At 45.1% G+C, this 57,671-nt stretch carries 58 protein-coding genes; 49 read left to right on the forward strand and 9 right to left on the reverse strand.

Going from position 1 to position 57,671, the window contains the following annotated elements:
• On the reverse strand, positions 1–572 hold a 572-nt coding region (locus ACMN7X_RS01315), incomplete at its 3' end, for a response regulator transcription factor (protein ID WP_418745700.1).
• Between the two features lie 228 nt (positions 573–800).
• Complete coding sequence (ychF, locus tag ACMN7X_RS01320; RefSeq protein WP_418745701.1) at positions 801–1,898, reverse strand: redox-regulated ATPase YchF; 1,098 nt, start codon at positions 1,896–1,898, stop codon at positions 801–803.
• 263 nt (positions 1,899–2,161) lie between these two features.
• Here ychF and mraZ point away from each other — a divergent pair, with 263 nt between their 5' ends.
• The 17 genes from mraZ (at position 2,162) to ectB (ending at position 20,021) form a co-directional block, all read left to right on the forward strand.
• Entirely contained in the window at positions 2,162–2,599 is a 438-nt protein-coding gene (gene mraZ / locus ACMN7X_RS01325) for a division/cell wall cluster transcriptional repressor MraZ (RefSeq protein ID WP_418745702.1), read from the forward strand.
• Positions 2,600–2,627: 28 nt separating this feature from the next.
• Positions 2,628–3,569 carry a 16S rRNA (cytosine(1402)-N(4))-methyltransferase RsmH gene (gene rsmH / locus ACMN7X_RS01330; RefSeq protein WP_418745703.1) on the forward strand — a complete coding sequence of 314 codons (942 nt, stop codon included), beginning with the start codon at positions 2,628–2,630 and terminating at the stop codon, positions 3,567–3,569.
• Between the two features lie 69 nt (positions 3,570–3,638).
• Positions 3,639–4,160: a hypothetical protein gene (locus ACMN7X_RS01335; RefSeq protein ID WP_418745704.1), complete on the forward strand. Its 522-nt coding sequence runs from the start codon at positions 3,639–3,641 to the stop codon at positions 4,158–4,160.
• Between the two features lie 59 nt (positions 4,161–4,219).
• Positions 4,220–6,361: a peptidoglycan D,D-transpeptidase FtsI family protein gene (locus ACMN7X_RS01340; RefSeq protein WP_418745705.1), complete on the forward strand. Its 2,142-nt coding sequence runs from the start codon at positions 4,220–4,222 to the stop codon at positions 6,359–6,361.
• Between the two features lie 45 nt (positions 6,362–6,406).
• Entirely contained in the window at positions 6,407–8,167 is a 1,761-nt protein-coding gene (locus tag ACMN7X_RS01345) for a peptidoglycan D,D-transpeptidase FtsI family protein (protein WP_418745706.1), read from the forward strand.
• Positions 8,168–8,247: 80 nt separating this feature from the next.
• Positions 8,248–9,219 (forward strand): phospho-N-acetylmuramoyl-pentapeptide-transferase, encoded by a 972-nt coding sequence (mraY, locus tag ACMN7X_RS01350; RefSeq protein WP_418745707.1) that lies wholly within the window; start codon positions 8,248–8,250, stop codon positions 9,217–9,219.
• Between the two features lie 35 nt (positions 9,220–9,254).
• Positions 9,255–10,616, forward strand: coding sequence for a UDP-N-acetylmuramoyl-L-alanine--D-glutamate ligase (gene murD / locus ACMN7X_RS01355; RefSeq protein ID WP_418745708.1), 1,362 nt, complete (start codon positions 9,255–9,257; stop codon positions 10,614–10,616).
• 25 nt (positions 10,617–10,641) lie between these two features.
• Positions 10,642–11,775 carry a putative lipid II flippase FtsW gene (gene ftsW, locus ACMN7X_RS01360; RefSeq protein ID WP_418745709.1) on the forward strand — a complete coding sequence of 378 codons (1,134 nt, stop codon included), beginning with the start codon at positions 10,642–10,644 and terminating at the stop codon, positions 11,773–11,775.
• A gap of 62 nt (positions 11,776–11,837) precedes the next feature.
• Entirely contained in the window at positions 11,838–13,106 is a 1,269-nt protein-coding gene (gene murA, locus ACMN7X_RS01365) for a UDP-N-acetylglucosamine 1-carboxyvinyltransferase (protein ID WP_418745710.1), read from the forward strand.
• Positions 13,107–13,133: 27 nt separating this feature from the next.
• Positions 13,134–14,009: a cell division protein FtsQ/DivIB gene (locus tag ACMN7X_RS01370; RefSeq protein ID WP_418745711.1), complete on the forward strand. Its 876-nt coding sequence runs from the start codon at positions 13,134–13,136 to the stop codon at positions 14,007–14,009.
• A gap of 96 nt (positions 14,010–14,105) precedes the next feature.
• The gene (gene ftsZ, locus ACMN7X_RS01375) at positions 14,106–15,233 is read left to right on the forward strand and encodes a cell division protein FtsZ (protein WP_178042730.1); all 1,128 of its coding nucleotides are present in this window, start codon (positions 14,106–14,108) and stop codon (positions 15,231–15,233) included.
• 310 nt (positions 15,234–15,543) lie between these two features.
• The gene (locus ACMN7X_RS01380; protein WP_418745712.1) at positions 15,544–16,104 is read left to right on the forward strand and encodes a hypothetical protein; all 561 of its coding nucleotides are present in this window, start codon (positions 15,544–15,546) and stop codon (positions 16,102–16,104) included.
• Entirely contained in the window at positions 16,085–16,273 is a 189-nt protein-coding gene (locus ACMN7X_RS01385) for a hypothetical protein (RefSeq protein ID WP_418745713.1), read from the forward strand. Before ACMN7X_RS01380 ends, ACMN7X_RS01385 begins: the two co-directional genes overlap by 20 nt.
• Before the next feature lie 205 nt (positions 16,274–16,478).
• On the forward strand, positions 16,479–16,994 hold the full coding sequence (locus ACMN7X_RS01390; RefSeq protein ID WP_418745714.1) for a sigma-E processing peptidase SpoIIGA: 516 nt from the start codon (positions 16,479–16,481) through the stop codon (positions 16,992–16,994).
• Positions 16,995–17,015: 21 nt separating this feature from the next.
• A complete protein-coding gene (sigE, locus tag ACMN7X_RS01395; RefSeq protein WP_418745715.1) occupies positions 17,016–17,756 on the forward strand; it encodes an RNA polymerase sporulation sigma factor SigE in 741 nt (246 codons plus the stop codon).
• Positions 17,757–17,884: 128 nt separating this feature from the next.
• A complete protein-coding gene (gene sigG, locus ACMN7X_RS01400) occupies positions 17,885–18,664 on the forward strand; it encodes an RNA polymerase sporulation sigma factor SigG (protein ID WP_418745716.1) in 780 nt (259 codons plus the stop codon).
• Between the two features lie 115 nt (positions 18,665–18,779).
• On the forward strand, positions 18,780–20,021 hold the full coding sequence (gene ectB, locus ACMN7X_RS01405; protein WP_418745717.1) for a diaminobutyrate--2-oxoglutarate transaminase: 1,242 nt from the start codon (positions 18,780–18,782) through the stop codon (positions 20,019–20,021).
• Between the two features lie 33 nt (positions 20,022–20,054).
• Here the strand turns inward: ectB and ACMN7X_RS01410 are convergent, their stop codons facing one another.
• Positions 20,055–20,354 carry a hypothetical protein gene (locus tag ACMN7X_RS01410; protein WP_418745718.1) on the reverse strand — a complete coding sequence of 100 codons (300 nt, stop codon included), beginning with the start codon at positions 20,352–20,354 and terminating at the stop codon, positions 20,055–20,057.
• The gene (gene hisA, locus ACMN7X_RS01415) at positions 20,351–21,142 is read right to left on the reverse strand and encodes a phosphoribosylformimino-5-aminoimidazole carboxamide ribotide isomerase (RefSeq protein ID WP_418745719.1); all 792 of its coding nucleotides are present in this window, start codon (positions 21,140–21,142) and stop codon (positions 20,351–20,353) included. Before hisA ends, ACMN7X_RS01410 begins: the two co-directional genes overlap by 4 nt.
• 89 nt (positions 21,143–21,231) lie before the next feature.
• Between hisA and ybaK the strand changes: the two genes are divergently transcribed.
• The 3 genes from ybaK (at position 21,232) to nrdR (ending at position 22,787) form a co-directional block, all read left to right on the forward strand.
• Positions 21,232–21,726: a Cys-tRNA(Pro) deacylase gene (ybaK, locus tag ACMN7X_RS01420; protein ID WP_418745720.1), complete on the forward strand. Its 495-nt coding sequence runs from the start codon at positions 21,232–21,234 to the stop codon at positions 21,724–21,726.
• A gap of 46 nt (positions 21,727–21,772) precedes the next feature.
• On the forward strand, positions 21,773–22,033 hold the full coding sequence (locus ACMN7X_RS01425) for a YlmC/YmxH family sporulation protein (RefSeq protein ID WP_418745721.1): 261 nt from the start codon (positions 21,773–21,775) through the stop codon (positions 22,031–22,033).
• A 304-nt stretch (positions 22,034–22,337) separates the two neighbouring features.
• The gene (gene nrdR, locus ACMN7X_RS01430; protein WP_418745722.1) at positions 22,338–22,787 is read left to right on the forward strand and encodes a transcriptional regulator NrdR; all 450 of its coding nucleotides are present in this window, start codon (positions 22,338–22,340) and stop codon (positions 22,785–22,787) included.
• 48 nt (positions 22,788–22,835) lie between these two features.
• Here the strand turns inward: nrdR and dtd are convergent, their stop codons facing one another.
• On the reverse strand, positions 22,836–23,282 hold the full coding sequence (dtd, locus tag ACMN7X_RS01435) for a D-aminoacyl-tRNA deacylase (RefSeq protein ID WP_418745723.1): 447 nt from the start codon (positions 23,280–23,282) through the stop codon (positions 22,836–22,838).
• A 200-nt stretch (positions 23,283–23,482) separates the two neighbouring features.
• Here dtd and ACMN7X_RS01440 point away from each other — a divergent pair, with 200 nt between their 5' ends.
• The 21 genes from ACMN7X_RS01440 to ACMN7X_RS01540 all read left to right on the forward strand — a co-directional run bounded on the left by ACMN7X_RS01440 (position 23,483) and on the right by ACMN7X_RS01540 (position 44,511).
• On the forward strand, positions 23,483–25,024 hold the full coding sequence (locus ACMN7X_RS01440; protein ID WP_418745724.1) for a YifB family Mg chelatase-like AAA ATPase: 1,542 nt from the start codon (positions 23,483–23,485) through the stop codon (positions 25,022–25,024).
• Positions 25,015–26,148: a DNA-processing protein DprA gene (dprA, locus tag ACMN7X_RS01445; protein WP_418745725.1), complete on the forward strand. Its 1,134-nt coding sequence runs from the start codon at positions 25,015–25,017 to the stop codon at positions 26,146–26,148. Before ACMN7X_RS01440 ends, dprA begins: the two co-directional genes overlap by 10 nt.
• Positions 26,149–26,198: 50 nt before the next feature.
• Positions 26,199–28,262: a type I DNA topoisomerase gene (gene topA, locus ACMN7X_RS01450; RefSeq protein ID WP_418745726.1), complete on the forward strand. Its 2,064-nt coding sequence runs from the start codon at positions 26,199–26,201 to the stop codon at positions 28,260–28,262.
• 76 nt (positions 28,263–28,338) lie between these two features.
• Positions 28,339–28,650, forward strand: coding sequence for a hypothetical protein (locus tag ACMN7X_RS01455; RefSeq protein ID WP_418745727.1), 312 nt, complete (start codon positions 28,339–28,341; stop codon positions 28,648–28,650).
• 14 nt (positions 28,651–28,664) lie between these two features.
• Positions 28,665–28,904: a DUF3343 domain-containing protein gene (locus tag ACMN7X_RS01460; protein ID WP_418745728.1), complete on the forward strand. Its 240-nt coding sequence runs from the start codon at positions 28,665–28,667 to the stop codon at positions 28,902–28,904.
• A 25-nt stretch (positions 28,905–28,929) separates the two neighbouring features.
• On the forward strand, positions 28,930–29,958 hold the full coding sequence (selD, locus tag ACMN7X_RS01465; RefSeq protein ID WP_418745729.1) for a selenide, water dikinase SelD: 1,029 nt from the start codon (positions 28,930–28,932) through the stop codon (positions 29,956–29,958).
• 15 nt (positions 29,959–29,973) lie between these two features.
• Positions 29,974–30,630: a sulfurtransferase-like selenium metabolism protein YedF gene (gene yedF / locus ACMN7X_RS01470; RefSeq protein ID WP_418745730.1), complete on the forward strand. Its 657-nt coding sequence runs from the start codon at positions 29,974–29,976 to the stop codon at positions 30,628–30,630.
• Between the two features lie 21 nt (positions 30,631–30,651).
• The gene (locus tag ACMN7X_RS01475) at positions 30,652–31,779 is read left to right on the forward strand and encodes an aminotransferase class V-fold PLP-dependent enzyme (RefSeq protein WP_418745731.1); all 1,128 of its coding nucleotides are present in this window, start codon (positions 30,652–30,654) and stop codon (positions 31,777–31,779) included.
• A 100-nt stretch (positions 31,780–31,879) separates the two neighbouring features.
• On the forward strand, positions 31,880–32,647 hold the full coding sequence (locus ACMN7X_RS01480; RefSeq protein WP_418745732.1) for a ZIP family metal transporter: 768 nt from the start codon (positions 31,880–31,882) through the stop codon (positions 32,645–32,647).
• Positions 32,648–32,793: 146 nt separating this feature from the next.
• The gene (gene purC, locus ACMN7X_RS01485; protein ID WP_418745733.1) at positions 32,794–33,498 is read left to right on the forward strand and encodes a phosphoribosylaminoimidazolesuccinocarboxamide synthase; all 705 of its coding nucleotides are present in this window, start codon (positions 32,794–32,796) and stop codon (positions 33,496–33,498) included.
• Between the two features lies 1 nt (position 33,499).
• Positions 33,500–34,930, forward strand: a complete 1,431-nt coding sequence (gene purF, locus ACMN7X_RS01490; RefSeq protein ID WP_418745757.1) for an amidophosphoribosyltransferase — start codon at positions 33,500–33,502, stop codon at positions 34,928–34,930.
• 46 nt (positions 34,931–34,976) lie between these two features.
• The gene (gene purB, locus ACMN7X_RS01495; RefSeq protein WP_418745734.1) at positions 34,977–36,407 is read left to right on the forward strand and encodes an adenylosuccinate lyase; all 1,431 of its coding nucleotides are present in this window, start codon (positions 34,977–34,979) and stop codon (positions 36,405–36,407) included.
• A 16-nt stretch (positions 36,408–36,423) separates the two neighbouring features.
• The gene (locus ACMN7X_RS01500; protein WP_418745735.1) at positions 36,424–36,921 is read left to right on the forward strand and encodes a DUF5721 family protein; all 498 of its coding nucleotides are present in this window, start codon (positions 36,424–36,426) and stop codon (positions 36,919–36,921) included.
• A gap of 130 nt (positions 36,922–37,051) precedes the next feature.
• Complete coding sequence (gene htpG, locus ACMN7X_RS01505) at positions 37,052–39,046, forward strand: molecular chaperone HtpG (RefSeq protein ID WP_418745758.1); 1,995 nt, start codon at positions 37,052–37,054, stop codon at positions 39,044–39,046.
• 93 nt (positions 39,047–39,139) lie between these two features.
• The gene (locus ACMN7X_RS01510; RefSeq protein ID WP_418745736.1) at positions 39,140–39,994 is read left to right on the forward strand and encodes a putative manganese transporter; all 855 of its coding nucleotides are present in this window, start codon (positions 39,140–39,142) and stop codon (positions 39,992–39,994) included.
• A 64-nt stretch (positions 39,995–40,058) separates the two neighbouring features.
• Positions 40,059–40,526 (forward strand): signal peptidase II, encoded by a 468-nt coding sequence (locus ACMN7X_RS01515; RefSeq protein ID WP_418745737.1) that lies wholly within the window; start codon positions 40,059–40,061, stop codon positions 40,524–40,526.
• 185 nt (positions 40,527–40,711) lie between these two features.
• Complete coding sequence (locus ACMN7X_RS01520) at positions 40,712–41,089, forward strand: GntR family transcriptional regulator (protein WP_418745738.1); 378 nt, start codon at positions 40,712–40,714, stop codon at positions 41,087–41,089.
• A 2-nt stretch (positions 41,090–41,091) separates the two neighbouring features.
• Positions 41,092–41,949, forward strand: a complete 858-nt coding sequence (locus ACMN7X_RS01525) for an ABC transporter ATP-binding protein (protein WP_418745739.1) — start codon at positions 41,092–41,094, stop codon at positions 41,947–41,949.
• Complete coding sequence (locus ACMN7X_RS01530) at positions 41,946–42,575, forward strand: ABC-2 transporter permease (RefSeq protein WP_418745740.1); 630 nt, start codon at positions 41,946–41,948, stop codon at positions 42,573–42,575. Before ACMN7X_RS01525 ends, ACMN7X_RS01530 begins: the two co-directional genes overlap by 4 nt.
• 34 nt (positions 42,576–42,609) lie before the next feature.
• Entirely contained in the window at positions 42,610–43,293 is a 684-nt protein-coding gene (locus ACMN7X_RS01535) for an ankyrin repeat domain-containing protein (protein WP_418745741.1), read from the forward strand.
• 96 nt (positions 43,294–43,389) lie between these two features.
• Positions 43,390–44,511 carry a PDDEXK nuclease domain-containing protein gene (locus tag ACMN7X_RS01540; RefSeq protein WP_418745742.1) on the forward strand — a complete coding sequence of 374 codons (1,122 nt, stop codon included), beginning with the start codon at positions 43,390–43,392 and terminating at the stop codon, positions 44,509–44,511.
• 84 nt (positions 44,512–44,595) lie between these two features.
• Here the strand turns inward: ACMN7X_RS01540 and ACMN7X_RS01545 are convergent, their stop codons facing one another.
• From ACMN7X_RS01545 to pepF, 3 genes are all read right to left on the reverse strand, one after another.
• Entirely contained in the window at positions 44,596–45,837 is a 1,242-nt protein-coding gene (locus tag ACMN7X_RS01545; RefSeq protein ID WP_418745743.1) for an ammonium transporter, read from the reverse strand.
• Between the two features lie 54 nt (positions 45,838–45,891).
• Positions 45,892–46,230 (reverse strand): P-II family nitrogen regulator, encoded by a 339-nt coding sequence (locus ACMN7X_RS01550; RefSeq protein WP_418745744.1) that lies wholly within the window; start codon positions 46,228–46,230, stop codon positions 45,892–45,894.
• A 228-nt stretch (positions 46,231–46,458) separates the two neighbouring features.
• Complete coding sequence (gene pepF / locus ACMN7X_RS01555; protein WP_418745745.1) at positions 46,459–48,264, reverse strand: oligoendopeptidase F; 1,806 nt, start codon at positions 48,262–48,264, stop codon at positions 46,459–46,461.
• A gap of 174 nt (positions 48,265–48,438) precedes the next feature.
• On the opposite strand from pepF, the gene ACMN7X_RS01560 reads away from it, so the two are divergent.
• From ACMN7X_RS01560 to ptsP, 6 genes are all read left to right on the forward strand, one after another.
• Complete coding sequence (locus tag ACMN7X_RS01560; RefSeq protein ID WP_418745746.1) at positions 48,439–50,016, forward strand: ABC transporter substrate-binding protein; 1,578 nt, start codon at positions 48,439–48,441, stop codon at positions 50,014–50,016.
• 59 nt (positions 50,017–50,075) lie between these two features.
• Positions 50,076–51,020, forward strand: a complete 945-nt coding sequence (locus tag ACMN7X_RS01565; protein WP_418745747.1) for an ABC transporter permease — start codon at positions 50,076–50,078, stop codon at positions 51,018–51,020.
• Positions 51,021–51,029: 9 nt separating this feature from the next.
• Positions 51,030–51,836 carry an ABC transporter permease gene (locus ACMN7X_RS01570; RefSeq protein WP_418745748.1) on the forward strand — a complete coding sequence of 269 codons (807 nt, stop codon included), beginning with the start codon at positions 51,030–51,032 and terminating at the stop codon, positions 51,834–51,836.
• Between the two features lie 9 nt (positions 51,837–51,845).
• The gene (locus ACMN7X_RS01575; RefSeq protein ID WP_418745749.1) at positions 51,846–53,573 is read left to right on the forward strand and encodes a dipeptide ABC transporter ATP-binding protein; all 1,728 of its coding nucleotides are present in this window, start codon (positions 51,846–51,848) and stop codon (positions 53,571–53,573) included.
• Positions 53,574–53,816: 243 nt separating this feature from the next.
• Positions 53,817–54,566 (forward strand): tRNA pseudouridine(38-40) synthase TruA, encoded by a 750-nt coding sequence (truA, locus tag ACMN7X_RS01580; RefSeq protein ID WP_418745750.1) that lies wholly within the window; start codon positions 53,817–53,819, stop codon positions 54,564–54,566.
• Positions 54,567–54,591: 25 nt separating this feature from the next.
• The gene (gene ptsP, locus ACMN7X_RS01585; protein ID WP_418745751.1) at positions 54,592–56,208 is read left to right on the forward strand and encodes a phosphoenolpyruvate--protein phosphotransferase; all 1,617 of its coding nucleotides are present in this window, start codon (positions 54,592–54,594) and stop codon (positions 56,206–56,208) included.
• 111 nt (positions 56,209–56,319) lie between these two features.
• Here ptsP and ACMN7X_RS01590 read toward each other — a convergent pair whose 3' ends face one another.
• Positions 56,320–56,550 carry a hypothetical protein gene (locus ACMN7X_RS01590; protein WP_418745752.1) on the reverse strand — a complete coding sequence of 77 codons (231 nt, stop codon included), beginning with the start codon at positions 56,548–56,550 and terminating at the stop codon, positions 56,320–56,322.
• Positions 56,551–56,707: 157 nt separating this feature from the next.
• On the opposite strand from ACMN7X_RS01590, the gene ACMN7X_RS01595 reads away from it, so the two are divergent.
• Both ACMN7X_RS01595 and ACMN7X_RS01600 read left to right on the forward strand, forming a co-directional pair.
• Positions 56,708–57,178 (forward strand): pyridoxamine 5'-phosphate oxidase family protein, encoded by a 471-nt coding sequence (locus ACMN7X_RS01595; protein ID WP_418745753.1) that lies wholly within the window; start codon positions 56,708–56,710, stop codon positions 57,176–57,178.
• 94 nt (positions 57,179–57,272) lie between these two features.
• A complete protein-coding gene (locus ACMN7X_RS01600; protein WP_418745754.1) occupies positions 57,273–57,668 on the forward strand; it encodes a MerR family transcriptional regulator in 396 nt (131 codons plus the stop codon).
• The last annotated feature ends 3 nt before the right edge of the window (positions 57,669–57,671 follow it).

Here is a 57,671-nt window from a genome sequence, read left to right on the forward strand (position 1 = left end):
TCGTCCACAAACTTCTCGTCTATATCCCATAGCTTTTCTAAAAGCAGTCCACGGGTCAGCACTTGCCGGGGATTTTTACGGAACAGGTTTAACATCTTAAATTCCATCGGAGATAAAGTCAGGGGCTTGCCATTTAAGGCTGCGGCCTGTTCGGAAAAGTCTAAAAACAGCCGCCCGTCATCGTAAATGTCTTTGGCCGGTTTGTGGTGTTCCAGCATGGCGAACATGGCTTTGATTTTCCGCTGCAAGGCTCCAATCACAAAGGGCTTTGTGATGTAATCTACCGCGCCCGCCTCATAGCCCCGTATCTGGTCGCTCTCCTGATCGTTTGCGGTCAGGAAAATCACAATAGTGTCCGGCTGTTCCGGCTTAATGAGCCTGCATAGGTCATACCCGTTGCCGTCCGGCAGGTTAATGTCCAGCAGCACTAAATCAAATTCTCGCTGGCGCAGAGCTTCGGCGGCAGTTCTGGCATTTAAAGCAGAGGTCACGCTGTAACCGTCTGCGGTCAGGTTATAGGCTAACATCTTATTCAAAAAACGGTCATCTTCAATAATTAAAATCTGCTTCATGTCCTCACTTTCTTTCCTTTTTGTAAATAGTATAACAGGCAAATGTCCGCGAAATGTTACAGAGGATGATTTTTATTTTCTTTTTATGGCTATCTGCGGTGACGGCTGTTCATTTTGGTGGAACGCTGAAAACATCAATCAGCATATTGCTGTAAATGAAAAAACTCTATGTGAATGATTTCTCAAATACATAGAGCTTTTTCATTTTGTGATTATTTATAAATTTTTTTAAACATTAAACCGGAAGAGAACGACATCGCCGTCTTTAACCACGTATTCTTTGCCTTCCATTCGCACAAGCCCTTTTTCTTTGGCGGCGTTATAAGTACCGCAGGCCATCAGATCATCATAGCTGACAACTTCGGCTTTGATAAATCCGCGCTCAAAATCCGAGTGGATTTTTCCGGCGGCCTGAGGGGCCTTGGTTCCTTTTTTGATGGTCCACGCGCGGGATTCGGTTGGACCGGCGGTCAGATAACTGATCAGGCCGAGCAGACGGTAGCTGGCTTTGATCAATTTTTCGAGGCCGGATTCGGCCAGCCCCAAATCTTCAAGAAACATTTTCTTTTCATCATCATCCAATTCGGCAATCTCCTGTTCAATCTGGGCGCAGATAACAAAAACCTCGGAACCTTCGGAAGCGGCATACTCCCGGACAGAGGCAACAAAATCATTGCCGGCGGCGTCATCGGCCAGATCATCTTCGGAAACATTGGCGGCGTAGATCACCGGCTTATATGTGAGAAGATTGAAGCTTTGTATGAGAGCCAGTTCTTCTTCATCGTCAATCTCAAGGGAGCGGGCCATTTTGCCGTCTTCCAGATGAGCGATAATACGTTTTACAAGTTCGGCTTCTTTTGCCATAGCTTTGTCGTTGCGGGCCACTTTGCTGACTTTGGCATAGCGGCGTTCCATGATCTCAATGTCGGAGAAGATCAGTTCCAGATTGATAGTTTCGATATCTCGTAGTGGATTAATACTTCCGTCCACATGAACAATATTATCATTTTCAAAACAGCGTACCACATGTACAATAGCATCGACTTCTCGGATATTAGAGAGAAACTGATTGCCGAGACCTTCGCCCTTGGAGGCACCTTTGACTAATCCGGCAATATCAACGAATTCAATGACAGCCGGAACAATTTTCGCAGAATCATAGAGCTCCGCAAGAACATCCAGCCGGTGGTCAGGCACGGAAACAATACCCACATTTGGGTCAATCGTGCAGAATGGATAGTTGGCAGATTCAGCGCCAGCCTTTGTTAATGAATTGAAGAGGGTGCTCTTACCCACATTCGGGAGACCGACAATTCCTAATTTCATGTTCATACGTCCTTTCTTATATCAAAGCGACCGTCTTTGGCCGCTTTCTTTTCATATTCTTACCCATTTTAACATATTTTGTAATAAAAAACTATACATTCGTTAATGTATTAAAAAAGAATGAATTTTTTTTGAAAAAACATAAATTGGTATTGCTATCTCAAACCAAATAATATAGAATAAAACTACAAGTGGTGGAAAGTGAAACAAAGTGGTGGAAATTGGTTTTTTTAGGAGCCAAAAGTGAGAGACAGGTGGTCGGTATGTTTATTGGTGAATATAATCATACGTTAGATGCTAAAGGCAGGCTGATCGTTCCTTCGAAGCTTAGAGAATCTCTTGGTGAAAGATTCTTTTTGACGAAGGGGCTGGATGGCTGTCTCTCCGTGTACCCTAAAGAAGAATGGGATAGTTTTACAAGTAAGATTCATGAACTCCCGATGACTAATAAGGATGCCCGTAAGTTCAGCCGGTTTTTCCTGGCCGGAGCTTCGGAATGTGAGATTGACAAGCAGGGCCGTATTTTAATTCCGGCCAACTTAAGAGAATTTGCAAAGCTTGAGAAAGAAGCTGTGTTAGTTGGTGTTTCAAATCGTATTGAGATTTGGAGCAAAGATAAATGGGAAGAGATTAACGATGTGGATGTGGACGATATGGATGATATCGCCCAGCATATGGAGGATATAGGAATCTCTCTGTAGGCGGCAGCAAAAGAAAGAGGTAGTTGAAGTGGAATTTAAGCACCAATCTGTTTTGCTGGAAGAAACAATCAATAATTTAAATATTCAGCCGGATGGGATCTATGTGGATGGGACACTTGGAGGCGGAGGACATGCCTTTCATGTGTGCAGCCGGCTCAGCGAAAAAGGACGTTTTATCGGAATTGACCAGGATGCGGCGGCCATCGAGGCGGCGGGAGAACGGTTGAGACCCTTTGGTGATAAAGTTACAATTGTGCGGAGCAATTATAGTGATATGAAGCAGGTGCTGCAGTCTCTCGGAGTTTCCGGGGTAAACGGCATCGTTTTGGACTTGGGTGTTTCCTCGTATCAGCTGGACACGGCAGAACGGGGATTCAGCTATCGGGAAAATGCGCCTCTGGATATGCGGATGGACCAGCGTCAGGAAAAAACGGCCAGGGATATCATTAACGGCTACAGCGAGATGGAATTATATCGGATCATTCGTGATTACGGTGAAGATAAATTTGCAAAAAATATTGCAAAACATATTGTCCGTGCCAGACAGGAAAAACCGGTGGAGACAACGGATGAGCTGACAGAGATTATTAGGGCAGCGATTCCCATGAAGTTCCGGGCTGTCGGCGGACATCCGGCCAAACGGACCTTTCAGGCGATCCGCATTGAATTAAATCAGGAACTGGAAGTGCTCCGGGGGCATCTGAAAGAAATGGTGGAATTATTGGATGACGGCGGGAGAATCTGCATCATTACTTTCCATTCTCTGGAGGACAGAATTGTAAAGAATATTTTTCGGAAATGTGAGAATCCGTGTGAATGTCCGCCGAGTTTTCCTGCTTGTGTCTGTGGGAAAAAATCGATGGGCAAAGTGATCACGCGGAAACCGATACTTCCGTCAGAGGAAGAGTTGGAGATCAATCCGAGGGCGAAAAGCGCAAAACTGCGTGTTTTTGAACGCAGATATCTATAATGGGGCTAAAATAATGGGACAAAATAATGGGACTAAAATGCCCTGAAATTCGGGAAAGGAGCGGTGATCATGCCGGACAACAGAAAAAGAAGACAGCAAATGCGGCAGACGAATTATTATATCGAAGGCAACACCGTTCGAAAGCTGGAGGCGGAACCGGAGAGAAAAGCCTATGAACAACGGCGGAGGACGGCCGAGGAACGCCGCCGCCGGGCTGAAAAACGCAGAAATCAGGAGATAGCGCGGAAAAATCAGGAGCGGGCGCTGAGGTTGAATTTGACTTACACGGTGTTTTTGATTTTTTCAGTGGCGGTTACAGTGGCTGCGTGTGTTTTTTATCTGAGTCTCCAAAATGAGATACTTCAGACAAGTGAAAAGGTGGCCGAGTTGAAATCGGAGCTGAGCACTATTACAAATGAAAATGTGGCTATGGAAGAACGTATTAACAGTGCGGTTGATTTGTCGGAAGTATATCAGCGGGCTGTCAATGAATTTGGTATGACAGCGATTACGGAAGGGCAGATCCATTATTATTCCAATGAGAATCAGGATTATGTCAAACAATATCGACAAATCCCATCGGATGACTGAATATGAAAGCCCTCAGCTTACTGGGGGCTTTTCCTTAGATAGATAGGTGGTGTGGCATCTTGGCAAAGCAATATCAATTTCCGGAACGGCCTATAAGAAGAAAGCGAAAAAAAAAGGAAAAGAAGTTTGGCAACAGTAATCGAAAAAAATTACTGCTCATTTTTTTGATAATTCTTTTCTTTATCTGTGTTTTGATCGGGCGTCTTTTATATATTAATTTATCGAACAGTGATACTTATGCGCGAATCGTTATGGCGCAGATGGATTATGACAGTAAAAGTATTCCTTTTAAACGGGGCGACATCCGGGACAGAAACGGAACTGTGCTGGCAACCAGTGAAAAGGTATATAATCTGGTGCTTGACCCCTATGTGGTATTGAATTCCAATGGGGATTGTGAGGAGCCGACGGCGGAAGCGATTGAGGATTATTTTGGCATTGATGAATCGAAGGTGTACGAGGTGCTGGATGACAGTCCGGACAGCCGTTATGTGGTGCTGGCGAAAAAACTGGATTATGATACAGTGAAAGCCTATCAGGATTTTATGAATTCAGAGGATGAGAAGGATCAGGAGGAGAGCGCCTATATCAAGGGTATATGGTTTGAGGAGGAATATCTACGACAGTATCCTTATGATTCACTGGCAGCATCCTTAATTGGTTTTACAATCGGCGGTAATCAGGGAACCTGGGGACTGGAGGGCTATTATAATGATATGCTCAATGGAACCAACGGGAGAGAATACGGATATCTGTCGGAAGATTCGGATTTCGAGCGGACGACGGTGGCTGCGGTCAATGGATATAATTTAGTGTCTACCATTGATCTGAATATTCAGCGGATCGTAGAGAAATATGTAACTCAGCTTGCCCAGGAGCGGGGAAGTAAGCATACAGGTGTTATTGTGGCGGACCCGAATAACGGGGAGATTCTGGCGATGGCGGATTATCCGACATTTAACCCGAATTCGCCGAGAGATTTGACAGCTTATTACACCGAAGAGGAGATAAAAGACTTCAGCGATACGGAAGAGACAGAGATATTATATGACGTGTGGCGTAATTTCTGTGTCAGTGATACGTTTGAAGCAGGGTCGACTATAAAGCCGCTGACGATCGGAGCGGCGTTGGATGAGAGCAAGGTGTCTGTCAGTGACAGTTTTAACTGCGATGGCGGTGAGGACCTTTTTGACGGCGTGGGTATGCAGCATATCCAGTGCCATAACGTATATGGGCATGGAACAACAACATTGCAGGAGGCGATCATGTGGTCCTGCAACGATGCCCTGATGCAGATCGGAAGCCGTATCGGATCGGAGGATATGGTTAAATACCATCGGTTGTACGGCTTTGGGCAGGTCACCGGAATTGACCTTCCGGGAGAGGCCAGCGCGGAGAATCTGGTTTTTGATGAATCGACAATGGGAAGTTTTGAGTTGGCGACCAGTGCTTTTGGGCAGGGCTTTAACCTGACAATGGTTCAAATGGTTGCGGCCTTTTCTTCAATCCTCAACGGCGGTCATTATTACCAGCCCCATGTTGTCCGTGAGATCACAACGGAAAACGGGCAGGTTGTAAAATCTTTTGAAAAAGTGCTTGTGCGAAACACTCTTTCCGAGGAAACCTGTGATTGGCTGAAAGAAGCCATGCACCAGACAGTTGCGGATGACGGTCCGAATACGACAGGTACGGCGGCCAGAGTCGACGGTTATACGATTGGCGGTAAAACAGGTACGGCGGAGAAAGTTCCGCGTGGCAGTGGAAAATATGTTGTATCCTTTATCGGATTTGCCCCGGTGGAAAATCCGAGAGTTGTTGTATATGTTGTCATTGATGAGCTTGAGGATAATCAGGAGGACAGTGGAGCGCCGACAAAAATGGCCGGCGATATTCTGCGGGAGATTCTTCCTTACCTTCAGGTATTTCCTGAAAACGGCGAGGCGGCCGCGGGAAACGGCGGCGATGCCGGCAATTATCAGTGGGGCGCTGTTCAGGAGACAAATGCGGACGATACGCCGGAAGACAGTGAGGATACGGAGGGCGGACAGGCTGGAGAAGGCAGCAGTTCAACCTCAGATTTGGAGAGCTTTGTGAGCCAGTGGGTTGATGAAGACGGTGATGGCTATGATGATATTACCGGAGAATACTACTGGGATGATCTGGCGGAATATATGGAACAAAATGGTATAAATACAGAGTAATATTAATATAGTATACCAAATGTCTGTGGGAAGGTTTCATTGTTCATGGAGACGACAAAAAACTATCAACGCAGGAAGACTTTGGTCGTCTTGCTGATGCTGATATTTTTGCTGGCAGTGCTTCTTGCCCGGATGTGGTACATTATGGTCAATCGTTCCCAATATTATAAAGAGCGGGCAGATGATCTGCATGAAAGGGAACGGGTGATTAAAGCGGAGCGGGGCATTATCTATGACAGAAACGGCGTAGCCCTGGCAACAAACCAGTCGGTGTGCACAATTTCTGTCATACATAATCAGATAACCGATCCGGAGCAGGTGATTCAGGTGTTGTCCGAAACCCTGGAGCTGGATGAGGAGAAAGTCCGCAAGCGGGTGGAAAAAGTTTCTTCTATCGAAAAAATCCGTTCAAATGTGCCAAAAGAAACCGGAGATTTAATTCGAAGCTATAAGCTGGACGGCGTTATGGTGGATGAGGATTATTCCAGATACTATCCATTTGATGCTCTGGCGGCGAAAACCATCGGATTTACCGGTGGGGATAATCAGGGAATCATTGGCTTGGAAGTCATGTACGATGATTATCTGCAGGGCGATGAGGGACGTATTCTGACAGTGACAGATGTCCGCGGGATCGAAGTGGAGAACAGCGCTGAGACCAGAGTAGAGCCGGTCATGGGCGAAAGCCTTCATCTGAGTCTGGATTATAATATTCAATCCTATGTGACTCAGGTGGCTGAGAAAGTGATGAAACAGAAACAGGCAAAAAGTGTTTCGGTTATTCTTATGAATCCCCAGAATGGGGAAATTTATGCGATGGTAAATGTGCCGGAATTCAATCTGAATGAGCCGTTTACCTTAATTGAGTCGATCGCGGGGGATGAATCCGCAAATACTCAGGATCTGCTGAATCAGATGTGGCGCAACGGCTGCATTAATGATACATATGAACCCGGTTCCACATTTAAAATCATCACAGCCACATCGGCTTTGGAAAAAAATGTGGTGACCCTGAATGATACATTTTCGTGTCCCGGATTCCGGGTGGTGGCAGACCGGAAAATACGGTGCCATAAAACAGGCGGGCATGGAAGCGAGACCTTTACCGAGGGATTTATGAATTCCTGCAATCCGGTATTTATGGATGTGGGAGCCCGGGTGGGGATCGAGGGCCTGTATGAATATTTTGAAAAACTGGGCCTGTTTGAAAAAACGGGGGTGGATCTTCCGGGTGAAGCCACCTCGATCATGCATAAGATAGAAAATGTGGGCGCCGTGGAATTGGCAACCATATCCTTCGGACAGTCCTTTCAGATCACGCCTCTGCAGCTTTTGAGGGCTGTGAGCGCCGTGATCAACGGAGGAAACCTGGTGACGCCCCATTTCGGAATGTATACGACGGATTCCGAGGGAAACACACAGAATGTTTTCGACTATCCGGTCAAAAGCGGAGCTATCAGTGAAGAAACTTCAGAAACGATGAAGGAATTACTCGGTTTGGTCGTATCTGAAGGAACCGGGAAAAACGGCCAGGTGACCGGTTATGAAGTGGGCGGGAAAACAGCGACCTCCCAAAAACTGCCGAGGGGTTCGGGGAAGTATATTGCCTCTTTTATCGGCTTTTCTCCGGTGGAAAATCCGGAGATCATCGGTATTATTTTAATTGACGAGCCGGTGGGAACCTATTACGGAGGAACAATTGCGGCGCCGGTGATGAGTGAGATTTATGAAATGGTGCTGCCTTATCTGTTTCCAGAGGATAAACAGGAAGAAACGCAGGAGGAAACAGGGGATGATTTGTCCTGAAATACTTTACAAGGCAAAGGTAAGGTATTATAATTTTTAATTTGGACAGAATACGAAAGAATTCAACGAGAGGTGTAATTATGAAATATACAATTGTGTTACCAGCAATTATTGCTTTTGCCATCAGCGCACTGTTGTGCCCGGTGGTCATTCCTTTTCTTCACAAATTAAAATTCGGACAGTTTATCCGGGATGAAGGGCCGAAAGCCCATCAGAAAAAATCCGGAACTCCCACGATGGGCGGTGTGATCTTTATTATCAGTGTGATCATCACATCACTGTTCTATATGAAAGCTTATCCGGCGATCATCCCTGTGGCTTTCTCTACCCTGGGATTTGGGATCATTGGATTTATGGATGATTATATTAAAGTTGTTAAGAAAAGAAATCTCGGACTGACGCCTTTGCAGAAGATGGCGGGACAGTTTGTTGTCACGGGTGTATTTATTTATTATTTAATGAATTTTACGGATGCGGGTACGGGCATTCTTATTCCCTTTACCGGCGGATTTACAAACGGATCATATATCCATTTGCCGTGGTGGCTGTTTATTATTTTTATGTTTATCGTATTTTTGGGAACGGTCAATGGAACGAATTTTACGGATGGATTGGATGGACTGCTTTCCAGTGTCACCGTATTGGTTGCAGTGTTTTTGACAGTGGTTGCTGCGGGAACAGGCAGCGGTTTGTCACCGGTGACTGCGGCGGTTGCAGGCAGCCTTCTGGGATTTTTATTATTTAATGTTTATCCGGCGAGAGTCTTCATGGGAGATACGGGGTCTTTGGCGTTGGGCGGCTTTGTGGCCGCAACGGCCAGTATGATGAATATGCAGTTGTTTATCGTCATTTTTGGCTTGATCTATCTGATTGAAGTTATCTCTGTGATGATTCAGGTTGTCTATTTTAAAAAGACAGGCGGCAAACGCTTCTTTAAGATGGCGCCGATTCATCACCATTTCGAATTGAGCGGATGGCCGGAAACAAAGGTTGTTGCTGTTTTTTCGATTGTGACGGCCATTTTATGTCTGATTGGATTTTTAGCGCTTTAATTTAAAAAATCGGGATAAACGGGAGGGAAATACATATGGATTTAAAAAATAAGACGGTACTTGTTGCAGGTACGGGGATCAGCGGAATGGGAGCAGTCGGGCTGCTCATGAAGACGGATGCCCGGGTGATTCTTTATGATGGAAATATAAAATTGACCGTGGAGGAAATTCAGGAAAAGCTTCCTGAAAAAAAGGATATAAAAATCATTATCGGAGAATTGGGCGACGATATTATCTCCACTTTGGATATTGCCGTTTTAAGTCCGGGAGTCCCGACAGATGTGGATTTTGTAAATCGTATGCGCAATGCGGGCGTTTTGATCTGGGGTGAGCTTGAACTGGCGGATCAGTTTGCGAGAGGGACCGTGCTGGCGATCACGGGGACAAACGGCAAGACGACCACAACAACATTGGTGGGAGAGATATTAAAAAATTACTACAGTGAAGTTCATGTTGTCGGAAATATAGGAACTTCCTATGCAGGTGTGGCGATGGATACAACAGAAAACGGCTATGTGGTGGCGGAGACATCCAGTTTCCAGCTGGAGACGGTGGATGAATTTCATCCGAGAGTCAGCGCTATTTTAAATTTGACGCCGGATCATCTGAACCGTCATCATACGATGGAGGGCTATGTCAGTGCGAAGAAAAATGTCATGAAAAATCAGACGGCGGAAGATTTTGTGATTCTCAATTATGATGATCCGCTGACACGGGCGATCGGGGAATCGGCAGTGCCGCAGGTGATTTATTTTTCCAGTACACAGGTTTTGGAAGATGGCTATTATTTTCATGATAAGAAAATTTACTATGCAAAGGACGGCGAATTGGAGGTCATCTGCAGTGCCAGCGGCTTGAAGATCCTCGGCCTTCATAACATGGAAAACATCATGGCTGCCGTGGCTATGGCCCGCTGTGTCGGTGTGCCGATAGAAAAGATCCGGGAGACAATTACAACATTTATGGGCGTTGAGCACAGAATTGAGTATGTGACAGAGAAGAAAGGCGTTTCCTATTATAATGATTCGAAGGGAACAAATCCGGATGCGGCTATCAAAGCGATTCAGGCGATGGTGCGCCCGACGCTGTTGATCGGCGGAGGCTATGATAAGCAGAGCGCTTATGATGAATGGATCGATGCTTTTGACGGTAAAGTACGTTATCTTGTACTTCTCGGGGAAACGGCAAACAAAATTGCCGAATGTGCCCGCCGTCATGGATTTGAAAATATTATTATGACGGAAAGTCTGGAAGAGGCGGTTAAAGTCTGTTCCCGGAAGGCTGAGAGCGGGGATGCGGTTCTTCTCTCGCCGGCCTGCGCAAGTTGGGATATGTTTAAGAGTTATGAAGAGAGGGGACGGATGTTTAAAGAGTTCGTCCATAAACTGGCAGATTGAAGCTTAAAAAGTAGAGGTGATGAACATGGCGCGGGAAGCAGCAGCAATTGAAAAAAAAGAGCAAACCCGGGTGAAGACAGAAAAATATTTTGACTATAGCCTGTTGTTCATCGTTATCTTTCTGGTTTGCTTTGGACTTGTAATGATTTATAGTACCAGCGCATATAATTCGCAGATCGTCAATAACGGAGATTCCTTTTTTTATCTGAAACGGCAGTGCCTGTTTGCTGTCGGAGGCATGGCGGGGATGACAGTGATCAGCCGGATTCCCTATCATTTCTGGAAACGGTTTACATTTATGGCCTATATCGTGATGAATGTACTCCTGGGCATTGTTCTTATTTATGGGGCGGCCAGCCATGGGCAGCGGCGGTGGATCGAGATCGGTCCATTACGGTTTCAGCCCTCGGAGATTGCCAAAGCCGTATTAATTATCTTTCTGGCCCATGTGGCGAGCCAGGGAGTGAAACAGCTGAAAAACTGGCGCGGCGTTGTCAAATGCTTTGCGTTGGTCCTGCCGATGGTTCTTCTTGTTACGGTGTCAAACCTGAGCACGGGAATTATTATGTTGGGAATTGCTTTTATCATTATTTTTGTTGCAAGCAATCAATATAAAATATTTTTCGGCGTTGTCGGCGCCGGGGTTGGCGTTATGCTTGTATTTTTGCGGGTGGCGGCCTATCGGCTGGACAGAATTGAGGCCTGGCTGCATGTGGAGACTTCGGATAATGCCTATCAGACCCGCCAGGCTCTTTATGCCATTGGTTCCGGCGGCGTTTTTGGAAAAGGGCTCGGACGAAGTATTCAGAAATTGTCCTATGTTCCGGAGGCCCATAATGATATGATCTTCTCGATTATCTGCGAAGAATTAGGATTGTTTGGCGCTGTTGCCATTATTTTGTTATTTATCTTATTACTCTGGCGGTGTATGATTATTGCAAATAATGCGTCGGATTTATATGGCGCTCTCATTGTTGTCGGCGTTATGGCCCAGATCGGCCTGCAGGTGATCATCAACATCGGCGTTGTGACCAATACATTGCCGAATACGGGGATCCCTTTGCCTTTTATCAGTTACGGCGGCACATCGGTCACTTTTCTCCTGTGTGAGATCGGATTGGTTCTAAGCGTATCGCGGGGGATTCGATTTCAGCGATAACAGGAACATTTGAAATATTTCCGCATAGAATATGTTATAGTCTATGTTCGGAGGTAATTGCTGTGTCATCCTATCTCATATCCGGCGGTCGGCCGTTGAACGGTCAGCTTCATGTGCACGGTTCAAAAAATGCCGCACTGCCGATTATTGCGGCATCACTTTTATACCAGGGTGTGACAGTTATCCGGGGATGCCCGGATATTCTGGATGTAAGATACATGATAAAAATTCTTCGAAGTATCGGCTGCGGGGTCGTTTATCAGGACGACATGCTTCAGATTGATGCGTCGGAGATATGTTTGGAGAATATTTCCCGGGAATGTATCGGAAAGATGCGTTCTTCAATCCTGCTTCTGGGAGCGGCATTGGGACGATGCCGTCATATGACATTGGATTATCCCGGTGGCTGTACGATCGGGGCGCGGCCGGTGGATATCCATCTGAAAGCGCTGGAGCAGATGGGAGTACATATTGAAGAGGTGGATGGGGCCATTCGCTGTGAAACCGAAGGACTTTCGGGAGCACGGATCGTGCTTCCTTATCCGAGTGTGGGTGCCACAGAGAATCTGATGATGGCCGGCGCTATGGCGGAGGGGATCACATGGATACAGAATGCGGCGAAGGAGCCGGAGGTATCCGATCTGGCCGGATTCCTTTCGGCGATGGGTGTGAGCATTTATGGGGCCGGTACAGACAGAATCGGTATCCTGGGAAAATGTTCATTGCACCATACAGAGTACAGGGTCATGAGTGACCGGATTGTTGCCGGGACATATTTACTGGCTGTTGCCGGGACCGGCGGTGAAATAGAACTTTTAAATGTGGCAGAACAGCATATGCACTGCCTGCTGCACTTGTGTGAAGCTATGGGCTGTGAGGTTCGGATGACGGAAAAGGGAGTCCGCCTGAAATCGGTCCGAAGGCTTTTTGCGGTTGAGGATATTCATACCCAGCCATTTCCGGGGTTTCCTACGGATATGCAGTCTCAGCTGATGGCGGTACTTGCCACGGCGCGGGGCGAAAGTGTTATTTACGAGCATATTTTTGAAAATCGTTTTCGAACGGCCGGGGAACTTCAGAAGATGGGGGCGGATATACAAATAAAAAATAACAGAGCTGTAATTCGCGGCGTCAGGAAATTGAAGGGCTGCCATGTATCTGCGAGAGACCTGCGTGGCGGAGCGGCGCTTGTGATTGCGGGTCTGATGGCAGAGGGTGATACTATCGTCGAAAACTCCATCTTTGTAGAGCGTGGTTATCAGGATATATGCAAAGATTTGACACAGCTTGGCGCAGAAATAAGACATAGCAGGGATGCCCGTGAGGGTTGAGTTTATTGGAAAATAGGTGGATATACCGTGGATAAGAATTATTATCAGGATGAAGAGTTTGAGGAATTTGAAACATTAGAAGATTTAGAGCAGGAATTTGAAGAATATGAAGAAGAAGATGAAGATGGGGAAGCCGTCTGGGATGAAGAGGACAGCAGGCCTGTTCAAAAAAGTCATCGGGGACTGAAAATTATTGCCGGTATATTGGTAGTTCTGGCGGTGACAGTGGGCGTGGTGATTTATGGCTTTCGACTGGATGAAGTCCGGGTCATTGGCAATAAGAATTACACCGCCGATGAAATAAAGACACTTATCGGCTTTCCTGAAGATGCTCCGAACACATTGATCTGTTATCTGAGATATTTTCGATATAGAGTGGAGGATGTTCCTTTTATAGAGGACATTCAGGTGAAAATGGAAAACCGGAATATGATTTGTATTGAAGTCGGTGAGACAGGAATACTTGGATGTCTGAAAGAAGGGAAAACCTACTTTTATTTTGATGATAACGGTGTGATTCAGGAGTCGCTGTCCGAAAAACGGGATACGGTGCCTTTGATCACCGGCGTTGAAGCCGAAAACATGGAAATCGGCCAGGACGTATCTATAGAAAACAGGACGGCCTATAAAGGTATGATGGAATTGTGTCGATTGCTTGCGGATTACGAAATTGTCCCGGAAGAGATAGCGATTGGAGAAGATGGATACTTTACAATCTATATAAATGAGGGTATTCGGGTAGGCATGGGCGCACCGGTTCTGCTGGAAGGAAAAATCGCAGAATTGGCGAATTTACTGCCGGAACTCCTCAATATGCAGGAAACGGAGCAAATTCGTGGAATATTACATCTGGAGAACTATGATTCGACAAAAAATTCTATCATTTTTACAAAAGAAAATTAAAAGAAACGGTTGATTATTTTTACGAAAAACTATATTATATAATATGATAGTGCAAATTGAGAAAAAAAGATATTAATATTAAAAGGAGGAACTACCTTGCTTGAGATAAAAACAAATGAAATGGATGCAGCAGCTAAAATACTTGTTATCGGTGTTGGCGGCGCCGGAAACAATGCAGTAAACCGTATGATTGAAGAAAATATTGTCGGTGTGGAATTCATTGGCGTAAATACAGATAGACAGGCTTTACAGTTGTGTAAAGCAAATCAGCTTGTTCAGATTGGTGAAAAGCTGACAAAAGGACTTGGTGCCGGAGCAAAACCAGAAGTTGGGGCAAAGGCCGCAGAAGAAAGTGTTGATGAACTGACAGAATTGATCAAAGGTGCAGACATGGTATTTGTTACCTGCGGTATGGGAGGCGGCACAGGTACAGGCGCAGCTCCGGTTGTCGCGGGAATTGCAAAAAGTCTCGGATGTCTGACAGTTGGCGTTGTAACGAAACCTTTCCGTTTTGAAGCAAAACAGAGAATGGTCAATGCCAATATGGGTATCGAAAATCTGAAAGAAAATGTAGATACATTGATCATCATTCCAAATGATAAATTACTTGAGATCGTAGATCGCCGTACATCCATGCCGGAAGCTTTGAAGAAAGCTGACGAAGTATTGCAGCAGGGTGTTCAGGGTATCACGGATCTGATCAATGTTCCTGGTTTGATCAACCTTGACTTTGCTGATATTCAGACAGTTATGAAGGATAAGGGTATCGCCCATATCGGTATCGGCGAAGGCCATGGTGATGACAAGGCTTTGGATGCCGTTAAGCAGGCAACAACCAGCCCATTGCTGGAAACAACGATTGAGGGCGCTACAGATATCGTCATCAACATTTCCGGTGATATCGGCCTTATTGAAGCGAATGAAGCAGCAATGTATGTTGAAGAGCTTGCCGGTGAATCCGCAAACATCATCTTCGGTGCGATGTATGATGAAAGCACACCGGATACATGTTCCATCACGGTTATTGCAACAGGGCTTGAGGCGCAGGAAAGTGCCGGACAGACATCTACTTTCATGAAGAAAGCCAATGAACGTCCAGCATTTAACAGCGGCGCATCTTCCTTCAAGACAGCGGCTCCGACTCCGAGAACACCGATAACGAAGAGTGAAGCTACCGTTGGAACAAGCACTATCCAGATTCCGAGCTTCTTACAGAAGAAATAATATTCAGGGAAAAACCTTCCAAAATTCAGAGATGATTTTGGAAGGTTTTTTTGCGTGATAAGCTCGGAGGGCGGCTGCCGTGCTTGCACGGGCAGACACCCTCCGGACAACGGACAGCTATCGCTGTGAGCTGACCGCGATATCGCGGCGGATAGGGAAGGGAACCTTCCCCTATCCGGTTATCATGTAAAATTAAAATATTTATCGAAAATTGCGGTATTTTTGAAGTGATAAAATAAAAGAAATATGTCATAGTGTTAATAGGACTATGAAAAAAATATTATTTTTGGTATAATTAAGAGGTAATCATTTGAATACTATAGAACAAGGCTGTATTGATATTTGGATAGATGGAATAGTTTCATGTTTGAGGGATACTGAGACAGGAGAAGAAAAGGATACTGTTGTTTTCAAAATAGAAAGCCGAAAATGTTTAAAAAAATTTCAGAAGGTAAATGGATGGCATATTAATTGGGATAAAATACCTGAAACTGTCGAGGTATATGCGTTGGCATTAAAGGGCAGCGATGAGATACAGGGACTGGTAGGTATCCGAAATGATAAAAGTTCTAACGCAGCTTATATGCACTGGGCCTGTGCCGCACCGCAAAATAATAGTTATGAGTATGGGAAGAAAAAATATACAGGTGTTGGCGGGCATCTTTTTGCCATTGCGGCAGATAAATCGAAACAATGGGGATATGAAGGAGCTGTTCATGGATTTGCTGCAAATAAAGAATTGTTGTCCCATTACATAGAAGTATTTCATGCAGAATATTTGGGGATGCTGCATCAATATCAGTTTTTTATTGATGAGATTCAGGCTAAAGCTTTATTGGAGGTGTATCATTATGAGTGGAATGAAACCTAGATTCATAGATGGAAAGGTCAGACAAAAAAGATATTATGAAACACCAGATCCGTATGAAAATGCGCCGTCTTGTCACGTTAATTTATTGGAACTTTCTCGTTATGCAAGGCGAAAGGGGAAAAAGCTGGTTGAGCTGACAGCGGATGAAATAAAAAAATTTAAAATATAGTTACAGAATTGTATAAAGAACATGAAGAGTTATTTGGGAAAATAAGTTGGTTTTTCTCAAATAACTTTTTTAATATCATGTTTTGTAGAAAACGGTGGAAACATTTTATGGAAACAGGACAACCGTTTGACAAAATATTTTCCGGTTTTGAGTTATAATAATCTCAATCATTTTCAGGAGGTGATTTGGACCCGTTATCAACCGCTTGTCAAATAGAATAAGGTTTTCTTTCTCACATTCTCATCCGATAAAATCTGTTCACCAGCAGATTCTTTTATGCGGGTGCTTCTTTCTCATTGGAAGTTTGTGCCCAATCATTTTCTACCACACCCATTTTACAGAAGAATATGGATTAAAAAAATGCAGCGGAAATCTACAGATACATCTGAATGGATGTACCGTGATGATCAAAGCGCTTTTGGATACGGGAAATTGTTTGTATGAGCCTTTGACCGGGAAACCGGTCTGTCTGGTGGAATATGAGCATTTAAAAACCTGCCTGAAAAACGGAAAAAGTATTCCGGGAATTCGGGCAATTCCATATCATTCCATCGGAAAGAAGGATGGAGTGTTGTTTGGTATTACGGCAGATAAGCTGATTTTTCAAAATCAGGGACGAAAATATGAGCAGAGTGGGTGTATTATTGGCATTTATCCCGGAAAAATCAGTAAAAGTGGGGAATATAGTGCCATTGTGCATCCGGATATTCTGAAAAAGTAATGTGTGCGGAAGGAGCAGATTATGATATGTAGTGCAGCATTACCGGGAAAATTCCGATACGCAGCGCGTCGGAATCCTCAGAAAGTGATTCGTCAGAGCGGTGGTGATATTTTATATATCGGAGGCGCAGACGTATTGCCGGTGCCGTTGGAAAATGAAGCTGAAGCTGAAGCGATAGGGATGCTTGGAACAGAGAGGGAAAAGGATGGCCGGGCGGTATTGATCGAACATAACCTGAGACTGGTTGTTTATATTGCGAGAAAATTTGACAATACCGGTATTGGCGTGGAAGATTTGATATCTATAGGGACGATCGGACTGATAAAAGCAATTAATTCCTTTAATCCTGAGAAAAATATTAAGCTGGCGACTTATGCGTCGCGCTGTATTGAAAATGAAATATTAATGTATTTGCGGAGAAATAATAAGACCCGGATGGAGGTATCGATCGACGAGCCTTTGAATGTGGATTGGGACGGAAATGAATTGCTGCTGTCGGACATTCTTGGGACGGAAGAAGATGTTATTTACAAAGGAATTGAGGGGGAAGTGGACCGGATGCTTTTAAACAAAGCGATTGACAAACTTTCGCCGAGAGAGCAGACGATCATTAAGCTGCGTTTTGGATTGAATACGAAGGACGGATATGAGCGGACACAGAAGGAGGTGGCGGATCTGCTTGGCATTTCCCAATCCTATATATCCCGTTTGGAGAAGAAAATTATGAACCGTTTGAAAAAAGAAATCAGCCGAATGAGTTGATTGCTCTTTTTTGTCAAGCCCCAATAATTTTTTTATTTTTGGGAAAACCGTATAATAAAAAATCATAATGTGAAAAATCTTTACTGTACTTAGATTGACAAGCAAGTGTGGTAAGGAGGATTCTTATTATGGCTCAGGGTAAGGTTGAAATATGCGGTGTTAATACGTCAAAGCTTCCTCTCCTTAAAGAAGAGGAGAAGGAAGCTTTGTTCCTGCGTATTAAAGCGGGAGATATGGAGGCAAAGGAAGAATACATCAAGGGAAATCTCCGACTGGTACTCAGTGTTATTAAACGCTTTTCAAACAGTAATGAAAATCCGGATGATTTGTTTCAGGTCGGCTGCATTGGACTGATGAAAGCGATCGATAACTTTGATTTAAGTCAGGGCGTAAAATTTTCAACCTATGCCGTACCAATGATTATCGGCGAGATCCGCCGCTATCTTCGGGATAATAACAGCATCCGGGTGAGTCGTTCGCTTAGGGATACGGCCTATAAAGCAATCTATGCCCGGGAGGCATTTATAAAAAAGAATAATCGGGAACCTTCGGTAATGGAAGTGGCCGGCGAAATCGGCATCAGCAAAGAGGATATTGTTTTTGCAATGGATGCGATTCAGAGCCCCGTATCCTTATATGAACCGGTATATACGGAGGGTGGGGATAAGCTGTGCATTATGGATCAGGTTCGGGATCCGAAAAATACAGAGGCAGCCTGGGTTGAAAACATTGCTCTGCAGGAGGCTATTCATAAACTTGGGGACAGAGAACGGAAGATTATAGAAATGCGTTTCTATCAGGGAAAAACCCAGATGGAGGTGGCTTCGGAACTCTCCATATCACAGGCTCAGATATCGAGAATTGAAAAAAATGCATTGAAAAGCATGAGAAATTATCTTCAGCAATAGCTGGTTGTTTCGTGATGAAAAAACGCTTTGTTGTTGACTTCGCTAAAAGAAAGGGTATAATAAAACGTGAATGATTTGAAATATACTGGTGAAAAATTGGAGGAAATAAGAAATAATGTTTGAAGTTTTTGAAAAAACAGAATCTCAAGTACGTTCATATTGCAGAAAATACCCTGTCGAATTTAATAAAGCGAAAAATGCAGAGCTTTTTAGCGTAGAGGGCGAGAGATATATTGATTTTCTTGCTGTGGCCGGTTCGATGAATTATGGCCATAACAATCCGGAAATCAAGGCAAAAATTATGGAATATTTGGGTGAAGATAATATTATCAATGCTCTTGACATGTATACAGCCGCTAAAGAAGAATTCCTTCAGACGTTTGAGGAAAAGATTCTCAGGCCGAGAAATTTGAATTATAAAGTGATGTGCTGCGGACCAACGGGAACAAATGCCAATGAAGCAGCCCTCAAACTGGCCAGAAAGAATACGGGCCGCACGAATGTCATTGCTTTTTCAGGCGCATTCCATGGAATGACCCTGGGAAGTCTGGCGATGACGACGGATAAAACAAGCCGGGAAGGCGCCAGCCTGCCTCTGACAAATGTGACATTTGCGCCATATGACGGCACACTGGATTCAATCGCCTATTTAAGATGGATACTTGAAGATGACCATTCAGGTATCGAAAAACCGGCGGCAATTTTCCTTGAGACGCTTCAGGCAGAGGGCGGCATTAACGTGGCAAGTATCGAATGGTTGAAGGAAATCCGTGAGATTTGTACAGAAAAAGGTATTCTTATGGTTTGCGATGATATTCAGGTCGGCATCGGCCGTACCGGTACATTCTTCTCCTTTGAACGGGCGGGAATTCAGCCGGATATGGTTGTCCTTTCCAAATCCATCAGCGGGTTTGGCATGCCGATGGCTTTGCTGCTGATCCGTCCGGATCTGGATATTTTCCGTCCGGCTGAGCATAACGGAACTTTCCGGGGAAATCAGTTATCCTTTATTGGCGGTACGGCAGGAATCAATTATTTTGTTGAACATCATCTTGATGAAGAGGTTCGCAGAAAAGAAGCTATTGTGGAGAAATTTATACAGGAAGAGATTATGCCTTTGGATTCCCGGCTTTCCTATCGGGGTATGGGACTTATGTGGGGAATTGATTTCGGAGCAGTGAATCCGGCTTTGGCACTGGAAGCTGTTCACGAAGCCTTTGACCGTCATTTGATCTGCGAAGTTGCCGGCCGTAAAGACGGCGTGCTGAAATTGATGCCGCCATTGACCATTGAAGATGAGGTTTTAAAAGAAGGTTTGGCGATTGTCAAAGAGGCTGTTGTTGCTGTTTTGAAATAATGAATCATTTGAAAAGAAATGCCGGACCGGGAGTTAATCCCGGGTCCAGCGTTTTTTTTCATCCGTATATTTTGTGTTTAGCCAGTCGACACATTGGGAAAGACCTTCCGGCGTGAATTCAAAGGTTTCACGGGTCTTTTCGGATTCTTCGGTTTTATCATAGCAGAAGGGCTGAGGCCATATGCAGACGCCGAGAACCGTCTTCTTTTCATCGGAATTTTCGGAGATGGGAATCTCCGTTTTTTCTATCCGATATCTCATGCCCTGCCAGCTGCCGGTGAAGGGCTCTTTTTTTAAGAAAGAAATAGGCATGACATCTTTATAGTCGATCATAATTTCACCTCATTTTCAAAGCCAAGCGATTTGACGGTTTCATAGGGAATTTCGCCGCCAAATAAGTCGAGGGCGCTGCCGATCGTCACATTGATCCGATTCCGGCCAAGGGTTTTTAAAAGGCGAAGATCCTCAAAAGAACCGACTCCGCCGGCGTAGGTCACCGGCCGGGCTGTGAAACGGCCGAGAAGTTCAGCCAAAGGTTTTTCAATGCCGGAAGCCTTGCCTTCCACATCCACCGCATGGATTAAAAACTCATCACAATAAGGAGACAGCATTTCCAGAGTTTCCAGATTCATTTTGACGGATGTAAATTTCTGCCACCGGTCAGTGACAATATAATAGTCCGAATCCCTTTTGCGGCAGCTTAGATCTAGAACCAGATGTTCGCTTCCGACAAGGTCAGACAGGGCTTTTAACCGGTCAAAATGAATTTTTCCGTCTTTAAATACATAGGAAGTGACGATCACATGGGAAGCGCCTGCATCCAGAAAACGCCGGGCATTTCCCGGATGAATGCCGCCGCCGATCTGCAGTCCGCCGGGATAGGCTTCAAGGGCGGCAAGAGCCTGCACCACATCGGCGGCGTAGTATTCGGAAGACTCCGGATTTAAAAGGATGATATGACCGCCGGTGATCCCATCACTTTGATATTTTCGGGCATACCAGGCTGCATCCCGGGCTGAAACAAAATTTTCTTCGGCCTGATTGCCGGAATCTTTTAAGCTTCCGCCGACGATTTGTTTTACTTTACCGTTATGTATATCGATACATGGTCTGAATTGCATTTTTATACACCTCACTGGAATTCTGAGAAAAATTATAGTATAATTTACTCCGTATTGCAAGGAAAAGGAAAATAAGGAGTGAATTTCAGATGGCAAAGAAGAAAAATGCCGATGTTAATAAAACCAATGCCATGCGGCTTTTAGAGCAGGCGGGCATTTCTTTTCGTATAGAGACCTATGAATTTGATGAGGAACACTTGAGTGGAGAGCATGTGGCTTCGCAGGTCAGCCTTCCGGCTGATCAGATTTTTAAAACCCTTGTCGTTCGCGGGGATAAACAGGGAATTATGGTTTTCTGTATTCCGGTGACTATGGAACTGGATTTGAAAAAGGCGGCAAAGGCAGCGGGAGATAAAAAAATAGAAATGACCCATGTAAAAGAACTCCTTGGGTTGACCGGCTATATACGCGGCGGCTGTTCTCCTGTCGGCATGAAGAAAAAATATCCGACATGGATTGATGAGACAGCCATGCTCTATGATGAGATCGCTGTGAGCGCCGGGGTTCGCGGAGCGCAGATCATTATAAATCCGGAGGAATTAAAAACATTTACTGAAGCTGTTTATGCCGATGTCACCCAATAGAATAATGTGCATAACATAGAATAAGAAGTATTTTATGAGGTGGGGCATGCGTATCTGTGAACTTCGCCAGAAGGAAGTTATCAATGTGCGGGATTGCCAGCGCATCGGATTTGTGGTAGACGTGGAATTTGACTGCAATACGGGCAGCATCTGCCAGTTGATCATTCCCGGACAGGGAAAATGGTGCGGCCTTCTCGGGCGGGATACGGAATATATTATTGGCTGGAAATGCGTCCGGCAGATTGGTGCGGATATCATTTTGGTGGACGTTTGCATGGAAGAGATTATGCGCCGCTGCGAGGGATAAAAAACTCAAAATAAAGGTGATCAAAAATAATATTTTAAATGGCTTTTTGTCGGACTTTTACAACAGAAAATCTTTTGTAATACGTGTCAGCTTTCGGGATTTGGTGAAATAACTTTTAAAAATATCTATCCGCCGTATATTGCATGAACGCGGCTGTTCTGGCGAAAATTTTAGAAACGTTTCAGAATATTTAATGAAAAAAATCAATCCGTCTTTTTCGGGAAAAAGGCCATTTAAAGGGCATTTTTTTGTTGACCGCCTTTATTTCCTCGATTATAATGAATTTATCGAGGAGGGTAAAAAGATGAAGTGTCCATTTTGCGGAGAGGCAGATTCAAAAGTTATTGATTCCCGTCCGGCAGAGGATGGAAGTTCCATCCGTCGGCGCAGACAATGCAATGCCTGCCAGAAGAGGTTTACGACCTATGAAAAAGTTGAAACAATTCCTTTAATTGTCATTAAAAAGGATAATAACCGGGAGCCTTATGACAGGCAGAAGATTGCTTCGGGAATCATCCGTTCCTGCCATAAACGGCCGATTTCGGCGGATCAGATCAATAAGTTGGTGGATGAGATTGAAACGGAGATCTTCAATCGGGAAGAGCGGGAGATTCCAGCTCAGGATATCGGTGAGATTGTTATGAATCGTCTGAAAGATCTGGATGCGGTGGCTTATGTTCGTTTTGCTTCGGTGTACCGCGAATTTAAAGACGTGAACACCTTTATGGATGAGATCAAGAAAATATTGAAATAAAGTGATGTAGGGCGGCGCAGTTTTTCAACTGCGCCGTTGTTTATGATTTTATTTATTTTTTGAATCAATAATAATGGTTACCGGCCCGTCATTCACCAGTTCGACGGCCATGTCTGCGCCGAATTCTCCTTCGGCGACTGTAAATCCAAGATTGCGGAAAGCCCGGATAAAATCCAGATAAAAGGCTTTGGAAGGCTCCGGCAGACCGGCATCGATAAAGCTCGGACGGTTGCCTTTTTTTGTGTTGGCAAACAGGGTAAACTGGGAGATGATTAAAAGTTCGCCGTTGACGTCTTTTAACGCGAGATTCATTTTACCTCCTTCATCCTCAAAGACACGAAGTCCTGAAATCTTTTTGACGAGATAATCCATATCTTCTCCGGTATCATCTTTGGCTACGCCGAGCAGAACGACGAAACCACGGCCGATCTCACCGTGTATCCGGCCATCAATGGTCACCTTTCCGCGGCTGACCCGTTGTATTACTGCTTTCATATGAATAACTCCTTTGTTTTAGCATTGTGAATGTAAGTGAAAGCGTTTTACTTACTGTTTTTATTATATCTGCGAAGCCTGCCGGCGTCAAATGAAAGGCGAAAAATGTCAAAAAAAGCAGAAACATTATAGTTGAAGAATTGGTGAGTTGTTGGTAAATTATAATCAGGTATTGCCTTTCGGAAGAAAGGAAGAAAGTTATGTTCTGTAAAGTATATAGTGCGCTTTGTTTAGGCATTGAGGGACGTATTGTCCGTGTGGAGGTCGATATGAGCAGCGGTCTGCCCACATTTCAGATTGTGGGAGAACTCTCAGCAGAAGTTCGGGAGTCCGGCCCGCGGATATGTACGGCGATGCGGAATTCCGGTTTTTCATTGCCGCCAAAGCGCTATCTGATCAATCTGGCGCCTGCAGATTTTCGCAAGTCCGGAACAGGTTTTGATCTGCCTGTGGCCGTAGCACTTCTGAGTTGTATTGAGCATATATCCCCGGAATATCTTGAAAACAGCATATTTATTGGCGAGCTGGGATTGAATGGCCGGCTTGTGCCGGTAAAAGGGATTCTTCCCATGGTCAGCCAGGCGAAAAGGGAAGGGTTTTGCAATTGTTTTGTACCTGCGGAAAATGCGGAGGAGGCGGCAATCGTATCGGGAATGCGGGTTTTTGGGGCTGCCGCCTTTCCCGAAATAGTTCAGCATCTGCAGGGGAAGAAAGAGATACCTGAGGAATATCACAGGAAGAGGGACAAAGTCAGCAGGAGCAGACGATATCCTCTGGATTTTGGGGAGATATGCGGGCAGGAGGCGGCAAAACGCTGCATGCAGATTTGCGCCGCAGGACATCATCATTTGTTGATGGTGGGACCGCCGGGAAGCGGAAAGACGATGATGGCTGAGCGTCTGCCCTATATTTTGCCGGAGATGTCCTTTGATGAACAGGTGATCGCTACCAAAATTTACAGTGCGGCCGGACGGTTGAAACCGGGAAGCGGTCTGATAACCTGCCGGCCTTTTCGGAGTCCGCATCACTCGGTTTCTGATAAAGTATTGATTGGCGGCGGAGCGGTCCCGATACCCGGAGAGATCAGTCTGGCCCATGGCGGGATATTATTTTTGGATGAATTTGCCGAGTTTTCGAGAAGTGCCATTGAGGCTTTGCGGCAGCCTTTAGAGGCGGGAGAGGTTTTCATTCATCGGGTGCGGGGCGACTATTGTTTTCCGGCAAAACCATTGGTAGTGGCTGCCGCAAATCCATGCCCCTGCGGATACTATCCGGACAGAAAGCGATGCCGGTGTACGCAGGTACAGATACAAAGGTATATGTCAAAAATAAGCGGACCGGTAATGGAGCGCCTGGATTTATGTGTTTATATTCGCCGGGTTGATTACCGGCATATGAAGGCGCGGGAGGCAGCTATGGACAGCCGCCGGATGTATAAAGGGGTTAAACAGGCATATCAGATGCAAAGGGAACGGTTTTCCGGCTGTGATATTCAATATAACAGTGAGATGAAGGGACAGATGCTTGAAGAATATTGTTGTTTGGACAGTGATACCCAAGATTTTCTTGGGAGGATTTATGAGAAGTTTCATCTGTCTGCCAGAACCTATCAAAAGATTTTAAAGGTTGCACGGACAATCAGTGATCTGGAGGGCAGTTTAAATATTCGGATGGAACATGTGGCGGAGGCCGTCGGTTATCGTTTGCCGGATGAAAACTACGGAGGCGGCTTATGGGATTGACAGAGAGAGAATGTTGGTTCTGGCTTTGCAGCCGTCCCTGGCTTGGGGTGCGTTCCATCAATAAATTATTGGGATATTTTAAGACGGCAAAGAATATTTATTATGGAAGAAACGTACAATATGCAGAGATTCAGGGATTGAAAGAGAACATTCGGCGGAAACTTGCGGATCCGTCGGAAAAGGATGAAAACCTGTTGAAAAAGGATATACAGCGGCTCGAAACTCTGGGAGGCCGGTTTGTGGGGCGGATCGATGAAAAATATCCGGAAAAACTGAGGCATATTTATGATGCGCCGGCCGGATTGTTTTATTATGGTAATCTGCCGGATTCAAAAAGGCCGACAATAGCCATTGTGGGAGCCAGGGAGGCCAGCGGATACGGTCTGGCTTCAGCCAGATATTTTGCCGGGGCTCTTTCTGAGATGGGTATAGACGTTATCAGCGGTCTGGCCAGGGGTATAGATGGGGAAGCCCACAGGGGCGCCCTGCAGGAAGAAGAGAACAGGGAAACAGAAAATGGCATAAACAGAGGAAAGACATGGGGTGTTCTCGGATGCGGTTTAAATATTTGTTATCCGAGAGAAAATTATGGATTGTTTGAAGAGATGAAGTTTCGGGGAGGTATATTGAGTGAATATGGACTGGATGTGAAGCCGGAGCCATGGAGATTTCCGATGCGTAATCGGATCATAAGCGGTCTTTCTGACGGAATATTGGTTATTGAGGCGAGGGAGCGGAGCGGGGCGCTCATTACGGCGGAGATGGGATTGGAACAGGGGAAAAATATTTATGCTTTGCCGGGGCGCTTTAATGATCCGTTAAGTCAGGGGTGTCATCGCCTCATTCAAAGCGGAGCAAAGCTGGTTTTTAAACCGGAAGATATTGGAGAAGATTACGGTATTTCAGGATATGACCTGAAAAGTGAACAGGGAAAAACAAAACTTTCACTTGATAATTCAGAACAATTGGTGTATGCTAGTTTAAGTTTAAGCCCAAAAGATGTAGATACCATTTCAGCTCAGTGCGGTTTGACGATATCAGAAACATGGAAGGTTTTAGTAAATCTTGAGTTGAAGGGATGGATACGTCCGATGGGGAAAAACCTGTATATTCGAAACATTTAGCCGTGTTTCACAGGTTTTTGACAATAGAGATGAGATAGTGGAGGCGTATTATGGCTAAATATTTGGTTATTGTGGAATCTCCTGCGAAAGCCAAAACCATTAATAAGTTCCTTGGATCGAATTATCAGGTAGTTGCGTCAAATGGACATGTGCGTGATTTACCTAAAAGCCAGTTGGGAATTGATATTGAAAACGATTTTGAACCAAAATATATAACTATTCGCGGAAAAGGCGATATTCTTGCCATGCTCCGCAAGGAAGTAAAAAAAGCGGACAAAGTTTATCTTGCAACGGACCCTGACCGTGAAGGTGAGGCGATTTCGTGGCATTTGGCCCAGGCATTGAAGCTGGAAAAAAAGCAGATACACCGGATTACTTTTAATGAAATTACGAAAGCGGCTGTAAAAAATTCGATTAAACAGGCCCGGGACATTGATATGGATTTGGTGGATGCACAGCAGGCCCGGCGTATGTTGGACCGTATGGTTGGTTATAAAATCAGTCCTCTGTTGTGGGCAAAGGTGAAGAGAGGATTAAGTGCGGGACGTGTTCAGTCTGTGGCCCTTCGGATTATCTGTGACAGGGAGCAGGAAATAGACTCTTTTATTCCGGAGGAATATTGGTCGCTGGATGTCCTTTTGAATGTTGAGGGCGAGAAAAAACCGCTGACAGCCCGGTTTTACGGGAAAGATAAAGAGAAGATGGAGATTCGTTCCAAAAAACAGCTTGATACGATCATGGCGGATTTGGAGGGACATCCATATAAGATTTATAATATTAAAAATGGTGAGCGAACAAAGAAACCGCCGCTGCCCTTTACAACGAGTACGCTGCAGCAGGAGGCTTCAAAACTGCTTAATTTCTCTACTCAGAAAACGATGCGTATTGCGCAGCAGCTGTACGAAGGTGTGGATATCAAAGGAAATGGAACCGTTGGTTTGATTACATATCTGCGAACGGACTCCACCCGTATCTCTGAGGAAGCGGATGCGGCTGTACGTAAGTTTATCGATAAAGCTTATGGGCCGGAGTATGTTGTCAGCCAGATGAAGAACAGTAAGAATTCCGGAAAGATTCAGGATGCTCATGAGGCTATCCGCCCATCGAACAGTGAACTGACGCCAACAAAAATTAAGGAATCTCTGTCCAGAGATCAGTTCCGTCTGTATCAGCTTATTTGGAGCCGGTTTGTCGCCAGCCGGATGGCAGATGCCGTTTATGGAACAACCAATGTAAAGATTGACTGTAATGGCTATATTTTTACGGTAACCGCTTCCAAAATCAAATTTGAGGGATTTCTTTCCGTGTATAAGCATGCGGAGGATAAGGCAGAGTCCAATGTGCTTTTAAAGAAATTAACCGAGGAAAGCAAGCTGTCTTTCCATGATTTTGAAGGAAAGCAGCATTTTACTCAGCCTCCGGCTCATTTTACGGAGGCATCTCTCGTAAAAACACTGGAAGAATTGGGAATTGGAAGGCCGAGTACCTATGCGCCGACGATTACTACGATTATTGCCCGCCGTTATGTGGCGAAGGAAAATAAAAACCTTTATGTAACGGAGCTTGGAGAAGTCGTAAATCAGATTATGAAGGATGCTTTTCCGAGTATTGTTGATGTTTCTTTTACAGCAAATATGGAATTCCTTTTGGATAAAGTGGAAGAGGGCTGTGTAAATTATAAGACGGTCGTTCGGAATTTTTATCCGGATCTGGAAGAAGCGGTTCAGATTGCGGAAAAGGAACTGGAACAGGTAAAAATTGAGGATGAAGTATCGGATGTTGTCTGCGATCAGTGCGGGCGCCATATGGTGATCAAATATGGGCCGCATGGCAAGTTCCTGGCCTGTCCGGGCTTTCCTGAATGTAAAAATACGAAAACATATTTTGAAAAAATCGGTGTGAGCTGTCCAAAATGCGGTAAGGATATTGTTATTCGTAAAACGCAGAAGGGACGTAAATATTACGGTTGTGAAAATAATCCGGAGTGCGATTTTATGACATGGCAGAGGCCTTCCGGTAAAAACTGTCCAAAGTGCGGCAACGCATTACTGATTAAAGGGCAAAAACTGGTATGCGCGGATGTGGCCTGCGGATATCGGGAGAACCGGAAGTAAAATAGGTGTAGAAGATTATATCCCCTGTTAGAGTCAAGTCAGACTCTGCAGGGGATTTTTTTGAGGTACATTTAATATGGAAGAAACAGTAACTATCGAGTGTTTGTGGGAAAAAATTAAGGCCTGTGAGGGAGAAACTTTTTATACGGTCAAAGGGCTTCCTTTCACGTATACGGTGAAGGGCGGGGAGTTGTTTGCGGAGAGAAAGAAGAAATCGATTACCCGGGCAACCTTTGAAAAAGCCTTTTTGAAGATTCAGGGACGGCCCGGCGAAATTACCGGTCCAAAAAAGTTAAACGTTTTTGGAGGACCTTATGTGTGGGCAATATTTCTGAAATTTGGCATTGTTGAGAAGAAATCGCTTCGAAAAGACGGTCAAAAAGATTGACGGGGGATGAGGATATGGCAAGAAATAAGAAGATGAAAGTCGTATATACATTTCCGTCGACGGTTCAGGCCCTGAGGATGGAGCAGTGCTGCAAGCAGGAGGAACTGGATGGACGGCTCATCCCGGTACCAAAACAGATTTCCGCCGGATGCGGTATGGCCTGGGCGGCGCTGCCGGATGCGAGAGTATCTCTGGAGGAGATGATATCGAGAGAAGCTATTGAAGTTGAAGGGGTTTATGAATTTTTGCTATAGATAAAGCGGAATGGAGGAGTGATTGATGGGGCAGGAACCGATTGTATTTTGTAAGGGCGGCGGCTGTACGGCAAAGCTTGGACCGGCGGTTTTAAGCCGGGTACTCAGCCGGATACCGAAGGTAAAGGATGAGAATCTGATCATTGGCTATGACAGCTCGGATGATGCGGCGGTCTATAAATTGACGGAGGATTTGGCGATTGTTCAGACGTTGGATTTTTTTCCGCCGATGGTGGATGATCCCTATATTTTTGGACAGGTGGCAGCGGCCAATGCCTTGAGTGATGTCTACGCCATGGGCGGCGAAGTAAGAACCGCATTGAATATTGTCTGTTTTCCCGAGGCTATGGATTTGAATGTGCTCGGGCAGATTTTGTTGGGCGGCAGTGAGAAGGTCCGGGAGGCCGGAGGGGTTCTGGCCGGAGGCCACTCGATTGCAGATTCGGATGTGAAATACGGGCTTTCTGTCACCGGTGTTATTCATCCTGAAAGGATATTTGCAAATAACCGGTGTGAGGCCGGGGATGTCCTTTTGTTGACAAAGCCTTTGGGAACAGGGATTGTCTGCACGGCAGATCGTTTGGGAGCAGCTTCTGAAGGCGCTATGGATTTGGCTGTAAAGTCGATGACTACTCTGAACAAATATGCCTCGGAGATTATTAAAAAATATCGGGTGCATGGCTGCACGGATGTGACCGGATTTGGATTTCTGGTGCATTTGTGCGAAATGTTGACCCATCGGTTCAGCGCCCATATCGATGCTTCGGCGATTCCATATATACCGGAATGTCCCGAATATGTGGAAGAGTTTTATCTGTCAGCAGCCGGGCAGAGAAATCGCAATCATGTTGAAAAACAGGTAGAGTTTGTGAACTGTAGCTTTGCAATAGAGGAAATTTTGTTTGACGCGCAGACATCGGGCGGCTTGTTGGTGAGCATGCCTCCGGAGGATGGCGAGGCAGCTTTAAAGGAACTGAAGGGCCTCGGTTTGCCGTGTAATATTGTAGGCTATGTGACGGACAGAGAAGAAAAAACAATTATTGTCGAAGGATAAAAGGAGAGGAAAGAAATGAAACAATTGGATGAACGCGGAAAACAGTGTCCGATGCCGGTTATTGAAGCCAAGCAGGCGTTGGAAAATGCCGAACCGGGAGAGATGATTGAGGTGATCGTGGATAATGAGATTGCCGTGCAGAATCTTACGAAGATGGCAAAGCACAAGCAGTTAAAATCGGTGTCCCAAAAGAAGGGCGAGAGAGAATTTTCCGTAGTTATTGAGGCTGGAGAAAAAGGACGGGAAACGGCAGAAATCGCTCAGGCAGAATCTGTCCAAAAAGAGCAGGTGGAAGCGGAACCGGAAGTTACCGCCTGTGCGCCGGATGGAAAAACGAAGGGACTGATTGTTGTTCTTTCTTCTGATCAGATGGGTTCAGGGGATGAGGTGCTTGGAAAATTGCTTATGAAGGGTTTTGTCTATGCATTAAGTCATCAGGAACAGCTTCCCGAGAAAGTGCTGATGTACAACAGCGGAGCATTTCTTTCCTGCGAAGGTTCCGATTCGCTGGAGGATTTTAGAGAACTTGAGGCGCAGGGGGTAGAGATTTTAACCTGCGGTACATGTCTGAATCACTATCATTTGGAGGATAAACTGCAGGTGGGCGGCGTCACTAATATGTATGATATTACGGAGAGTCTTCTGCAGGCAAAGCAGATTATTCGTCCATAGATATAATACGGGGGAAAGAAAATGATTTATCTGGATAGTGCGGCAACCAGCTTCTATCGCCCTCCGGAGGTGGTCAGGGCGGTGAGCTGGGCGCTGACCTCCATGGGAAATTCCACTCGAGGTGTTCACGAGGCTGCTTTGACCGGGGCAAGGGTGATTTTTGAAACGCGGCAGACATTGGCGGATTTTTTTCACGCGGATGGGGCAGAACAGGTCGTCTTTACGGCAAATTCAACGGAAAGTCTCAATATGGCTGTCAAAGGTCTTCTCGTGCCGGGAGACCGGGTTATTACAACAGTGATGGAACATAACAGTGTACTGCGTCCTTTATACGAAATGGAAACAAAGGGCGTCTGCCTTGAAATGATCGGGACGGATGATCTGGGACGGCTGGACATGGATTCTATGTGCGAGGCGATTCATTCCGGGGCCAAAGCGGTATTTTGCACCCATGCGTCAAATTTGACGGGAAATGTGAATGATATTCGAAAAATCGGCGGATGGTGCAGAGCGGCCGGGACTCTTTTGGTGGTGGATGCCTCCCAGACTGCAGGAATATTTCCTATTGATATGCAGGAAGATTTTGTGGATGTTCTATGTTTTACCGGGCATAAAAGTCTTATGGGTCCTCAGGGAACCGGGGGCCTGTGTGTGCGTAAAGGGATTCAGATACGACCTCTGGTCACCGGGGGCAGCGGGATACGTACCTTTGATAAGAAGCATCCTTTCCGGATGCCGGAGGCGCTGGAAGCCGGAACTTTAAACGGCCATGGAATTGCCGGCCTGAAAGCGGCTCTGGATTTTATTCAGGCTGAGGGCGTGGATAAGCTGCGGATGAAAGAGGAAAAGCTGGCAGCAGCTTTTTATGAAAGGGTGCGGGATATACCGGGTATTCGGTTCTATGGGGATTATTCGGTTGTGGAACGGGCGCCTATTGTGGCTTTGAATCTGGGAGATGAAGACTCTGCGGAAGTCAGCGACTGGCTGGCTGAGGAGTATGGAATATGTACCCGGGCCGGCGGCCACTGTGCGCCGTTGATGCACCGGCGGTTTGGAACGGAGGCCCAGGGAATTGTTCGTTTTAGTTTTTCGAGCTTTAACACGATGGAGGAGATCGAGACGGCAGCAGAGGCTCTTCGGACTTATTGACAGAAAACCTTCTCACCGGATATTAAATTTTTCATATCATAAATATAAGCAGGCAGAATTTGACTGTTCATGGAAAATTTAAAATAAAAGGTGGGAGACCATGATACAATCTTTGAGTTGGGCGGCTTTGGGAACCGGATTTGCATTTTTAATGACGGTTTCCGGGGCGGCTACGGTATTTTTGTTTCAGAAACAGGTGAATGAGGGACTGCAGAAGATTTTCCTTGGTTTTGCTTCGGGGATTATGATTGCAGCTTCCGTGTGGTCACTGATCATTCCGGCCATTGAGCAGGCATCGGCCGCCGGCGGCCTGCCGTGGGTTCCGGCGGCTTTGGGATTTCTTGTCGGCGGGTTGTTCCTTTTGGTGGTAGACGGTTTTTTTGCAAAATATACAAAGCAGTCGAACCGGGTCAATTTGCTGGTTTTTGCGGTGACGCTTCATAATATTCCCGAGGGAATGGCGGTAGGCCTGGCCTTTGCTCTGGCAGCACAGCATATGGAACAGGCGGAGTTATATGCGGCTGCTTTTGCTCTGGCGCTTGGCATCGGGATTCAGAATTTTCCGGAGGGGGCTGCGGTGTCGCTTCCTCTGCGCCAGGAGGGAATGTCGTCGAAAAAAGCGTTTTTATACGGTGTTTTCTCTGCGGCTGTGGAGCCGTTGTTTGGAATGATGGTTGTTCTTGTTTCCGGGTTCATCCGTCCGGCTATGCCCTGGCTTCTATCCTTTGCGGCGGGGGCTATGATCTATGTTGTCGTTGAGGAATTGATTCCCGAGGCGAATGACTGCGGACGTTCCCACAGGGGAACTATAGGCAGCATGGCCGGATTTTTAATCATGATGATTTTGGATGTGGCCTTGTCTTTATAAGTGATATCGCGGTTTTTTATAAGTATTTTTAATGGGGAATCTATTGATTTAAAAAATGGATTGCGATAGAATAAGGGCGGGTATTGTGCCCGAAGCGGATAATAAATGATAAAAACATATGGATGGAAAGAAGAGGTCAGGTTCAAATGAAAAAAATGGAAATGTTGTATGAAGGCAAGGCTAAAAAGGTTTTTACAACGGATATGGAAGACGTTTTGATCGTCGACTATAAGGATGACGCAACAGCATTTAACGGTGAAAAGAAGGGAACCATCGTCGGCAAGGGCGTGGTGAACAACCGAATGACCAACCATATTTTTAAGATGCTCGAAGAAAAAGGAATTCCAACCCATTTTGTGGAAGAGTTGAGCGACAGAGAGACAGCGGTTAAAAAGGTGGAGATCGTTCCGCTGGAAGTTATCGTGCGTAATGTGGCTGCCGGAAGCTTTTCAAAGAAATTGGGTATTGAAGAAGGATTTCGCCTCCTCGCGCCAACATTGGAATTCAGCTATAAAAATGATGAACTGGGAGATCCGATGATCAATGATTATTACGCAATCGCCATCGGCGCTGCCACACGAGAAGAAATTGACCGTATTACGGAATTAGTATTTAAGATTAACGAGATTCTTGTTGCTTATTTTGCAGAAAAGAATATCGATTTAATTGATTTTAAAGTAGAGTTTGGACGTTATAAGGGTGAGATTATCCTTGCAGATGAGATTTCGCCGGATACATGTCGTTTCTGGGATTCTGAGACTCATGAGAAGCTGGATAAGGACCGTTTCAGAAGGGATCTGGGACGGGTAGAAGAAGCCTATGAAGAAGTTTACAGAAGATTGGGATTATAATATGATGAAGCAGAAAGACTCCTGTCAGTTTAAAGAGGAACTTCATGAGGAATGCGGTGTCTTTGGTGCTTATAACACAAAGGGTGAGGATATCGCTTCCTGGGTGTATTACGGTTTGTTCGCATTGCAGCACCGGGGGCAGGAAAGCTGCGGTATTGCTGTCAGCGAAAACAGAGATATCAGGTATTATAAAGATATGGGACTGGTCAACGAGGTCTTTACCCCGGAAAATCTGGATAAAGTCCATGGAGATATTGCCATTGGCCATGTCCGTTATTCTACGGCCGGAAGCAGTGTCCGGGCCAATGCGCAGCCATTGGTGACAAAGTATGTTAAAGGGCAGCTTGCGATCGCCCATAACGGGAATTTAGTTAATGCGGTAGATTTGAGAGAAGAACTTGAAAAGAACGGCGCGATTTTTCAGACGACCATCGATTCAGAGGTTATTGCCTATCTGGTGGCAAAGGAACGGGTGCATTGCGGTTCCGTTGAGGAAGCTGTGTTCCGGGCGATGCCCCATATTAAAGGAGCTTATTCTCTGCTTGTCATGAGTCCGAGAAAATTGATCGCGGCCAGAGACCCTTACGGCTTTAAACCGCTGTGTATCGGCAAGCGCGATGATACATGGGTGGTAGCCTCCGAAACCTGTGCTCTTGACACGGTTGGCGCGGAATTTATCCGGGATGTGGAGCCGGGAGAAATTATTGTGATCAATGAGGAGGGTCTGACTTCCAATCGCGAATACTGCAATTCTGCCGGTAAATGCGGCAGATGTATCTTTGAATATATTTATTTTGCCCGCCCGGACAGCGTGATTGACGGGGTCAGCGTTTTTAATTCAAGGATTATGGCCGGGAGGATCCTGGCTCAGACCCATCCGGTGGAGGCGGATCTGGTTGTCGGTGTGCCGGAATCGGGAAATGATGCGGCGATGGGATATGCCCTGGAATCGGGTATTCCGTATGGCCGGGCTTTTGTAAAAAATAATTATGTGGGCCGTACTTTTATTAAGCCAAAGCAGAGTATGCGGGAGCAGAGCGTTAAGATCAAATTGAATGTTTTAAAGGATGCGGTCAAAGGGAAGAGAATCGTCATGATTGATGATTCGATCGTCCGCGGAACAACCAGCGGGAATATTGTCCAGATGCTGAAAAATGCAGGGGCGACGGAGGTGCATGTACGGATCAGTTCGCCGCCTTTTAAATACCCGTGTTATTTTGGAACAGATATTCCCAATAGAGACCAGCTCATTGCAAACCATTATACGGTGGAAGAAATTGGCGGGATGATGGGAGCCGATTCGCTCGGCTATCTGGATTTAAACCGGATGGGTGAGATGGTCGAGGGACTGAATTATTGTCAGGCGTGTTTTAACGGGGATTATCCGATAGCGCCGCCGACAAGAGATATCCGCGGAGATATGGAATTTTAGCAGAAAAGAAATGCAGCTGATGAATATGAATTTAGGAGGATAAACCATGAATGACAGATACCAGAGTCCGTTGTCGGAACGTTATGCGAGTAAAGAAATGCAGTACATTTTTTCTCCCGATATGAAATTTAAAACATGGAGAAAATTATGGATTGCGTTGGCCGAAACGGAGGCAGAGCTTGGTCTGCCGATTTCGGAAGAACAGATTGCTGAGTTAAAGGCTGCGAAGGATGATATCAATTATGATGTGGCAAAGGCCAGAGAAAAGGAAGTCCGCCATGATGTGATGTCTCATGTGTACGCTTACGGCCAGCAGTGTCCGACAGCAAAGGGCATCATCCATCTGGGAGCCACATCCTGTTATGTGGGCGATAATACAGATGTGATCATCATGCGGGAAGCTTTATATCTGGTGCGAAAAAAGCTTTTGAATGTGATCAGTGAGCTGGCAAAATTCGCAGATACCTATAAAGAACTTCCGACATTGGCATTTACCCATTTTCAGCCGGCACAGCCGACAACAGTCGGCAAACGGGCCAGTCTCTGGTTAAATGATCTGGTTATGGATTTATCTGATGTGGATTATATTATTTCCCAGTTAAAGCTGCTTGGCTCCAAAGGAACTACCGGTACTCAGGCCAGCTTTTTGGAATTGTTTGATGGCGACCATGAGAAATGTAAAGAGGCGGATCGCCGGATTGCCCGGAAGATGGGTTTTGACGCCTGCTATCCGGTATCGGGTCAGACCTATTCCAGAAAACTGGATACCCGTGTGCTGAATGTTGTTGCGGGCATTGCGCAGAGCGCTCATAAGTTCTCCAATGATATTCGTCTTCTTCAGCATCTGAAAGAGATTGAAGAGCCTTTTGAAAAGAGCCAGATCGGTTCCTCAGCCATGGCTTATAAGCGGAATCCGATGCGGAGCGAGCGTATCGCTTCCCTTTCAAGATATGTGATGATCGATGTGCTGAATCCGGCTATCACAGCGGCCACCCAGTGGTTTGAGAGAACTTTGGATGATTCGGCGAATAAGCGTCTCAGCGTGCCGGAAGCTTTTCTTGCCATTGACGGCGTGCTGGATTTATATATGAATGTGGTTGACGGCCTTGTTGTCTATCCAAAGGTGATCGAGCAGCGTCTGATGAGTGAACTGCCGTTTATGGCAACGGAAAATATCATGATGGATGCTGTCAAACGGGGCGGAGACCGTCAGGAACTCCATGAACGCATTCGTACCCATTCCATGGAGGCCGGAGATATGGTTAAGAAGCATGGAAAGCCGAACGATTTGTTGGAGCGCATTGCCGGAGACCCGGCTTTCGGAATAACGATGGAAGAATTGCAGTCCATTATGAATCCGAGAAATTTCGTTGGCCGTGCGCCGGAACAGGTAACAGAATTTTTGAATGAAGTGATTCAGCCGATTCTCGAGGAGAATAAAGAGGTTCTCGGAATGACGGCGAAAATTAATGTATAATATGGAGAGGTAAGACATGATTGGTCTGGCCATTTTGGATGTAAAAAAATTCATGGCAGGAATTCTCACCGGGTCTATGTTTGATAAGTTTTATCTTAGGGACGGAGAGATTCAGACATTCACAGAATTTCATTTGGGCGGTTATTTAAACCGCCCTTATTTCGATTCAGAGGAATGGGAAGCTCTGGGGGGAAGGGAACTCTGTCTTTGGGCGGAGGTCAAGCCCTTTGCATTTCAATTAATTAAAGGGCATAAGCTTCCGGTCCGCTTTAAACTGGTATTTCAGCTCTCGGATGAAAATACCCGGTGGCTGCTGGATAAATACCATCTTTCCGCATCGATGGAGGATATCGGCGGTTTGTTTATGAATATCACGTATGAGCATCAGAAACTGGTGTGTACTTCCGGCGTTTCCTATAAGACCTTTATGTTGGATAAAACACTGGAGCAATGTTGGGATGAAACGGTTTTCCGGTATTTTAAACAAAATCATATTGCGGTGGAGCAGATATAACAAAAAATTAGCACTCACTTCAAGTGAGTGCTAATTTTTTGTTGACAATTGGGCAAACAGGTATTACAATATGTTTCAGATAAAAATTTAGCTTATAATTTTTTAAGGAGTGATTTTAATGGCAGAGACAATAAAGGAACAGGGAAGTTTGTCCATCAACAGTGAGAATTTATTTCCAATCATTAAAAAGTGGTTATATTCGGACCATGATATATTTGTCAGAGAATTAGTATCCAATGGCTGTGACGCCATCACGAAATTGAAAAAGCTGGAAATGATGGGCGAATGTGAGATTGCCGAGGATGAAAAGCTGAAGGTTGAAATTATTGTTAATTCGGAAGATAAGACGATGATCGTGCGGGATAACGGTATCGGTATGACTGCGGATGAAGTCAAAGAATATATTACCCAGATTGCTTTTTCCGGTGCAACGGATTTCCTGGAGAAATATAAGGATAAGACGAATGAAGATCAGATCATCGGTCATTTCGGTTTGGGATTCTATTCGGCATTTATGGTTGCCGAGCGTGTAACCATTCAGACACGTTCTTATAAAAAGGATGCGGAACCTGTTTACTGGGAATGTGACGGAGATTCCGAGTATGCGATGACAAAAGGGGATAAGGAAACCCGGGGTACAGAGATCACATTGTACTTAAATGAGGATAGTCTGGAGTTTGCCAATGAATATCGGGCCAGAGAAGTATTGGATAAATACTGTGCATTTATGCCGGTGGAAATCTATATTTCCAAAGAGGGCGGCGAACCGGAAACTCAGAATATAAAAGAGGAAGAGCTTCTTGATACCGATAAGGTGATCGAGTATTATACGGAGCCGGCCAAAACCGAGGAGAAGGAAAATGAGGACGGCACAAAGGAAGTCATGGAGATTTCGCCGGAACAGAAGATGGTAAAGATTCACCGCCGTCCATTCCTGATCAATGATATTCATCCGCTTTGGGCAAAGCATCCGAATGAATGTACGGATGAAGAGTACAAGGCTTTCTACCGCAAGGTATTTAACGATTATAAAGAGCCGTTGTTCTGGATTCATTTGAATATGGATTACCCGTTTAATCTGAAGGGTATTTTATATTTCCCGAAACTCAATCTGGAATATGAAGCGGTTGAGGGAACCATTAAATTATATAATAATCAGGTATTTATCGCAGACAATATCAAAGAAGTCATTCCTGAATTCCTGATGCTCTTAAAGGGTGTTATTGACTGCCCGGATCTGCCGCTGAATGTTTCCCGTTCCGCGCTGCAGAATGATGGATTTGTTCAGAAGATTTCGGATTATATCACCAAGAAGGTGGCAGACAAGCTCTCCGGCATGTGTAAGACGGACAGGGAAAACTATGAGAAATATTGGGATGATATCAGTCCATTTATTAAATATGGTTACATTAAAGATGAAAAATTCAAAGGCAAGATGAAGGAATATATCCTTTATAAGAATCTGGAAGGCAAATATCTGACCTTGAAGGATTATCTGGAAGCAGCCAAAGAAAAACATGAGAATCAGGTATTTTATGTGACGGATGAAGTTCAGCAGGCCCAGTATATCAACATGTTTAAAGAGCAGGAAATGGATGCGGTACTTCTGAAACATGCCATTGATCAGCCGTTTATCAGTGTTCTGGAGCAGGATGAAGAGAATGTGAAATTCCACCGCATTGATACGGATCTGGCGGATATTTTTAAAGAAGAGGTTACGGAAGAGGACGGCAAAGTTTTGGAGGAGAACACGAAAACTCTGACGGATGTTTTCAAGAAAGCTCTTGGACGGGATAATATTCAGGTGAAGGTTGAAAAGCTGAAAAACGCTGAAACGTCCTCAATGATCACTCTGAATGAAGAGAGCCGTCGTATGCAGGATATGATGAAAATGTACGGTATGACGGATATGAGTATGTTTGGCAGCGAAGGAGAGACACTTATTCTGAATGCCAACAACACGCTGGTGCAGTATGTCCTGGAAAATACGGAAGGCGAATATACAGATATGATCTGCCAGCAGCTTTACGATCTGGCGCTTCTCAGTCATAAACCGCTGGAAGCTTCAGCCATGACCGCATTTATCGAACGCAGCAATAAGATTTTGCAGGCTTTAACAAAATAAAATAATCAAAACGAAGGCGGATACTTGACAAAAGCGGTATCCATAGGATAATATAAAAAAGTTACTATCGACAGACTGGAAATGAGGTTTGCTATGTACGATATTATTCTGGATACGCTGATGGACGGTATCCGCCTTTTACCTTTTTTATTTGTTACTTACATTATCATGGAATATATTGAGCATAAGATGAGTGCGGGCACCCGGCGGGTTGTTCAGGCCTCCGGAAGATTTGGACCGCTGATCGGAAGCATCGCGGGGATTTTTCCACAGTGTGGTTTTTCGGCGGCGGCGGCCAGTCTCTATGCGGGACGGGTGATCACCCGGGGCACATTGATCGCCATTTTCCTTTCAACATCGGATGAGATGCTTCCTGTATTTATTTCTCAGCAGGTGCCGATAAAAATAATTTTATCCGTGCTTGGGATGAAGGTGCTGATCGGTATGGCGGCCGGTTTTCTTCTGGATTTGGTATTTTCAGTGGTAAAAAAAGAGCCGCAGCAGGAGATGGACATTCACCATATGTGCGAGCACGACCATTGTCATTGCGAGGATGGCATCATAAAATCGGCCCTGGTACATACGGCGCAGATTTTTTTCTTTATTCTTCTTGTTTCTTTTGTATTAAATTTTGTTATTTCCGGGATTGGCGAGGAAAGCCTGACGGAGATTATATTAAATCAGCCGCTGGTCGGCTCTGTACTATCCGGAATTGTGGGCCTTATACCAAATTGTGCGGCATCGGTGGTGATTACTCAATTATATCTGGATGGCGCTATGAGCCTTGGCGCTATGATGTCCGGCCTGCTGGTCGGCGCCGGTGTCGGTCTGATCGTTTTGTATCGGACAAATGATTCTTTAAAAGAAAACTTAGAAATTACAGCAATTTTATATGTTATCGGTGTAGCGGCCGGAATGGCAGTTGATTTCCTCGGAATTACATTATAAAATAAAATTATATTATAAAATCGGATAATACGGTACATGATAAGTATGAGGAGGCTGATGGAGCATGGCGATAGGATGTTTGGGATTTGCCGCGGCAATCTGCGGCGGAGATTTAATGATTAAAGATTATGTCAAAGAAAATGTTGCGGAACGCAGCCGGAAAAATCTGGCCGGGAATCGGGTGATTCTGACAAAGTATTTTAATAAGGGCGCCATGCTTGGCGCAATGGCGGATAAGCCGGAATTGCTGAAAGGAATGACCATTTTTGGCGTGGGAAGCCTGACCGGGGCATTGATGATGGTTGGCGGGAAGAAAGGATATTTTCTTCAGAAGGTCGGATTGTCCATGATGCTCGGCGGTGCGGGAAGCAATGCCTATGAGCGGATTAAATACGGAAAAGTGACGGATTATATCCGGTTTAATGTGGGAACAGAAAAATTCCGCAGCGTTGTCTATAATGTGGGCGATTTTGCCGTTTTTGCCGGGACATTATTACTGGTTTTGGGCGAGTGCCTGACGCCGCAGCGATAGTGACCGGTATCGCGGTGATGGTGTATGGTTGGCAGGAAGTAAAAATGTAATGAAAGACGATGAAAAAAGAGATTCTTAGCGGAGTCTCTTTTTTTATTCAAATCTTTAAAGTCTATTGACAAGGATCAGACATGTGAATATAATGTACTTATACAATAAGTACATACAATACAGGAGGAACTCCGATGGAAATAATAATCAGCAGCAACGCGGGTAAGCCTATCTATGAGCAGATTACATCTCAGATAAAAGCTATGATCATGAGCGGGAAATTACAAACTGGTGATCCTATTCCTTCAATGCGTTCTTTGGCAAGATCTATCCATGTTAGTGTGATCACTGTTCAAAAAGCTTATGAAGATTTGCAAAGAGATGGGTTTATTGAAACGACAGTGGGGCGTGGAAGTTTTGTATCCGCTTTGAATAAAGATTTTTTTCAGGAGGAGCAGCAGAGGCAGGCTGAGGAGCATCTACAACAGGCTGCCGATATAGCAAGAATGAGTGGAATACCGCTTAGTAAAATGATTGAATTGCTGACGATGTTTTATGAAGGGGAGGCTTGAACATGGAAAATATCCTGCAGATAGAGAATCTGACGAAAAATTATCCCGGGTTTTGCCTGGACAATATTTCATTTTCAATTCCCAAAGGCGCTATTGTCGGCTTGATCGGCGAGAATGGCGCAGGAAAAACCACGACAATAAATCTTATTCTTCATGCCATTGAAAAGGATAGCGGGGAAGTTTTTGTTTTCGGTAAAGACCATCTTGCATATGAGAAAGAAATAAAGCAGGATATCGGCGTTGTGCAGGATGAATGCAACTTACCATTGATGTTTACTGCTGCTGATATTGAAGCTGTCATGAAGAAAATTTATAAAAATTGGGATCATGAGCAGTATTGGGCGCTTATCAAGAAATTTAATCTTCCGCATGATCAAATGATCTCTTCCTTTTCTAAGGGAATGAAAATAAAGATGAATTTTGCTATTGCCCTCGCCCACAAATCCAAACTTCTTTTGGTTGACGAAGCGACGAGTGGGCTCGACCCTGTGATGCGTGATGATGTGCTGGATCTGCTTCTTGAATTTGTACAAAATGAAGAAAGCAGTGTCCTGTTTTCTTCGCACATAACAAGCGATTTATCAAAAATAGCGGATTATATAGTTTTTTTGCATGAGGGTAAACTGCTTTTTTATAAAATAAAGGATGATCTGATTTATCATTACGGCCTTGTACACTGCGGCTATGAGCTATTCAGCCAGTTTGATAAGAACGACATTCTTGCATGGCGCAAACAAGATTATGAATATCAGATTTTAGTTGCGGATAGGGATTGTGTTTCACGAAAATATAAAGGTTGTGTTATTGATCCGGCAACTATTGACGATATGATGCTTTTATATATCAGAGGTGAAAAATGACAGGCTTAATTACAAAAGATTTTTTAGTGTTTCATCGGAGGTTCAACAAATTTTATAAATTGCTTTGCGCAATCGTTCTTATTGGAGTGATCGTATTGATTCCTGAAAATAGCGCGATGTACATAGGAATGCTGTTACCTGTTTTCGGCGTTGGTTTCCTCGCAGAACTGAGCAGAGTGGAGGAAGAAAGCGACTGGAAGGATTATTTACCCGCCCTGCCCTTGACAAGCCGTGAGATTGTTCTGAGTCGTTACATGTTCTGTGGGATTCTCCTTGCCGCGTTATCTTTTGTCAGCTTTCTCTCGTGCATGATCGCGCCGCTGATAAGCAGCATCACCTTGGCTGAGGCGATGTTCTACTTTATTTCGGGCATATGGTATGCCGTCCTGGTGCTGTCCTTCGGTGTTCCATGCGGGTATTTTTTCAAAGGAAAGGTCTGCACCGGGGCAATGTTGTGGGCAGTCGGCATCTACGGCGTCATACACAATACCGGAGTAGATATGCTTTTGTTTAGGCTTGATTCACTTGCTGTCTATGCTGCGGTCATCCTGGTTACCGCTTTTATGATGTATGTTTCGTATCGGATTTCACTGTGGATCTATACAAAAAGAAGGTATGCAAAATAAATAGACACTAAATGAAAGAAAGGTGTAAGTGAAAATGAAAAAACTGTTTACTGTAATTCGTCAGGGGAAACTTGAAGAAGTAAAGCGGATAATTGAGAAAAAGCCCGAACTGGTTAATTGTGTCTCTGGAGCTTTACCCAAAAAAGACCATGGGCAATCTCCCCTTCAGGTTGCACTGAAAACCGGGAACTATGAAATCGCAGATTATTTAATTTCTCATGGAGCAGATGTCAATTTTATGGAAGCTGAAGATGATGACCCGGGCTTGCGTGCGCCGGTACTTTTTGATGCCATCAATGCTACAATTACATCGCTTTGCTATAAAAGAGTCAGTGAGTCTGAAATTGCACTTAGTTATGTAAAACTGTTGATCGAAAAAGGTGCGGATGTAAACAAGCTGGCCTCGAATGGATATGATGCGATAAATTGGGCGGTCAGTAAAGCAGAATTGCTGTTTGAACGTACAGGTATTTATTCAGAGGTTCAGGAGGAGGTGCGTAGACAGCTTGCGAAAATCTTAGACCTGTTAATCGAAAACGGTGCTGATTATGTCGCTTGGGCAAATAGAGGTCATTATCCTAAACCTTATCCGGGACCGAGTAATAAGAGCATGTTTCTTGATGATTTTATTCCCGGGGATGAAACAGATGTTGATAGGAATAAGAACCTGCGAGCATACATTCAGGAGTACTTTAAAAATAGAAATTTACATGTTTAATAAAGTTATAAATCAAAATTAGAAAGAGGCAAAAAACTCCCGGCAGATGATTACGAAGGCAAATGAAAGCCTTCTATGTAAATAAAGGAGAATCAGATGATGGAGAATAGAGTGATGGTTTCGGGACAAAATAGTGTTATGGATAATTTTGTTAAAACCGATGATATATTGAAGGATATGTGCGGGATAATCGAGTCCTCACAAAAAGCAGCATATCAGGCGGTCAATACAGCGCTTGTTCAGAGAAACTGGCTGATTGGATACCGTATTGCGGAAGAAGAGTTTGGCGGAGAAGCACGTTCTGAGTATGGTTTGAAAACGATTAAAAATCTTTCCGAAGAATTGACAAACCGCTATGGAAAAGGGTATGACAGAGTTACGCTATACCGTTGCCTTAAATTCTACAAGATGTTTCCGGAGATTGTTGCCACAGCGTGGCAACAATCCGGCAGTCTGCTTTCATGGTCTCATTACAGAATATTATTGCAGGTAGAAGATAAGGAAGCCCGTGCGTGGTACGAAAAGGAAGCGTTGGAGCAGACCTGGGGCGTTCGCACCTTACAGAGAAATGTTTCATCGCAGTATTATTATCGTATGCTTCAGACCCAGAAGAAAGAACTTGTGAAACATGAAATGGAGGAATTGACAGCCGGGTATCAGAGCGATAAGCTGGAGTTCGTTAAAAATCCGGTCATTGCAGAATTTCTGGGGCTTTCCTCAAATACCGATTTTACCGAAAGCGACCTTGAGAAAAGTATCCTCTCCAATTTGCAGAAATTCCTAATGGAGCTTGGAAAAGGGTATGCCTTTGTTGCGAGACAGCAGCATATTCGTACCGAAAAACAGGATTATTTCATTGATCTCGTTTTTTATAATTATATTCTCAAGTGTTTTGTTTTGATTGACCTGAAAACGGAGAAGATTACCCATCAGGACGTCGGACAGATGGATATGTATATCCGCATGTATGATGAACTGAAGCGGAGTGAAGGCGATAATCCGACAATCGGTATTGTGCTTTGTTCGGACACGGATGAGGATATTGCGAGATATTCGGTGCTTCATGGTAACGAGCAGCTATTTGCTTCCAAGTATAAATTATATCTGCCAACAGAAGAGGAACTCCGGGCAGAAATCGAGGCCCAAAAAGCGATGTTTTATTTGCAGCAGCAGGACAAGCAGAAAGCGGAAGGCCAGGAAGTCCTCTGTCCCCGCTAAAAAAACAGCACATAGATAGAGCGAGGGCGTCGCTCTATCATCGGATTTGATGATTTTGCAACGCCCTCTATTTTGCTCGATTTATTACAATTTAATCTGGAAATCCGCGTAAGCGCTGCTTCCATGTTCATGGCCGTCGAGACCGTCCAGTTCTTCCTGTTCGGAAACACGCAGGCCGATGGTTTTATCGATAACTTTGAAGATGATGATGGCCATAACCACGGTGAAAGCGCCGACAGCGACAACGCCGAGAGTTTCAACGCCGATAAACTGGATCCGGCTCATACCGTATTCTTCAAGAACTGAAGATTTTGCGAATACACCGGTGAGGATCGTTCCGATCATACCACAGCCCCAGTGAACGCCTGTGGCGCCGACAGGGTCGTCAATTTTGAGAACCCGGTCAACAAATTCGACAACAAGGACAACTGCGAAGCCGCAGATGACGCCGATAGCCAGAGCGCCGTAGTTGGATACGATATCACAGCCGGCGGTGACGCCGACTAAACCGGCCAGAGCGCCGTTCATTGTCATGGAGATATCCGGTTTTCCGTAGCGGACCCATGTAAAGAAGAGCGCGACTAAGGTAGAGGCAGCGGCCGCCAGATTTGTTGTCATGGCGATATTGCCAAGTTCCGGAGATGCGGCGGTCGTGGAGCCGCAGTTAAATCCAAACCAGCAGAACCAGAGGATAAATGTGCCCAAAGCGCCTAGCGGGAGATTATGTCCCGGAATGGCATTTGGTTTGCCGTCTGCACGATATTTTCCGATACGAGGCCCGAGGATTGCGGCGCCGATCAGAGCGCACCATCCGCCGACAGAATGTACGGCTGTGGAACCGGCAAAATCATGGAAACCGATGGAAGACAGCCAGCCGCCGCCCCAGATCCAATGACCGGTGATCGGATAGATAAAAATACTGATGCATGCGCTGTAGGCCAGATAGGCAGAGAATTTTGTACGTTCAGCCATAGCGCCGGATACGATCGTAGCCGATGTGGCGCAGAATACGGTATGGAAAATCATAAATACACCGATTGGGAGCGCCAGGCCGAGTCCGGACTGGAGAGAGGCTTCCAGACTGTAAGGGTCAAAGAAACCGGATAAACCGATGATGCCGTTTCCCTGGCCGAACATAAAGCCGAAGCCGATGAGGAAAAAGGCGATAGAGCCGATGACAAAATCCATCATATTTTTCATAACAATGTTTCCGGCATTTTTAGCCCGGGTAAAACCGGTTTCTACCATGGCAAAACCGGCCTGCATAAAGTAGACGAGGCATGCTGCGATCATTGTCCACACGATATCTAATAAATTATATTCCATAATGGGTACCCTCCTTTAAAAAGCAAATGTAAGTAAAATATTTCTGTCAAAAATTTAAAGAGCATCTGCACCGCGTTCGCCGGTACGAATTCGAACCGCATCGAGTACATCATAGATGAAGATTTTGCCGTCGCCGTAATTGCCGGTGGTGATCTCCTTAACGACCCGTGCAATAATTTCTTCCGCCGCCTCATCCGCAACGACGGTTTCTACCTTTACTTTCGGCAAGAGGTTGACAGCGTAGGTTGTTCCGCGATACATTCGGGTGTAACCTTTTTGATTGCCGTAACTCATAATGTTGGTGATCATGACACCACTGGCCCGAGAATCATCCAGGATTGCTTTTAAGCTTTCAAGCTTTTCCGGTTTAATGACCATTTCCAATTTTTTCATATGTTTTCCCTCCTTCTGAAAAAAGCTGCGGCACAGGGTATTTGCACCCAAAACCACAAAAAAAGACGCCTTCGGATGAGCTCTGTTCATCTGAAGACGCCTTCGTCTTAACATGTGTTTTATTATATTCTCAAAATCTGGAAAGTCAATTGAAAATTTACAAAAAATTTATTTTTAGGAAAATCTCACAAACATTTTTTGAGATTCAATAAATTTTCAGATAATTTATCAGAACATTTTTTCCAACTCGCCAAGATAAGAGTCAAAGACTTTTAAGGCGGATGTTGTCGGTTCCGTTGTGGTCATATCCACGCCGCAGGATTTTAATAAATCGATGCAGTCCATGGAACAGCCGCCGCGGAGGAAGCGCTTATAGTCATCGAGAGCTCCGGGCTCGCCGGAGAGAATACGTTTGCCGAAGGCAATGGCTGCGGACATGCCGGTGGCATACTGATAGACATAGAACGGCGTGTAGAAATGAGGGATCCGCGCCCATTCCATAGCAATTTCCTCATCAATCACCATATCCGGTCCAAAATAGAGTTTATTTAAGTTTTTATAGATTTCGCAGAGCGTATCACAGGTTAAAGCTTCTCCAGCGGCTTCCTTTTCATGGGTGATCTTCTCAAATTCGGCAAACATGGTCTGACGGAAAAGGGTTCCTTTGAACTGGTCCATCAGATGATTCAGAAGATAGGCTTTTTCTTCTTGTGTTTCCGCTTTTTTCAGCAGGTAGGAAATGAGAAGATATTCGTTGCAGGTTGAGGCAATCTCGGCGACGAAAATATTATAGTTGGAATTCACGTAGGTTTGACTGGCATTTGTATAGCAGGAATGGAGAGAATGTCCCATCTCATGGGCCAGAGTGAAGACATTGTCCAGATTGCCCTGATAATTCAGCAAAACATAAGGATGTATGCCGTAAACACAGGTGGAATAAGCGCCGCTCCGTTTGCCCTGATTTTCATAAATATCGATCCAGCGGTTGTTGAAACCTTTTCTTAAAAGTGCCAGATAATCTTCGCCCAGCGGGGCCAGACCTTTAAGGACGATATTTTTGGCCTCCTCAAAAGGGATTTCCGGTGAATGGTATTCAATGATCGGCGTGTAAACGTCATACATATGCAGTTCTTCAACGCCGAGAAGTTTTTTGCGGAGTGCCACATAGCGGTACATAGACGGAAGAAAATGATGCACGGTGTCGATCAGCCGGGTGTACACGGAGGTTGGTATATGATAACTGTCTAGATGGGCTTCCAGAGTGGAAGTATATTTCCTTGCCCGGGTATAAAACAGCTCTTTTTTGACATTGGCGCTGTAGGCCGCGGCCAGAGTGTTTTTATAGGCGCTGTAGGTATGATAGAGAGCCATAAAAGCATCTTTGCGGACCTGTCGGTTCCGGCTTTCCATCAGGGAAATGAAACGTCCATGAGTGATTTCTATCTGTTCGCCGCTGCCGTTGTCAATGGATGGAAAACGCAGATCCGCATTGTTGAACATATTGAAAATCGTTTGGGGACCGTAACTCATATCGGCGCTTAAAGAGAGCAGTTCTTCCTCTCCGGCCGAGAGGGTATGAGTCTTCTGACGCAGTGTGTCATCAAGAAAATGACGGTAGTTTTCGAGTTTCGGTTCTTCGGCAAACCAGTTTTCGAGAATTTCCGGTGTGAGGGTGAGAATCTCCGGAGACTCCCAGGCGATGGCGGAGAAGAGAGCAGTATAAAGGCTGAGGGCCCGGCTTTTCATAGCCTGAGCGGCTGTATTGGCCGTATCTTCATCAGAATACTGGAAGGCATAGCTGTAGAGCCGGTCAGCCACTAAAAGCTGTGCGTCCTTTTCTTCCAAGTAAGCCTGCAGATCTGCAGCGGACCGACTGATTTTTCCGCGGAAGGCGGCGAGTTTTTCTATGTTTGATTCGGCCAGGGAGAGGGCCTCGGAGAAAGTGGTTTCATCGGCGCACAAAGGCGTCAGATCCCAGGTATTTTCCCGGCTTATTTCAGAGCGTTTTGGATTGCTGTTTGTGTTTGTCAGCATAATTCACATTCCTTTCTTTGATTCTTTGTTAATTTTATCCAAAATCGGATAATATAAGTATAATAATTTATTGTTTTTTTATCAATAATCCATTGATTTTTTTTTATCAATCGTATAGAATGAATGTGACAATTTCATAATGAGAGGAATTACTTATATGAGAGGGAGAAAATTATGAAGAAAAGAACAAGAAAGATTCTTTTAGGCGTAATGACACTTGCAGTAACTGCTGCACTCTGCGCTTGCGGAGGCGGCAAGGGAGACGAGTCTTCTGCAGAGAGTAAGAACTCTTCGGAAACAACGACCACAGAAGCCGAAAGCACAGCCGGAGGTACTGCCGTTAAAGGCGGCGAAGTTACCGTAGGTATTGCCCAGGATCTGGATAGTCTTGACCCACACAAAATGGTGTACGCAGGAACTAAGGAAGTTTTATTCAATGTCTTTGAAGGCCTTGTAAAGCCTGATAAGAGTGGAGACCTTATACCTGCAGTTGCAAGCGAGTATGAGGTTTCAGAAGATGCGAAAGTTTATACTTTCACATTGAGAGATGGAATCACATTCCACGATGGCACACCGGTCACCGCGGAAGATGTAAAATATTCGATTGAACGTTATGCGGAGATTCAGGGTGAAGGCTCCGCATTTTCTATTTTGGAAAGTGTGGAGATCGTTGATGAAAAGACAGTGAAGGTTAATTTGAGCGAAGGAAATTCAGAATTTCTTGCAAATCTGACACTGGCTGTTCTTCCGCAGAGCAATGAAGCTAATTTTGAGACTCAGCCGATCGGAACCGGTCCTTTTAAATTTGTATCCTTCACACCGGGTCAGAGCCTTGTTGTTGAAGCTTACGATGGTTACTGGAATCCGGAACTGCCGTATCTTGATAAAGTGACATTTAAGATTGTTGCCGATACAGATACAGCAGTGACAGAATTGCAGGCCGGCACATTGGATGTATGGCAGTATTTGACAGATGATCAGGTTGCCACTCTGACAAGCGGATTTAATATTCTGCAGGGTAATGTAAACTATGTTCAGGCTTTGTTCCTGAATAATGATTTCGAGCCGTTTAAGGATGTTCGTGTTCGTCAGGCGATGAACTATGCCGTAGATAAGGATGCGATCAATGAAATGCTCTTCGGCGGCAAGAGCCATCTGATCGGAACGAATATGATTCCTGCTTTCTCCAAATATTATAATGAGGAAACAGAAAACGTTTATACAAGAGATGTTGAGAAAGCCAAAGAGCTTTTGACCGAAGCAGGATATCCGGATGGTTTTGATTTGGTTATCCGTGTACCGGATAACTATAAACCGCATGAGAGCACCGCTGAAATCATCGTTGAAAGCCTGAAAGAGGTTGGCATCAACGCAACCATTCAGCTGGATGAATTCTCAAAATGGGTTGAAGAAGCTTACACAAATCGTGAGTTTGAAGCGACAGTCGTTGCCGTTGATGGAACCTTATCTCCGGGAAGCTGGCTGGAAAAGAATCCGAGTGATGCGCCGAAGAACTTTACAAACTACAAAAATGAAGAATTTGATGAAACTTATAAAGCAGCATTAGCAACCGTTGATGATGCGGAAAAGGTTGAACTTTACAGAAAATGTCAGATGATCCTGGCAGAGGATGCAGCATCTGTTTATATTCAGGATGCGGCAAACCTTGTAGCTGTCAATGAAAAACTGGATGGCTATGTATTCTATCCATGTGCAGCCCAGGATATGTCCGGCGTACATTTTGTAGAGTGATCAAAAGCTGAACAAGCTGAACTAAAGAAGCAATAAAATAGAAGGGGCACGAAATAACCATGAAATACATGATAAAAAAAATAACAACTCTCATTATAACTTTGTTACTTGTATCCGTGGTTACTTTCGTGGCCTTTTCTGTGATTCCGGGCGACCCGGCTCTGGCGAAGCTCGGAACCTATGCTACCCCGGAGCGGGTGGAGGCCCTCAGGGAGGAGATGGGCCTGAATAAATCTCTCCCGGAGAGGTATGTCGACTGGCTTCAGGGAGCTCTTCACGGCGATTTTGGCGAGTCCTATCAGTATGCGGGAAACGCAGTCAGCGATCTCATCAATCAAAGGCTGCAGGTGACGGCGCTTTTGGCGGTCATGGCGTTTATTATTATTCTGGTGATCTCAATTCCGCTGGGAATCATATCCGCGCGGAAGGAAGGCACCTGGATCGATGTTTTTATCAATTTGTTTACCCAGGTAACGATGGCGATACCCGCCTTTTTCCTGGGAATGATCTTAACCTACTTTTTTGGATTGACTCTTAAATTTTTCCAGCCGGGGAAATTTGTCATGCCTCAGGAGGATTTTGGGGCATGTATTCGTTATCTGTTTTTCCCGGCCATTGCCATTGCAATCCCTAAAATTGCCATGGTGGTGAAATTTTTAAGAAATTCTGTACTCAGTGAAGTGAAAAAAGACTATGTTCGTACGGCTTACAGCAAAGGAAACCGCACGAAGAAAGTATTATATATACATGTTTTTCAAAATGCTTTGATCCCAGTCATTACTTTTATTGCCATGGTGGCGGCCGAGATTCTGGCCGGAAGCATTGTGGTGGAACAGGTATTCAGTGTGACCGGAATGGGAAGACTTCTGGTAACGGCGATTTCATACCGGGATTATCCGATCGTTCAGGCAGTCGTCCTTTATATTACACTGATTGTGATCATCATTAATTTTATTGTAGATATTCTCTATCAGTTCGTAGACCCTCGGGTGCGGACAGAATAGGAGCATAAGATGAAGCGAAAGAAATGGAACTATAATTTAACCATCGGATTGATTTTGACGACAATTGTTGTCCTGATGGCAGTGATCGGACATTTTTGGACGCCCTACGGGCCGACAGATATGAATTCGATGCTGAAAAATGCTCCGCCCACATTTGCTCATCCCTTTGGCAACGACAATTTTGGCCGGGATATTTTAAGCCGGATCATGAACGGTATGGGAACGACCTGCTTTGTTGCTCTGTGTACAGTGGGGATCGGCGTTGTTTTTGGAACAATCATCGGGGCGATTACCGGATTTTTCGGCGGTTGGCTGGATGAGATCATCATGCGTTTGAATGATGCCCTCAGCGCTTTCCCAAGCGTGCTTCTGGCGTTGATTTTTATCAGCCTTTTGGGGCCGGGGCGGAATAATATTATTTTTGCCCTCGGTATTCTGTTCATTCCGAGTTTTGCCCGTATTGTGCGAAGTGAGATTATCCGCTATAAAGAACTGGAATTTGTCAAAAGCGCCCAGGTGATGGGGGCCGGCAAAATTCGTATTATTTTCGTTCATATATTGCCGAATGCGCTGGTCAGCATGCTGACCTCCGCGACAGTTGGTTTTAATAACGCCGTACTGGCGGAAGCCAGTATGAGTTACCTTGGTTTGGGCGTACAGCCGCCGGAACCGAGTCTTGGCCTGATGCTTTCCGATGCCCAGTCCTTTTTGCAGATCGCACCCTGGTATGCCATCTTTCCGGGTCTTACGATCGTCATTATTATTTTAGGTTTCAGTATGATTAGTGAGGGCCTGCGCGTATATCAGGCGAGATAGGAGAAAACGATGGGTGAGAAACTTTTAGAAGTAAAAAATTTAACCATTGGATTTCCGGGAGAAAGCGGAATGCGCACGGTGGTTGATGATGTGAGCTTCTGTGTCGGCTATGGTGAGATCGTCGGCATTGTCGGCGAATCCGGTTCGGGCAAGAGTATGACTGTGCAGACGATTATGGGACTTAAAAACCGGGATGCCCACATTATGTCCGGCGAGATCCTTTTTGACGGCAAGGATTTGCTGCGGATATCCGATGAAGAACTCTCCAAAATCCAGGGGAATGATATGTCCATGGTTTTCCAGGAGCCGATGACTTCCCTGAATCCGGTGAAAAAGATCGGTTGGCAGGTAGCGGAGAGCCTTAAGATCCATACGCCGATGCCCGATGAAGAAATTCATGGAAGGGTTGTGGAGATCCTTGCCAATGTGGGGCTGCCGAAGCCGGAAGAATTGTGTCAGAAGTATCCCCACCAGCTTTCGGGAGGTATGCGTCAGCGAGTGATGATCGCCATGGCGATGATCTGCTGGCCGAAGCTTCTGATTGCTGATGAGCCGACGACCGCACTGGATGTGACGGTTCAGGCCCAGATCCTTCAGTTGCTGCGGAAAATCCATATGGAAGCCAATACATCCATTTTATTTATCTCTCATGATCTGAATGTGATCAAAGAAGTTTGTCAGAAAGTCATCGTTATGTATCAGGGAAAGATCGTGGAGACTGGATATACGGAAGATGTTTTGTATCATCCGAAACATGATTATACGAAGCATTTGATCGCTGCCATTCCGAGAAATCAGGAAGATATCCGGGAAGATGATCTGGTGATGCAGGCAAAGGATTTGAACGTTTTTTATTCGGTGAAGGAGCGGGGCATATTTGGGAAAAGGGAAAACAAACATGTGCTGCAAAATGTTAATTTCCATATTCGCCGGGGCGAGATTCTCGGCCTGGTGGGAGAGAGCGGCTGCGGAAAATCCACACTGGCAAAATGTATTGTCGGATTAAATAAAAATTATACAGGAGAATTAGACATTCGGGAGGAGCATCCCCAGCTTGTGTTCCAGGATCCCTACAGTTCACTAAATCCGATGAAAAAAATAGGATGGATTCTGGAGGAACCGCTGAAGGTTCATGGAATGAAGGATAAGGCAAAGCGGAAAGAACTGGTTGCTCAGATGCTTACCCAGGTCGGCCTGGACGCGTCCTATGCTGACCGGTATCCGAATGAACTGTCCGGCGGACAGAGGCAGCGTATCAGCATCGGCGGCGCTTTGATTTTAAATTCCAAATTCATTGTGGCTGACGAGCCGGTGTCAGCGCTGGATGTGACGGTCCAATCCCAGGTGCTCAATCTTCTTTTGGATCTGCATCGAACCCATCAGCTGACCTATTTATTTATTTCCCATGACTTAAATATTGTCCGCCATTTCTGCAATCGTGTGATTGTTATGTATCTCGGTGAGATTGTCGAGGAGGCCGAAGTTGAGGAAATCTATGAGGATCCGAAACATCCGTATACGCAGCTTTTATTTCACTCCATATTGACGGATGAGCGGAAACTGCAGCATATCACCGATGTGGAGCAGAGCCGGGAGGATGCGGCGGCGGAGGGCTGTCCGTTCTATCACCGCTGTATGAGCCGGAGTGAAGTGTGTCGTGAAAAACGGCCGGAACGTGTCAACCTCAATCCGGAGGGCGAGAAGCCCCATTGGGTCAAATGCTTTAAATATCAATAATAGATGCTGCGCATGAGCGCGCTGCGTCAAGCTTCGCGCGATAAGGTATGCCTATTCAGGCATCCCGTATGTCAGATGCTGCGCATGGGCGCACTACGTCAAGCTTCGTGCGATAAGGTATAATTTCAAGCAGGGATGTGCATAATCATGGACATACCCTGCTTTTTAAAAAAGAGAAATAATAACGTCAAAAGTCATTGCTTTTGACGGTGGTTTTTTTGAAAAATTCAGGGGAAGAAAAATATGAAACGGAATATTAAATTACTTATGGAATATGACGGCGGCCGTTATGACGGATGGCAGCGTCTCGGAAAGAAGAGCGGCGGAACAACGATTCAGGGGAAAATGGAGGAAGTGCTCTCAAAAATGACCGGCGAGGAAGTGGAACTGATCGGTTCGGGCCGAACGGATGCCGGCGTTCATGCCCGGGGGCAGGTGGCGAATTTTCATACGGACAGCGATATGAAATGCTGGGAGATGAAATATTATCTGAATCGCTATCTGCCTCAGGACATCGGGGTTCTCTATGTGTCGGATGTGCCGGAGCGGTTTCACAGTCGTCTGAATGCGAAAGCAAAACGTTATGTTTATCGGGTGGCCATTGGCGATGTACCGTCAGTTTTTGACAGAAAGTATACATGGTACTGCTTCGACAGGCTGGATGTCGGCCTTATGAGAGCCGGAGCGGAACTGATGGTCGGGGAGCATGACTTCAAAGGTTTTTCTTCGTTGAAAAAGAGCAATAAATCAACAGTGCGTACGGTTCGCCGGATTGATTTTGATGCGAAGGAAAGAGAGATTGATCTCATTTTTGAGGGCAACGGTTTTCTCTATAACATGGTACGCATTATGGCGGGAACTTTAATTGAGATCGGAACCGGGGACAGGGAGCCGGAGACGATTAAAGAGGTCTTTAGGACGAAGAATCGGGAGAAGGCCGGAATGACATTGCCGCCGCAGGGACTGTTCCTGGATGAAGTATTCTATGAGTGATAAAATCCATTAGGAGGCCGGATAGATGGTTAAAATTGAAGGGAAGTCCGTATTTGGCGGGGTTGCCATCGGACCCATTGGAATTTTAAAGAAAAAAGAAAAAAAGGTGGTCCGCAGCCATGTGGATCAGACGGAGGAAGAGATTAAGCGTTATGAAAAGGCCAGCAAAGAGGCGGAAGACCAGCTCCAGGCGCTTTATGAGAAGGCTTTGGAAGAGGTTGGCGAGGCCAATGCAGACATTTTTCATGTGCACCAGCTGATGTTGTCGGATATGGACTATGTGGAATCCATCACAAATATGATTCGTATGCAGAATGTGAATGCGGAGTATGCGATTGCTATGACCAGTGATAATTTTTCAACCTTATTCGAAATGATGGATGATGACTATATGCGTGCCAGAGCCGCCGATGTGAAGGATGTTTCCAACCGTCTCATCCATATTTTGAGCGGCCGGGAGGACGACCCGCTTCAAGGAGATGTACCGGTGATCCTGGCGGCGGATGATTTGGCTCCAAGCGAAACCGTCCAGCTGGATAAATCGAAAATTCTGGCTTTTGTGACACGATATGGTTCGGCCAATTCCCATACGGCGATCCTGGCCCGGACGATGAACATTCCGGCCATTATCGGCGCGGATTTCCCGGAAGACTGTGATGGAAAGACGGCGGTGGTTGATGGGGAAACAGGCTGCCTGTATATAGAACCGGCACCGGAAATTCTTCATCAGATGGAAGAAAAGCAGCGAGAGGAACAAAAAAAACAGGAGATGCTGCAGACTCTGAAGGGCAAGGAGGATGTCACCCTCGGGGGAAAGAAAATCAATCTTTACGCCAATGTGGGAAATGTGTCCGATGTTATGATCGCTTTAAAAAACGATGCATCCGGCATCGGTTTGTTTCGGAGTGAATTTTTATATCTGGAGAAAGATCATTATCCGACGGAGGAAGAACAGTTTCAGGTGTATAAAACGGTGGCGGAAACAATGGCGGGCAAGAAGGTCATTATACGAACTCTGGATATCGGCGCAGATAAACAGATCGGATATTTTGATATGGAGCCGGAGGAAAATCCGGCGATGGGCTATCGGGCAATCCGTATCTGCCTCGACAGAGAGGATATTTTTAAGACACAGCTTCGCGCCCTTTATCGCGCCAGCGCCTATGGCAATATTGCGATCATGTATCCGATGATCATTTCGGTGGAAGAGGTTCGAAAAATCAAAAAGATTTCTGCCCAGGTTCGGCAGCAGCTTTCCGATGCGGGTATATCCTTCGGAGAGGTGGAAGAGGGCATTATGATTGAGACGCCGGCTGCGGCTATTATCAGCGATCTGCTGGCGGAGGAAGTCGATTTCTTCAGCATTGGAACCAACGATCTGTCCCAGTATACGCTGGCCATCGACCGGCAGAATCCGAAACTGGATACCTTTTTTGACCCGCACCATCCGGCGGTGCTCCGGCTTCTTCAGATGGTGGCCGACAATGCCCATAAAGTCGGTATATGGGTCGGCATTTGCGGAGAACTTGGCGCCGATCTGTCTTTGACAGAAAGCTTTATCCGAATGGGAATGGATGAACTTTCCGTGTCACCGGCCATGGTTTTGCCGGTGCGTCAGAAAATCCGGGAGACAAACGGATAATTTTAAAAGTTATGTAAATTATGAGACTGTCGGTTAATAGATAGTTTTAGACAGGCAGGTATGTGGCTCGGGGCGAGTCACATACCTGCCTGAAATGTCTTCAAAACTTTATTAAATTCCTGCGGCACGTCCATATCGGGCGGCCGCAAGCTGGTAAAACCAAATATCTCTGATCTCATCGGGAATGTTGATATTTTCCCCATCTTTACAGATGATATCCAACGCAGCGTAATGTTCTTTGAGCTGAGAGATATGCTCTTCCAGAATCTTCCGGCGATTTTCTTCTGCCGAAAACCCAATAAAATAAAGCTTTGCCAATTCCGGGTTCTTGCTGCTGTACATCAAATGACACCTGCTGTCTACAATTTATTACCCATTCAGGAAGAGGTGCCTGCCGAGCAGTCATATAGAGTAAAAGCCGATGGAAGAATTATAGATATCGTGATATAATTTGATGTGTTTAATGAGAAAAAAATCGTAATTTACGGAGGAAATGATCATGAGGAGAAAAGATAGAGAAATAACGGATTCTTTGCGAATCGCAGACATTATAAATCGGTGTACCTGTTGCCGAATCGGGTTTTATGATGATGGAGAGATATATGTCGTTCCGCTTAATTTCGGATATGAAGTAAAAGATGATTCTTATGTATTCTATTTTCATGGGGCAAAAGAAGGGCGAAAAATAGATTTAATCCAAGAGAATCCTAAGGTTGGCTTTGAGATGGATACGAATTATGTTCTTAAGGAGGCGGATACTGCCTGTGATTGTTCGGCTCAGTTTCAAAGTGTCATTGGTAATGGCATTGTGAGTATGGTGTCTGAGGCGAGTGAAAAAAAACGGGGACTTTCTCTTTTGATGGAACATAATACCGGGAAAAAGGACTGGAATTTTGACGAAAAGATGCTTTCCTCGGTTGCTGTTTTCAAATTGGCGGTCACAAAAATGAGTTGTAAAGAGCATAAATAATTAAAAAAACTCTTGACTTGGAGTTAACTCCAGGTTGTATGATATGTTTGTCACTATAAAGGCATGGTGCAGCGCCGGACAGGAGACTTAAGTAATGACGATTAGGGAAGTATGTGAAAAATATGATATTACACCGGATACGCTCAGATATTATGAGCGGGTTGGTGTTATCCCGGAGGTGACGAGAACAGCAGGCGGCATACGCAATTATACAGAAGAGGATATTAAATGGGTTGAAAATGCTATTTGTATGAGAAGTGCGGGTGTTCCCGTGGAAATGATCATTGAGTATGTGCGCCTTTTCCGGATGGGCGATGATACTTTTGAAGATCGGTGTAATTTATTAAAGAGAGCAAAGGCAGAGGTCGAAGCGGCCAGAAAGAAATATGATGATGAGCTGAAACGCCTCAATTATAAGATTGCTAAATATGAAGAGGCCATACAAACGGGAGTTCTTAACTGGAATGATGAAGAGATGAAGGAGGAATAAGAG

The sequence above is a fragment of the Frisingicoccus sp. genome, assembly GCF_048388605.1.
GTDB lineage: Bacteria > Bacillota > Clostridia > Lachnospirales > Lachnospiraceae > Frisingicoccus.

What these genes read in the sequence shown, in the direction of transcription:
- ychF (WP_418745701.1), bottom strand. Translation starts at nt 1,898, where the DNA reads ATGAAATTAGGAATTGTCGGTCTCCCGAATGTGGGTAAGAGCACCCTC.
- mraZ (WP_418745702.1), top strand. Translation starts at nt 2,162, where the DNA reads ATGTTTATTGGTGAATATAATCATACGTTAGATGCTAAAGGCAGGCTG.
- ACMN7X_RS01335 (WP_418745704.1), top strand. Translation starts at nt 3,639, where the DNA reads ATGCCGGACAACAGAAAAAGAAGACAGCAAATGCGGCAGACGAATTAT.
- ACMN7X_RS01345 (WP_418745706.1), top strand. Translation starts at nt 6,407, where the DNA reads ATGGAGACGACAAAAAACTATCAACGCAGGAAGACTTTGGTCGTCTTG.
- mraY (WP_418745707.1), top strand. Translation starts at nt 8,248, where the DNA reads ATGAAATATACAATTGTGTTACCAGCAATTATTGCTTTTGCCATCAGC.
- murD (WP_418745708.1), top strand. Translation starts at nt 9,255, where the DNA reads ATGGATTTAAAAAATAAGACGGTACTTGTTGCAGGTACGGGGATCAGC.
- ftsW (WP_418745709.1), top strand. Translation starts at nt 10,642, where the DNA reads ATGGCGCGGGAAGCAGCAGCAATTGAAAAAAAAGAGCAAACCCGGGTG.
- ACMN7X_RS01385 (WP_418745713.1), top strand. Translation starts at nt 16,085, where the DNA reads ATGAGTGGAATGAAACCTAGATTCATAGATGGAAAGGTCAGACAAAAA.
- sigE (WP_418745715.1), top strand. Translation starts at nt 17,016, where the DNA reads ATGATATGTAGTGCAGCATTACCGGGAAAATTCCGATACGCAGCGCGT.
- sigG (WP_418745716.1), top strand. Translation starts at nt 17,885, where the DNA reads ATGGCTCAGGGTAAGGTTGAAATATGCGGTGTTAATACGTCAAAGCTT.
- ectB (WP_418745717.1), top strand. Translation starts at nt 18,780, where the DNA reads ATGTTTGAAGTTTTTGAAAAAACAGAATCTCAAGTACGTTCATATTGC.
- ACMN7X_RS01410 (WP_418745718.1), bottom strand. Translation starts at nt 20,354, where the DNA reads ATGATCGACTATAAAGATGTCATGCCTATTTCTTTCTTAAAAAAAGAG.
- hisA (WP_418745719.1), bottom strand. Translation starts at nt 21,142, where the DNA reads ATGCAATTCAGACCATGTATCGATATACATAACGGTAAAGTAAAACAA.
- ybaK (WP_418745720.1), top strand. Translation starts at nt 21,232, where the DNA reads ATGGCAAAGAAGAAAAATGCCGATGTTAATAAAACCAATGCCATGCGG.
- ACMN7X_RS01425 (WP_418745721.1), top strand. Translation starts at nt 21,773, where the DNA reads ATGCGTATCTGTGAACTTCGCCAGAAGGAAGTTATCAATGTGCGGGAT.
- nrdR (WP_418745722.1), top strand. Translation starts at nt 22,338, where the DNA reads ATGAAGTGTCCATTTTGCGGAGAGGCAGATTCAAAAGTTATTGATTCC.
- dtd (WP_418745723.1), bottom strand. Translation starts at nt 23,282, where the DNA reads ATGAAAGCAGTAATACAACGGGTCAGCCGCGGAAAGGTGACCATTGAT.
- ACMN7X_RS01440 (WP_418745724.1), top strand. Translation starts at nt 23,483, where the DNA reads ATGTTCTGTAAAGTATATAGTGCGCTTTGTTTAGGCATTGAGGGACGT.
- dprA (WP_418745725.1), top strand. Translation starts at nt 25,015, where the DNA reads ATGGGATTGACAGAGAGAGAATGTTGGTTCTGGCTTTGCAGCCGTCCC.
- topA (WP_418745726.1), top strand. Translation starts at nt 26,199, where the DNA reads ATGGCTAAATATTTGGTTATTGTGGAATCTCCTGCGAAAGCCAAAACC.
- ACMN7X_RS01455 (WP_418745727.1), top strand. Translation starts at nt 28,339, where the DNA reads ATGGAAGAAACAGTAACTATCGAGTGTTTGTGGGAAAAAATTAAGGCC.
- ACMN7X_RS01460 (WP_418745728.1), top strand. Translation starts at nt 28,665, where the DNA reads ATGGCAAGAAATAAGAAGATGAAAGTCGTATATACATTTCCGTCGACG.
- selD (WP_418745729.1), top strand. Translation starts at nt 28,930, where the DNA reads ATGGGGCAGGAACCGATTGTATTTTGTAAGGGCGGCGGCTGTACGGCA.
- yedF (WP_418745730.1), top strand. Translation starts at nt 29,974, where the DNA reads ATGAAACAATTGGATGAACGCGGAAAACAGTGTCCGATGCCGGTTATT.
- ACMN7X_RS01475 (WP_418745731.1), top strand. Translation starts at nt 30,652, where the DNA reads ATGATTTATCTGGATAGTGCGGCAACCAGCTTCTATCGCCCTCCGGAG.
- ACMN7X_RS01480 (WP_418745732.1), top strand. Translation starts at nt 31,880, where the DNA reads ATGATACAATCTTTGAGTTGGGCGGCTTTGGGAACCGGATTTGCATTT.
- purC (WP_418745733.1), top strand. Translation starts at nt 32,794, where the DNA reads ATGAAAAAAATGGAAATGTTGTATGAAGGCAAGGCTAAAAAGGTTTTT.
- purF (WP_418745757.1), top strand. Translation starts at nt 33,500, where the DNA reads ATGATGAAGCAGAAAGACTCCTGTCAGTTTAAAGAGGAACTTCATGAG.
- purB (WP_418745734.1), top strand. Translation starts at nt 34,977, where the DNA reads ATGAATGACAGATACCAGAGTCCGTTGTCGGAACGTTATGCGAGTAAA.
- ACMN7X_RS01500 (WP_418745735.1), top strand. Translation starts at nt 36,424, where the DNA reads ATGATTGGTCTGGCCATTTTGGATGTAAAAAAATTCATGGCAGGAATT.
- ACMN7X_RS01510 (WP_418745736.1), top strand. Translation starts at nt 39,140, where the DNA reads ATGTACGATATTATTCTGGATACGCTGATGGACGGTATCCGCCTTTTA.
- ACMN7X_RS01515 (WP_418745737.1), top strand. Translation starts at nt 40,059, where the DNA reads ATGGCGATAGGATGTTTGGGATTTGCCGCGGCAATCTGCGGCGGAGAT.
- ACMN7X_RS01520 (WP_418745738.1), top strand. Translation starts at nt 40,712, where the DNA reads ATGGAAATAATAATCAGCAGCAACGCGGGTAAGCCTATCTATGAGCAG.
- ACMN7X_RS01525 (WP_418745739.1), top strand. Translation starts at nt 41,092, where the DNA reads ATGGAAAATATCCTGCAGATAGAGAATCTGACGAAAAATTATCCCGGG.
- ACMN7X_RS01530 (WP_418745740.1), top strand. Translation starts at nt 41,946, where the DNA reads ATGACAGGCTTAATTACAAAAGATTTTTTAGTGTTTCATCGGAGGTTC.
- ACMN7X_RS01535 (WP_418745741.1), top strand. Translation starts at nt 42,610, where the DNA reads ATGAAAAAACTGTTTACTGTAATTCGTCAGGGGAAACTTGAAGAAGTA.
- ACMN7X_RS01540 (WP_418745742.1), top strand. Translation starts at nt 43,390, where the DNA reads ATGATGGAGAATAGAGTGATGGTTTCGGGACAAAATAGTGTTATGGAT.
- ACMN7X_RS01545 (WP_418745743.1), bottom strand. Translation starts at nt 45,837, where the DNA reads ATGGAATATAATTTATTAGATATCGTGTGGACAATGATCGCAGCATGC.
- ACMN7X_RS01550 (WP_418745744.1), bottom strand. Translation starts at nt 46,230, where the DNA reads ATGAAAAAATTGGAAATGGTCATTAAACCGGAAAAGCTTGAAAGCTTA.
- pepF (WP_418745745.1), bottom strand. Translation starts at nt 48,264, where the DNA reads ATGCTGACAAACACAAACAGCAATCCAAAACGCTCTGAAATAAGCCGG.
- ACMN7X_RS01560 (WP_418745746.1), top strand. Translation starts at nt 48,439, where the DNA reads ATGAAGAAAAGAACAAGAAAGATTCTTTTAGGCGTAATGACACTTGCA.
- ACMN7X_RS01565 (WP_418745747.1), top strand. Translation starts at nt 50,076, where the DNA reads ATGAAATACATGATAAAAAAAATAACAACTCTCATTATAACTTTGTTA.
- ACMN7X_RS01570 (WP_418745748.1), top strand. Translation starts at nt 51,030, where the DNA reads ATGAAGCGAAAGAAATGGAACTATAATTTAACCATCGGATTGATTTTG.
- ACMN7X_RS01575 (WP_418745749.1), top strand. Translation starts at nt 51,846, where the DNA reads ATGGGTGAGAAACTTTTAGAAGTAAAAAATTTAACCATTGGATTTCCG.
- truA (WP_418745750.1), top strand. Translation starts at nt 53,817, where the DNA reads ATGAAACGGAATATTAAATTACTTATGGAATATGACGGCGGCCGTTAT.
- ptsP (WP_418745751.1), top strand. Translation starts at nt 54,592, where the DNA reads ATGGTTAAAATTGAAGGGAAGTCCGTATTTGGCGGGGTTGCCATCGGA.
- ACMN7X_RS01590 (WP_418745752.1), bottom strand. Translation starts at nt 56,550, where the DNA reads ATGTACAGCAGCAAGAACCCGGAATTGGCAAAGCTTTATTTTATTGGG.
- ACMN7X_RS01595 (WP_418745753.1), top strand. Translation starts at nt 56,708, where the DNA reads ATGAGGAGAAAAGATAGAGAAATAACGGATTCTTTGCGAATCGCAGAC.
- ACMN7X_RS01600 (WP_418745754.1), top strand. Translation starts at nt 57,273, where the DNA reads ATGACGATTAGGGAAGTATGTGAAAAATATGATATTACACCGGATACG.